Genomic DNA, 54,288 nt, shown 5'->3' on the forward strand with positions numbered 1-54,288 from the left:
TTGCTTCGGCCTTTCTGAGGTGTTCCGCCGCCGTCCCCGTCGACACCCCGAGCTCGTCGGCGACGTCCGCCACCGTCCCAGCTCGTGGCGACTCGTAGTAGCCGTGTTCGACCGCGGCGGCGACGGCCGTGCGTTGTCGCTCCGTGAGCCGTCCCGTCGTGGGACCTTCGGTCGACGTCGCTGCGGGGTCAGCGTAGCGCTCGTAGGGACCGACCGATCGGACGGTCGCACGCATTCCCTCAGGCAGGTCCTCGACGGCGGCGGCTACGTCCGTCGCGGTTCCCACGATCGTGAGATCGGTCGTGCCGTCGGAGTTGAATCGGACCGGCGGAACGACGACCAGCGTTCCCCGTGCGAACGCGGCGATGTAGTCCTCGTCGGTCGCGGTCGCCTCGTCGCGGACACAGCAGTGGAACACGCCGTTCCGTGCCGGGGTGATCGCGTAGTCGATCGTCGATTTGCGGGCTCCAAGCCTCGCCCTGAATGGGTCGGGATCGCCGACGACCCGGAAGACGAAGGCGTTCGTTCCGTCAAGCAGCGCGTTCCAGTGTCGAAGTTCGGCACGCTCGATCCGGTCGTGATCCATCTCGAAGGCGTGCATCGGGTGACGCGTTCCCGGGTCGTGGTGGATCCGAACGCGGGCGTATCGCATATTCGATCCCGCGTCCCCGATCTATATATAAATAGTCGCCGCAGCTGTGAGGCAGTACTCTCGCCCGTCGGGCGCGTCACGATCGACCGTGTATGACGCTATTGGACCTCGGAATGACGCCGACTGCGCTCGGGTTCGGGACCGGCCTCGTGTCGGCCCTGGGCGTCTACGTGATCGTGCTCGCTTCGTTGCTGACCGACCGGGAGTGGTGGCCGCCGGGCGACCGTACGCCGGCGTACTACTGCCACTGGACGTTCGTCACGGTCTTCGACGTGTCGTTCGTCGCCACCGCCGTCCTCGAGTGGGGGACGTGGGGACTGCCTCGCCTCGTGACGGTCACGGGCGGCGTGCTCGCGCTCTGTGGGACCGCCATCTTCGTGTGGGGCGCTCGAACGATGCGCTCGGCGGAGACGATGGGTGTCACCGGCGATCTCTATACGGACGGTCCGTACGGGTACACGCGAAACCCGCAGTACGTCGGGATGATCGTCGGCGTGACGGGATTCGCTGTGGCCGCGGACGCGGCGCTTGTTGCGGTGCTCGCCGCGGTACACGTCGGGTGGGTGCTCCTCCTGCCGCGGGCGGAGGAACCGCACCTGCGTGCCGCCTTCGGCGAGGCGTACGACCGCTACGTCGATCGCGTTCCGCGGTTCCTCGGCGTCCGAACGGTCCGCCGCATAACGGAAGACGGCGAGAATGAGAGTACACCCGGAGAGACGACGGTCAATGGACGGTGACAGAGCGCTCAGACGCCGTCGTCGCGGTGTCGTTCGAGCAGCTCGCGGGCGTTCTCGACGGCCGCCTCCCGTTTCGCCGGATAGGCCTCGACCTTTCCGCGGAGGGTGATCCCGTCGCCGAGCCGGACGTCGTCGCGGAACGCCGCCTGTTTGTCCAGCCGGAGGAACAGCGAGCAGTTCTCGTCGACGCGCTCGCCGAGTTCGTCGATCACCCGGTCGATGGCCTCGAGGTCCGCGAGGCGATCGAGCACGTGCCGCATCTCGTCGGCCGTTTCGACCCGGGCGGACAGCACCACGATCCGGTCGCCGTGATGACCGACGTTCTCGACGCGGTCGATCGCCGTGTCCTCGGGGAGAAACGTCTCGAGCGCCGCCGTGACACGCTTCTCGTCCTCGGTGGCGTAACAGAACGTCCGGAGCTCGACGTAATGAAGCGGGACCCGGGCCATCGTGGCGTCGCGTTACTCCTCGTCGGCGTTTTCGGCGGCGTCGGCGTCGTCCTCGGGAGCCGCCTCGTCGGCCGCCTCGAGCGCGTCCGCCGGAACGCCGGTCTCCTGGCCGTCCTCGAAGCTCACGGTGTAGGTGGCGTCGCCGAACATCGTGTCCATCTTCTGGGTGATCGTGCCGACCTCGCCGTCGTATTCGCTGTGTTTGTCCGACAGCACGACGGTGTCGTCCTTCTCGAAACTCATACGACCACGTTAAAAGGGCGCGCCTAAAAGGACGTGGATCCGTCGTCGGTCGGTTCGTTAGTGTCGGCGTTGCTGCCGGTTGCCGTCGATCGGCGGCGGTCGACGAACGATGCCGCCGGTCCACGCCGCGATCGTGACCGCGTCCTTTTAGCTCGTCCCGCGCCGTCGGTGAGGTATGAGTTGGCGCGTTCGCCGCGACCGGGACGGCATCACCGAGTGGGAACGATCGGACGGCCTCGCCTCGATCCGCAAACGCGACCGCGGCGACGACGAGGGCTACGTCGTCCGCGTCGATCGGCTCGAACAGGCGCCGGAGGGGCGGACGTATCGGCGCGAGTCGGTCGCCGACGAGGCGGCCGCGGACGAACTGGTCGACGACTGGCGCGAGGCGTTCGACCGGCCGAGCTGAAACGGCGTCGTTCGACCGCTACTGTAGCCGCTCGGTCGTCTCGACGAGCGGATGGCGGGCGTAATCGACGACCTCGATGTCGGACAGCGAGTCGAGCCCCTCCTCGCTGGCGGTCTCGGCCATCCCGAGTTCGACCGGTTCGTCGAGAACGACCACGTAGGCGTCCATCTCCGTCAGGCCGATCGACTCGGCGGCCATCACACGGTGGTGGCCGTCGGCGAGGTAGAGCTCCCCGTCGTTGTCGATGACCACGAGCGGCTCGGCGAGCCCGTTCTCGAGCTCGTACTCCCGCCCCTCGAGCTCGTCCGCGTACACCCGCACCTGCGTCGGCGTGAGTCGGTCGAGCTGGACGGTTCGTCGCTCCTCCTCGACGCCGACGCCATGGATCTGTTCGAGCGTCCGCATCAGCTTCCCGACCTTCTGGGGCGTGGCCCGCTCGATCTGCGACCGGACGACGTCCGTGTTCGAGATGATGCCAACGAGATTGCCGGCGTCGTCGACGACCGGCAGCTTCTGGATCCCCGACCGGAGGATCACGCGGGCGACGTCGGTGATCTTCATATCGGGGTGCGAGACCACCAGGTCCTCGGTCATCACGGTGAATATCTGGGCCTCCTCATCGGCCAACAGGAGGTCCCGAGCCGAGACGAACCCCTGCACCGTTCGCCCCTCGGTGACCGGAAAGCCGTTGTGTCCGTCGGAATCGATGATCCGTTGTGCGACCTCCGCGACCGTGTCGTCGGGCGCGACGGTCTTGACGTCGCGCGTCATGTACTCGCCGACGGTGGGCTTACCGCTCATCGTCGGCCGTATGCGCGGCGAGTTTAAAAGGCTACGCCGACGCGACCGAGATGGAACCGTCCCGTGTCGATCGAACTGGGGATTGCCGCGCCGGGAGCACTCGACGTCGGAGTAGGGGGCTGCTGAGGAGGCGGACGAAGGGGATGCCCCCGACGACGCCTCCGGCCCGGACCGATCGTCGACGTCGATGACCGACGCCGAACGAGCGATGGTCGTTCACTCGGGGTCGGCCTCGGGGGCGACGACGGACTCGATCTCCTCGACGATCGCGACGTCGCGGGCGCGGTAGGCCTCGACGAGCCGGAAGCAGATCACGTAGCTCGGCACGATCGTCGCGACCGAGAGGATCACGTTCCCCACGAGCAGCCGGACCGCGATCTCGCGACCGGCCGAAGACGAGAGCGCGGCGACGCCGATGGTCCCGACATTGGCGCCCTCGATCGGGCCGAGCACGATGACGCCGATCGCGAAGCTAACGACGTAGACCCCGGATTTGACGAGGGGATTGACGAGCAGCACGGCGGCGACGAACGCGAGCTTGCTGACCCCGTCGAACAGCCACACGAGGAGGGCGAACAGGAGGAGCCCGACGCCGAGCGTTGGCAGCATCGTGACGAACACGCCGAACGAAAAGCTGCCGGCGATCTCCCGCGGCGTGTGCGTCTCGGCGAACGCGTCGTGGAGCCCCGACCGGATCCGGTGCGTCCACGCGCCCGTTCGTGATCGGATCGAGAGCATTCCCGTTCGTCCCGGATAGGGCATCCGTGAGAAAGTAGTTGTCGGGCGGTTCGATCGCGGCTTACCGTTGGAGACGCCGACAGTCGCTCAAGCCCCGACTCCCGACGTCACTCGAACCGATAGGTCGGTCCCTCGGGACCGTCCTCGACGACGACGCCGACGTCCTCGAGCGCGTCGCGCAGTTCGTCCGCCCGCTCGTACTCGCCCGCCTCGCGGGCCGCCTCGCGGAGGTCGAGGACGAGGTCCACGAGGTCGTCCGCCAGCGTGACCTCGCCGTCCCCGACACCGGGACCGGCGGCGTCGAACCGGAGCCCCAGAACGTCCTCACCCAACTCCTCGAACGTTTCGACGGCTCGCCGGAGGCCGCGGTAGTCGTATTCGGGGCCGCCAGCTGACGTCTCCGCCGCCGCGTCGTCGAGATGGCGGTTGACAGCGTCGGTGAGCGCCAACAGCGCGGCGGTCGCCTCCCGGACGTTGAGGTCGTCGTTCATCGCGGCCGCGAAGTCGTCCCGTGCCGTCTCGACCGCCGATCGGAGGGACTCATCGGCCGCCTTCGTGTGGGCGTCGACGGAGTCGACGGCGTCGACCGCCCGGTCGTAGGTGCGCGAGAGTCGGTCCCATCGCTCCTCGGCCTCGGCGATCGTCTCGTCGGTGAGCGCCTGCTCGGACCGATAGGCCGCCCCGGCGTAGAACGTCCGGAGGACGTTGACGCCGAGCTCCTCAAGGGCGTCGGGCACGGTCCAGAAGTTGCCGATCGAGGAGGACATCTTCTCGCCCTCCATCGAGAGCAGCCCGGCGTGGAGCCAGTAGCGGGCGAACGTCTCGCCGGTGGCCGCCTCCGACTGGGCGATCTCGTTCTCGTGATGGGGGAAGACGAGGTCCCGACCGCCCATATGGACGTCCAGGGTGTCGCCGAGGTGGGTCATCGACATCGCGGAACACTCGACGTGCCAGCCCGGACGCCCCTCGCCCCAGGGGGAGTTCCAGGTTTCCCCGTCCGGAAGGGCGCCGTCGTGGTCGTGTTTCCGGTGTTCCTCGACGGCGGCCTCGCTCACGCCGCCGGCCTTCCAGAGGGCGAAATCGGCCGGGTGCCGCTTCTCGGAGCGCTCGTCGGGCTCGCCCTGTGCCTCGAGTTCGGCGACCTCCTGGTTCGAGAGCGCGCCGTAGTTCTCGAAGGCGGTGACGTCGAAGTAGACCGAGCCGTTCGACTCGTAGGCGTACCCCGCCTCGACGATCGACTCGACGAGGTCGATGATCTCGGGGATATGCCCGGAGACGCGGGGATACACCTCGGCGCGACGCAGGTTGAGCCCGCGCATCGCCTCGAAGATCTCGGCGGTGAACGTCTCGGCGACGTCGGGCTCGGCGTGCCAGTCCTCGCGTTCGCCGACTCTGGCGGTGATCTTCTCGTTGACGTCGGTGACGTTCTCGACGTGGCGGACGTCGTAGCCGAGGTGATCGAGCCACCGATGGAGAACGTCGGCGTGGACCCACAGCCGAGCGTGACCGAGGTGCGGGTCGTCCGAGACGGTCAACCCGCAGACGTACAGCGATACCTCGTCGCCGTCGGCCGTGAACGCCACGCGCTCGTCCCGCAGGGTATCCGTCACGGAGAGGGTCATCACGCCGTGGTTTCGGTGGCGAGCCTTTGAACGCGTCGATCGGTACAGTTCCGTGTTCGGGGGAACCGGAACCCACCGCCCCGACCACAACGCTTTCGCGGGCGCTCGCAGTAACCCGATACCGTGACCGAACCGAGTACGGACGGACCACACGGTGGATCCACCGAGGCAGTCGATCCGAGCGACGGTCCGATTCCTGATGGCCAGGTCCCCGACGGTCCGGTCCCCGACGGCCGCCGAAGCTGGATCGTGGCGATCGCCGGCGCGGTCGGGATGGTGTTCACCTTCGGAACGGCCTTCTCCTACGGCGTCTTCCGGGCCCCCGTCAGCACGACGTTCGGGGTCGATCCGGTCGCGCTCTCGACGGTCTTCTCCGCGATGCTGTTCACGTTCTTCATCGGATCCGGGATCGTGGGCATCTTCGCGGCCCGGTTGCCGGCTCGGGGTGTCCTCCTGGCGTGTTCGGTCGTGACCGGGCTGCTCGCGCCCTCGCTGTACGTCGTCGACTCCCTGGCGGGACTGCTCGTGGTGTTCGCGACGATGGGGCTGGCCGGGGGGACGACGTTCGTCCTCGTGGCGTCGATCGTCCCGCGCTGGTTCCGACGGCATCGCGGCGCCGCCACGGGGCTCGTCTTCGTCGGGAACGGCGTCGGGTTGACCATTCTGCCGCCGGCGTGGGAGTACGCCTTCTCGACCGTCGGCGTTCGTGAGGGGTTTCTCTGGCTGATGGGCGTGACCGCGGTCGCGTTCGCGTGTACGGGCGCGGTCTGCCGACGACCGGAGTGGGCCGAGACCTCGGGGTCCTCCCTCGGGGAACTCGTCGTGTGGCTCCGTGGTCTCGTCGGGACGCGGATGTTTCAGCTGCTCGTGGTCGGGATCGGGCTCTCGTTCGCGTGGTATCAGCTGTTCGCCGCCTACGCGATCGACCTGTTCGCCGCCCGCGGACTGGCCGGCGGGACGGCGTCTGCGGCCTTCGGGCTCGTCGGTGGCGTCAGCATCGCCTCCCGGATCGGCGGCGGATACGTCGCGGACCGCATCGGGTCCAGGCTGGCCTTCATCGGGTCGTTGAGCTGTGTGATCGTCGGCCTCGGAGCGCTGCTCGTCCCGTCGAGTTCCACGCTCGCCCTCGGTATCTTCCTGGTCGGTCTCGGGTCCGGCGGCGGCGCAACGCTGTACGTGCCGCTGTTGATGGAGGTGTACTCCCCCGAGCGGGACACGGCGATCATCGGGGTGTTCAACCTCTCGCCCGGGGTCAGCGCGATCGCGATGCCGCCGCTCGGCGCTGCGACGATCGCATACACGGACGGATACACGACCGCCATCGTCGTGACGATCGTGATCACCGTTCTCGGCGTCGGGTTGACCGCGTTGGCGACCAGGTCCGACTGATCGGGATGGGACGGCAGAGAGGGTGCGACGGCAGAGGGGATGGGACGGCAGAGGGAGTGGGACGAGGGGACCGTGGCCGATCACGACCCCGGTTCGTCGACGCGATCGGCGGCGTCGGTCAGTTCGCCAGCGAGGTGGCGGGCCTGGTCCCCGGACAGCGTCACCCGGTCGACGTGGGCGGGGAGCTCGGTCAGATCGGTGTTGTCGAGCTCCAGTTCGACCGTGACGTGGTCGGGGGTCTCGTTCTCCGGTGGGATCGTCGGCGTCGTCACGTCGAGCACTGCCTCGGCGTCCTCCGCGAAGTCGTGGCCGGCCGCGGTCGCCTCAAGCAGCGGGAAGGTCGTGGACGCGGTGATCCGGATGAGTCGGTCGGGCATCGACGGGATCAGTCCTCGCTCGGGATGGGCGTTCCGTCCGCCCGAGCCGGTGCCGGGCTGGCGTCCATCCCGTCGTCGTCGGCGTAGGGATACCACGTCATCTTCGTGTTGTGCATGTACGGGTCCTCGTAGCTCGTCTCCGCGGGTTCGATGAGCTCCTCGAGGTCCCCCTCGGCATCAAGCCGTTCGATGAACGCCCTGAATCCCTCGCCGTCCGCACGTCGGTCGCGGAACCGGTCGATCAGCGTCGCGATCGCCCCGGGAACCTCGTCTGCGGGGACGCGCTGGCCGACCCACTCCGCGAACCGTGGATCCTCGCCGAGTCCGCCGCCGAGACCGATGTCGAGCGCTTCGACGGGCTCGCCGTCCTTTCGGGTCTTCATCCCGCGGAGGCTGACGTCGGCGATCTGCGGCTGGGCACACGAGGCGGTACAGCCCGACAGATGGATGTGGAACTCGTCGACGTCGGCCGGAAGATCGACGTGTTCCTTCAGCCAGCGTGCGTACCGGACCTGTCGGTTCTTGGTCTCGACGATCGACAGCGAACAGAACTCCGTCCCCGTGCAGGCGATGGAACCACGCATAAACGGGTCGGGGTCCGGCGAGTAATCCTCGAGCAACGGCTCCGCGAGGAACGCGTCGAGGCGATCCTCCGGGACGTCGGTCACGAGCACGTTCTGTCGCTGGGTGAGCCGGACCTCGCCGGACCCGTACTCGTCGGCCAGGTCGGCGAGTTCGTGGACGTCGTCGACGCCCATCCGTCCGACGAGCACGTTCAACCCGACGTAGTAGTTCCCGTCGGCCTGTTCGTGAACGCCGACGTGGTCGTTGTGGCCGCCGTCGGGGAGATCCGCGGCGGACCGACCGGCGTTGTAGGTGTACTCCTCGCGGAGGTCCTCGCCGGCGGGTTCGAGCTCGAACTCGACGAACTCCTCCTGCAGGACGCGTCGAACCTTCTCGGTCCCCCATTCGTCGACGAGGAACTTGCTTCGGGCGGAGTACCGGTCCTCCCGATCGCCGTACTCGCGAAACAGCGCCGAGAGGCCGCCGGCGACGGCCTCGGCCGCGTTGGGCTCGACGAACACGTCGATGTCACGCGCGAACCGCGGTTCGTTGCGGGCGAGCCCGCCGCCGACGCGGACGTTGAAGCCCCGCCGTCCGTCCTTCTCGGCGGGTTCGAACGCGAGGTCGTTGATGTCGCCCTGTCCGCAGCCCTCCCGGCAGCCCGTCACGCTCACCTTCCACTTCCGGGGGAGGTTGGCGTGATCGTCGTCCCCTTTAAACGTCTCGTGGAGGTCCATCGCGACCGGGAGCGCGTCGACGAACTCGTGCCGGTCCTTCCCGGCGACGGGACACCCCACGATGTTCCGCCAGGAGTCGCCACAGGCCTGCTGGGTCGACAGCCCGTTGGTCTCCAGCGTCTCGAAGATCTCCGGGACGTCCTCAAGCCGGATCCAGTGGAGCTGGATCGACTGCCGCGTCGTCCAGTCGCAGTAGGCGGCCCCGAACTCCGGGTTCTCGCCCGGTCCCCGGGCGTACTCGTCGGCGATCTCGGCGACGACGCGGATCTGTCCCGGCTCGAGCACGCCGTTGGGCGTCCCGATCCGCATCATGAAGTAGCTCTCCTGGCCGTTCCGCTGGTGGTAGAGCCCCCACCATTTGAACCGCTCGAACCAGGCGTCGCGTTCGTCCTCGGGGATCGACTCCCAGCCCTGCTCGGCGAACTCGAGGAGGTGCTCGCGTATCTCGTTGCCGTACGTTTCGGATTTCCACCGTTCGACGTCGGTTGGCATCTCGTTCCCGTCTGGGGGCGAGAGGGTCCTAAACCGTCCTTTGGCGTCAATCCTCCCCGGAACAACCGGGTACCGGTCAGCGTTTCCGATCGCTGGGTCGTGCCGTTCCAACCGGACGCCGAACCGCATCCCCGTCGATCGGCTCGTAGCACCCATCGACGACGCGTCCGACCGGGATCGGCGCCGTCGACGTCGAGCAGCCACAGCGGATACACCGCCCGTACGTCCCCGCGGCGACGGTCCGCCCGTCCACCACGACGTCCGTGATCCCCTCGACGACGAACTCGGCGATCGGGCAGTCACAGACGTCCCGCACGCGCCAGAGCTCGCTGACGCCGGTTCGTCGTTCGTCCGCGACGGAGATCCATGCGCCGTCATCGAGCGTCCGCAGCGAGATCGCCATACCGGTCGTTCGAGCACCGGCCCGAAACGGTCACCGCCACCCGTCACCCTTCCCCCGATCTCCGACGCCGGCCACGGAGCGGACCACCCCGTATCGGCACCCAGGGCATCGTTTCGGGCAGAATACGTTCCGACGAGGGGGAGCCGGGGTAGCCGCAAGACGCTCCGGGATCACCGACTCCCGGTAGCGATTGTCCGGGCGCGGTCGCTTATGGGGGCAGGAGACCTGTCGGGTAACGATGACACCGACGACGCCGATCGAACACACCTCCGCCGACGTCGCCCCCGAACTGTTCGACCGATCGAGACGGGAGGAGTCGACGGAATGAACGAACAGCACCACGAGGACGCCGAACACCTCGAGGACGTTCCCGCCGGCGCCGGGTGCACGGAGATCTGGGAGACGCTAAGTGAACGCCGCGCGGACGGCGAGGAACGAGGGGACGAACCTGACGAGACGACCGGCGAACCTGATGAGACCGGCAAACCTGACGAGACGACCGGCGAACCTGATGAGACCGGGACCGAACCTGGTGAGGCGGCCGGCGACCCGGACGGCTCCCGAAACGACCCGGACGGGTAGCCGCTCCCACCGGGTTCGATCGGTCGATCGGCAGCCGGTCAGCCCGGTGATCGCCAACGCCGATCGGCGTGCTGACAATTTATATACCATCCCGTGGAAGCCCGGACCATGGACGAGAAACGGTTCGTCGTCGCCCTCTTCGGACTGGTGATCGCCCTCATCACCGGGTACATCGCCTATCGGTTCGTCGCCGCCCTCACGGTTGCCGTCTTCATCTACTACTCCACACGACGGTTCTATCGCGGGCTCGCCCGGTTCCGGCTGCCGAAACGCGTTCGCGCCGCGTCCGCCCTCTCGATGGTCGGGATCCCGCTGTTGTTGCTCATCAGTTACACCGTCGTCCTGTTGGTCGTGGAGGCTCAACAGTTCGTCCAACAGTACGCCGTGATGGAGGCCGCCGCGGAGAACGTCGCATGGCTCGATACCGGGGACACCCCGCCGGAGTTGACCTTCGAGGGGATCGTCGAGCTGTATCGATCGGGCGGGTTCGATCCCCTCATCGAGTTCGGGCTCGATCACGCCGGCTTCCTGACGTCGATGCTCTCGAGTTTCGTGCTCAACCTGCTCATCGTGGTCGTCGTCACCTACTACCTCCTCATCGATGGCGGGAAGGTCCACGAGTGGCTGCTGGCGTTCGACGACGACGCGATCGTCCGTGAGTACCTCGAGGCCGCCGACGACGAGCTGGAGTCGGTGCTGTTCGGCAACCTGCTCAACGTCATCGCGATCTCGCTCATCGCGGTCACGACGTATATGGGGTACAACGTCTTCGTGCCGCCGGCAGCGCAGGTTCCGTATCCCGCACTCGCGGGCGCGCTCACCGGCGTCGCGAGCCTGATCCCGGTCGTCGGGATGAAGATCGTCTACCTCCCGATCGCGGCGGTGATGGTTGCGCCGTCCGTGCTCGCCGGCGACGTGGGTCCGGTTCCGTACGTCCTCGCATTCCTCGCGCTCACCGTCGTCGTCGTCGACACGATCCCCGACATCCTGCTTCGACCCTACTTCAGCGGCAAGACGACCCACGTCGGTCTGTTGATGCTCGCGTACATCTTCGGCCCCGTCGTCCTCGGGTTCCACGGGCTCTTCCTCGCGCCGATCATCCTCGTGTTGGCGCTCACCTTCGCATACACCGCCCTCCCTCGACTGCTGGGTGCCGATCCCGACGCCGACATCGAGGACCCGGCGCTGGATCCGGATCAGCGACACCTCGGGGAGTTTTAAACACCTGTGCGCCCCCGGGGACGCAGGGATGGGTTCTCGGCCGGTCGAGCGGTCAGACGGGCCGGAACCCCGATCTCGTCGGCCCAAAGACGTTTCTCGACGCGGTTCCGATCGGCACCGATGAGCGATCTCACCGTTCACGTCGACGACGAGACGCTGCCCGCCGAGTGGGCCGACGCGAACCCCGAAACGCGGGCCACGATCGCCGACGCGCTGCCGATCGACGGGGACGCGGCGCGCTGGGGCGACGAACTGTACGTCGGGACCGACGTCGACGCACCGGTCGCCGAGACGCGCACGGTCGTGGAACCCGGAACGATCGCCTACTGGCCGTCCGGCCCGGCGGTCTGTCTGTTCTGGGGCCCGACGCCGGCGAGCACGGACGACCGACCCCGTGCCGCCTCGCCCGTGGCCGTGATCGGTCGAGTGGTCGACCTCGACCCGCTTCGGTCGATCGACGGACCCGCGCGGTTGGCGATCTCGACCCCGGCGACGGACCGCGAGGACGTCGCCTGACGGGATCGGTCCTCGGTCTCACTCGACGTGCTGCTCGAGGACGCGGCCGGCCCGGAGGACCGTCGCGTCGTCGAACCGTTCCCCCACGAGCATCAGCCCGACCGGCAGACCGTCGCTCGTGCCTGCGGGGACCGAGATCGCGGGATGACCGGTGACGTCGAACGGGGCGGTGTTCGGAAGCATGTTCACCGCGCGGTCGAGGATCTGGAGCCGGCTGGGCTCGGCGATGCGCTCGTGGGCGGTCTGGGGCGTCGTCGGCATCGCGAGCACGTCCACGTCCGCGAGCGCCTCGTCGTAGGCGTCCGCGAGGTCCAGCGAGAGATTCTGCGCCTTCGCGTAGTAGTGGCTGTGGTACTCCTCGGACAGGTACTCGCCGAGCGTGGCGACCAGCTTGATCGTCGGCGGATAGTCGTTGGCGTTCTCCCGCCGAGCCTCGGCGAAGGCCGCCATCAGGTCGGTGTCGTAGTAGCCGTTCCCGAAGTGGCCGATCCCCTCGCCGCGGATCGTCGCGGTCGTTCCCTCGTTGGCGATCCCGTTCCAGATCGCGAGCCCGTCCAGGTGCATCGGGATCGAGACCTCGGTGACGGTCGCGCCGGCATCCGACAGCGCGCCGATCGCGGCCTCGACCGTCTCGTCGACGCCCGGCTCGCTCTCCTCGTGGCCGAACCCCTCCTCGAGCACGCCGATCGTGAGGTCGCCCGGATCCGGATCCGACGCGACCGCGTCCGTGTATGGCTGCGTCGGAACGGCCCCTTGTCGGGGGTCGAGCGGGTCCTTGCCGGCGATCGCCTCGAGGACGCGCGCGCAGTCACGGACGCTTCGGGCGAGTGGCCCGGTATGGTCGAACGAGCGGCCGAGCCCGAGGATCCCGGTGTACGGGACGAGCCCGTGGGTGGGCTTGTGACCGACGACGCCACACCAGGCGGCCGGAATGCGGATCGACCCGGCCTGGTCGCCGCCGATCGAGACGTCGACGGTCCCGTCCGCGACCGCGGCCGCGGAGCCGCTCGAGGAGCCGCCGGCCAGGTGGTCCCGGTCGTGGGGGTTCAGCACGTGGCCGTACGCGGACATCTCGCCGCTTCCGGAGAACGCGAGATTCTCCATATTCAGCTTGTCGGTGACCCGGGCGCCGGCGTCGAGCAGCCGGGTGACGATCGTCGCATCGATCTCCGGGACGTAGCCGGGCACCACGTCCGAGCCGAACGTCATCTCGACGCCGGCCAGCGAGACGTTGTCCTTCAACCCGACGTCGTATCCCTCCAGGGTCCCCGAATCGGCTCCCTCGACGGTACAGGTCCGAATGACCGCGTTCAGAGGATCCTCCTCGGCGGTCGGCTCGGATCCGGATTCCCGGTCGGGATACTGAACCGGCGGATCCGAGGCGGAGAGTTCATCGAGCCGTTCGTAGGCCCCGAGCAGGGCGGGAATAACGGCCGACAGCTCCTCGATCTCCTCCGCGGAGAGGTCCATATGGTGGGCGGCTGCGTAGCGTTCGATCTCGTCTGTGGTGGGTGGACGAAGGTCGCTCACGATTCGGATATCAGTACGTCAGCAGACAACATATACCTTGCCGGAGCCGCGGACACCGAGCCGCCGTGTTGTGGCGATCGAATCGGGAACCAAGGTCCACTCACTGCAAGTACGTCGGCTCCTCGCCCTCACAGGACCGTTCGTGCTGGGTCGCGTCCTCGCGGTCGTCGAAGAGCATACCGCACCCCTCACACGCGAACCACGTCGCGCCGTCCCGTTCGGTAGTCGTGACCATACCACGTGGTTCGTGGGCGAGCGTCTTTTAGGTTGCCCCGGGAACCGATGGGAGCGTCACCGAGACGTGCGGGTCGAACCCACCCGAGGAAACAACTTACCGTTCCCGCCGTGTATGGGTCCGTATCGAAACATGTACGACGACGTTTTGGTCCCCGTCGACGACAGCGAACCCGCAAGCGCGGTCCTCGATCACGTTGCGGACCTCGCAAGCTGGGCGGACGCGACGATCCACCTCCTGTTCGTTGCGGACACGGGGCGTCACAGCGTGACCGTCGTCGAGAACGACGTCGTTGACGGACTCGTGCGGAAGGGGCACACGGTCGTCGAGGACGTCCGCGAGCGGCTGCAAGCGCCCGGCGTCGAGTTCGAGACGGACGTCGTCCAGGGGACCCCGTCGTCCACGATCGTCGAATACGCCGATCGGTACGGACACGATCTGATCGTGATGTCGACCCACGGACGAACCGGAGTGGCACGATACCTCCAGGGAAGCGTCAGCGAGGCGGTCGTCCGCCACGCTTCGGTCCCCGTCCTCACCGTGAGGACACAGCCCGACGAACGGCTACGGTTCCCCTACGACGACGTCCTCATCCCCACGGACGGCAGCGCCGGCGCGACCCGGGCGGCACGCCACGGCGTGGCGCTCGCCGAATCGCTCGACGCAACGGTCCACGTTCTCTCCGTCCTCGAGGAGGAATGGCCCGATCGTGACGGCGAACCGACGACTGAGCCGGGCGAGGGCCAGGAGGAGACAGCGACCGACGCCGTGGAGGCGGTCATCGCGGCGGCGGAACCACGCGGCGTCACGACCACGCAATACGTCGGCGACGGAGACCCGGTGGACGTCATCCGCGATCGTATCGATGCCGTCGACGCCGACATCGTCGTGATGGGAACGACCGGACGGCGCGGGACCGACCGCGTCCTGCTCGGTAGCGTCGCCGAGCGGACGGTCCGGGACGTGCCCGTGCCCGTCCTCACGCTCGGCGAGACGGAGTGACTCGATGACCATCTGACTCGGTGACCATCTGACTCGGTGACGATCGGCGAGGTTGATGCGTGAGGTCCATACGCGATCGTCGACGAGCACGCCGATTTCGAGTCACTCGACTGCGCGGTCGTCGAACGCGCAGTCGTCGAACACGTAGTCGTCGAACGCGTCGCCGGCGATCCCCGGTCCCCCGGGAACGTCGATCGTCCCACGCTCGACCGGCGCCGGATCGGGCGCGAGGTCCTCACGGAGGAGCGACCCCGTCGCCAGCCCACAGGGACGGACGTCGGGGATCGCCGCGGCCGCGTGAACCGCGGCGGTGCGGGCGATCACGCCGTCGATCGTCGTCGTGACGACCGGATCCACGCCGGCAGCGCGGGCCTTCCGGGCCGCATCGACCGTCCGGTCGACGCCGCCCAGCACCATCGGCTTGCAGATCACGACGTCCGCAGCCCCGGCCTCGAGGACGCGATCGATCCCGAACTCACGGACGGACTCATCGAGCGCCACGTCGACCGGGAGCTCATCGCGGAGCGCGACGTGGCCGTTCAGGTCGTTCACCGGCAGGGGCTGTTCGACGTAGCTCACGCCGATGTCGGCCATCGCGTCGAGCGCCCGTCGTGCGGTCGTGCGGTCCCAGGCGCCGTTGGCGTCCACGCGGATCTCGACGGCGGGACCGACCTCGCGCCGGACCGCGCGGACCCGGTCGAGGTCCTCGGCAAGCGGTCGCGAGCCGGCCTTCAGTTTCAGCGCCTGGACCCCGTCATCGACCGCCCGACGGGCCGCCCGGGCGGCCGCCGCAGCCGATCCCTCGCCCACGGTGGCGTTGACCGGGACGCTCGCCGCCGGGCCGGGCGTCGGGAATCCGACCGACTCGGCGAGGTGGTCGGCGAGCCGTCGGTCGTCGGCACGACCCGTCGCGTCCGCACGGGCGAGCGTGATCGCGTGACGCGCGGCGGGCGCCTCGGCGGCGTCGGGATCGGATCCGGACTCGCGCGCGGTTGCCAGCGCGTCCGCACACGCCGACGGGGATTCCGTCCAGCCGGGCAGGGGCGTCGCCTCGCCGACGCCGCGAGCGGGAACGTCGTCGACGTCGGGATCGAGGCCGACGAGCCAGCCCTCCCGCTCGAGGATCTCGGCGCTGGCCGTCCGCAGCGGGCTGTCGAGCTCGAGCGTGAAGTCGGTCAGACGCATCCTCGAATCCCTCCGGTTACACCGCCAGCCCGAGCCCGAACAGGGCGGCGTAGGTGGCGAGCCACTTGCCGGTCCGTTCGAGGGCAGGATTGAGCGCCTCGCCGGACGTCTCGGTTCGGATCGTGGTGACGATCGATGCGGCACGCGGCAGAGTGGCGAGCGGAGCGAGGGCAGCGAGCCCGTATCCGGACGCCCCGACCGCGAACCAGACGGGCACGACGTACGCCAGTGCGGTCAGCGCCAGGAACTGGGCCCGCGCGAACCGGTAGCCGAACCGGACCGCAAGCGTCCGCTTGCCGGTTCGGGCGTCCTCATCGCGGTCACGGACGTTGTTCACCACGAGGACGTTCGTCGCGATGGCCGCGATCGGGAGGCTCGCGATCAGGGCGTCGACCGACAGCCCGGCGGCGACGAGGTCGGTCGGGAACGCCGACGCGACGACCGCCGCGGCCTGGACGTAGTAGGTCCCGGTCACGGCGACCACGCCGAAGAAGATGAAGACGAAGAGGTCGCCGAGCCCGTGATACCCCAGCGGATACGGGCCGCCCGTGTAGGCGATCCCGGCGGCGATCGACGCGAGCCCCACCAGGAGGATCGCAACGCCGCCGACGGAGACGAGGTAGGCGCCGACGAGAACCGCAGCCGCGAAGGTGACCCACATCGCCCGCTTGACCGCGGGCGGCTCGATGATCCCCGACGCGGTCACTCGGGTGAACCCCTCCCGATCCGGGGTGTCAGCGCCCTTTTTGGCGTCGTAATAGTCGTTCGCGAAGTTCGTCCCGATCTGGATCAGCGCGGCGCCGACGAACGCGGCAAGCGCCGGCAGCGGCGCGAAGACGCCGTCCTGCAGGGCGAGGCCGACGCCGACGAGCACCGGCGCGGCCGCCACCGGCAGCGTCTGTGGTCGCGCGGCGAGGACCCACGCCTTCGCCCGCGAGACCTCCGTGGAACTCATTGTCGGACGTTGGCTGGCGGCCGTCCTGAAGGTTGCCATCCGCAGCCGTCATCGGCGCCGGGGTCGGCGCGTTTGGGTCGGAGTCGAGACGACCGCACTCGTCTGCGTCGGCGTCCTCGAGGGGTTCGGGCCGGCCTCGATGGGTCCTCAGTAGTGCCAGGGATACTCCCGGAACTCGGGCTCACGACCCTCGAGGAACGCGTCGCGGCCCTCCTGGGCCTCCGCAGTCTGATACGCCAGTCGGGTTGCCTCCCCGGCGAAAACCTGCTGCCCGACGAGCCCGTCGTCGGCCATGTTGAACGCGTACTTCAACATCCGCATCGCGGTCGGGCTCTTTCGGGTCATCTCGTCGGCCCACTCCAACGCAACCGTCTCGAGATCCTCGTGGGGGACGGCCTCGTTGACCATTCCCATCTCCTCGGCCTCCGCGGCCGAGTAGGTTTTCCCGCGGAAGAAGACCTCACGCGCCTTCTTCTGACCGATCTGCTTGGCGAGGTATGCCGACCCGAAGCCGCCGTCGAAGGAGGCGACGTCGGGATCGGTCTGGAGGAACTTCGCCTCCGACTCGCTGGCGAGCGTGAGGTCACAAACCACGTGCAGGGAGTGGCCGCCGCCGACGGCCCACCCCGGAACGACGGCGACGACCGGTTTGGGCATGAAGCGGATGAGCCGCTGCACCTCGAGGATGTGGAGCCGCCCGGCCTTCGCCTCCCGGACGAGCTCGTCCTCCTCCTCGCCGGCCTCGTCGTCGTCGCGGTACTCGTACCCCGATCCGCCCCGGACCGACTGGTCGCCGCCCGCACAGAAGGCCCAGCCGCCGTCCTTCGGGGACGGCCCGTTTCCGGTCAGGAGGACGCACCCGACATCCGCCTGTTTGCGCGCGTGATCGAGGGCTGCGTACAGCTCGTCGACCGTTCCCGGCCGGAACGCGTTCCTGACGGCTGGGCGGTCGAAGGCGATCCGAACCGCGGGGACGTCGACGCCGCGGTGGTAGGTGATGTCCTCGAACTCGTCGGTCACCGGCTCCCAGGCGTCCGGATCGAAGATCGGCGAAACCATACGGTCGATCGGCGCGGCACCGTATAAAAAGCGACGAGTCGCACGGCGGGAGCACCGCCACCGTGATCGGTGTCGGCGACCTACTCCTCGTCGGCAGCCGTCTCACGGAGCGTTTCGACGTGGTCGCGAACCACCGACAGCGTCGCGTCGGCGTCGACGTACCCCTGGTCGTACTCCGAAAGCGCCGTGTCGGTCGCCTCGAGGAACTGCTCGACGGCCTCCGGGAGGTCCTCGCTCATACCGGCGGTTCGTCTTCACGCCGTATAAGTCCCCGTCGTTCGGCCGCCCCGAGCCGGCCGGACAGTTTGCCGGTCGGCCGGCTCCGTCGGGCGGGCGTCAGCATCCCGAGCGGTCGATCCCCGTCACTCGATGTCGACGTGTTCGGACTCCTCGTTGAGCGCGAGGTTGGCGGCGATCTCGGCGTTCCGCATCGCGTACTCGGCGGTGTGTTGGAGGCTAACGAGCACCTCACGAACCCGGAGCAGCTCCTCGTTGTCCATCTCCGAGAGATCGTTGAGGATCTCCGACTCGCGGTCGCCGATGTCCCGGAACAGGCGCCGACAGTCGACGGTGAGGTCGTAATCGCGCTCGACGAGCGAGCGGACCGCCATCGCGGTGAGCTCGTCGACCTGGTCGGTGAACTCCCGAATCCGGCGCATCGTCGACTGCTCGACGGCGAGCGACTCGCCGTCCGTCTCCAGGGCGATCTCCGCGATGTCCTCGGCGTTGTCGGCGGTGAGCTCCAGGTTCTTCGCCACCGACCGGTAGCCGATGAGCGGGAACCCCGAATCGAGCCCGACGGCCTGGGTCAACGCCGGATTCTGGTAGGAGGTGAAGATCAGCCGCAACAGCAACACGAAGATCTTGTTCGCCTGCCGCTCCCGGTTGAGCGCGCGCTGGGCGAGGTCGATGTTGCCGTGTGCAAGCGCCTTGATGGCTTCACCGCGCATCGTCGATCCGGTGTTCTCGAGGCGTTCGAGCAGGTTGTTCAGGGTGAAGTCCTCGGGGTCGACCGAACAGCGGATCGCGATGCTCTCGGGCGTCTCCTCGATGACGCCGAGCCCCATCAGCTGCGTCTCCGCGCGGTAGACCGCGTTGATGTGGTCGCTGCCGAGCGGGCCATCGCTTTCGACGTGGATGACCCGCCGGCCGAGCACGTACTGTGCCACGATCGCCCGCTCGACGGCGTCGGAATCGAGGTTGTCCGCGTAGATGGTCGCCTCCGACTCCTCGGTGTTGGCCGACTCGGGGAGCACCGTCAACGTTCCCGTTCCACCCATCCGGATGGAGACCTCATCGCCCTTGTCGACGTCGTGTTCGCTCGCCCATTCGGCCGGAAGCGTCATCGCCAGCGTCGAGGGACCGAGCCGCTGAACCTTCCGCGTTTCCATACCGTTCGGTATCGCGCCAGCCACCTTAACCCTATCCCTATGACAATTATACACGCCTCGAAAAATACAAGGGATAATTCGAGATCCGGAACGCGACGTCGATGCGTGGATCGTTGTCACACGATCTCACCCCACACGATCTCACCCCACACGATCTCACCTCACACGATCTCGATCATCCGCGTCTCGAAGGCGCCGATCCGGACCCGGGTCCAGCCCCGAAGCTCCGCGTCCAGCTCCGGATCGTCGGTGTCGACCCGGAGGACCGACAGCTCGTCGAGTTTGCTCCGTGAGGCCACGATCGAGACGTCACAGCGCCGGATCACCGCCGGCGACAGCTGTGGGTTTCCGCGCCCGAAGACGAACCCCTGGCCGCCGATCGGCGAGACGACGATGACGTTCTCCTCGCCGAGCGCCTCGAGGATCTCGGATTCGGTCGCGTCACGGACGAGCACCTCGCCGTCGCGCCACACGTCGACGCCGATCGGCGAGGGATCGAAACCGAGTTCGGCCTTGATCGCGCCGACGGTCGATCCCGGCCCGAGGACGTAGGTCACGCCGGGATCGACGTCGCGAGCGATCCCCTCCGCGAGCGCCTCCACGGTGCCGCCGCCGAGCTGTTTGGACGACTGGAGCGCGTCGGCGACGGGGACGGACGCGACCGCCCGCAGCTCCGGGGAGACCTCCCCCTCGCGGTAGTCGTCCTCGTCGATGTCCATCACCTCCCGGCGCTCGGTGCGGTCGAATGTGACCGCGACGTCGGCGGCGTCCTCGGGCGAGACCGCGAACACCGACGAGTAGACCTTGACGCCGGCCGGCACGCCGAGCATCGGGATCCCGGTCCCCTCGAGGGCGGTCGCGACGTCGGCGGCCGTCCCGTCGCCGCCGACGAAGAGGACGAGGTCGACGCCGGCCTCCTTGAAGGCCTCGACTGCGGCAGTCGTGTCGTCGTCGCTCGTCGAGGCCTGCGCGTACCGGGTATCGTCCTCCGTGGTTCCATCGTCCGGCGCTCCATCGTCCTCCGTGGTTCCATCGTCCGGCGCTCCATCGTCCGACGGCCCACCATCCAGCGTGCCATCGTTCGCGGCCGGCGGGTCCCCGGCCGGCTCGTAGACCACCTCGGGATCGAGTCCCGCAGCCTGGACGAGCGACTCGCCCATCGGGTCCCCGGCGGTCGAGACGCGGATCGACGCGTCGTGCTCGACGAGTCGCGTCAGCATCCGGCGGGCACGGTCCGGCGACCGCGGGCTCGCGCCGCGCTCGCGTGCCTCGGCGACCTTGCCGTCAGTTCCCTTCAGCCCGACGCGACCGCCCATCCCCGCGATCGGGTTCACCACGACGCCGATGTGCATACCGGGTGGGAAGCCGTCCCGCGCCTAAAGGTCCGGGATCCGGTCAGCGGCGGGCGCCGAGCGCCAGCCCCGCAACGGTGACCACCGCGATCCGGACCCCGGCGGCGACGCTCGTTCCCACGACCGTCGCGCCCGTCACGATCCACGGTTGGGACAGCTCGATCAGCGCGAGAAGGCCGACGGCGACGAGCAGGTGTGCGAGGGCGGCCGCGCTGCCGGCCGCCAGTATGCGGTCCGTTCGGAGCGCCGGCTCGTCCGGAGTTCCCCGCGCGACCAGATACGCGGTGGCCAGGACGAGGCCGTACACCGCGAGGAACGCGACCGCGCGACCACCGACGGTAGCCGCGGATATCGTTACGGGGGAGGGGACCGATCCCGACAGTTCGATCAGGAGGATCGACAGTCGGCGCGCCACGGCGACCACGATCGCGGCGATCGCGGCGACGATCGGGAGGAGGGCAGGAGTCGTCACGGTCGGATCCGCTTCGTGATCGACCCTAAGCGTTTCGGGTCGATCTCGCCCTTCCCGCCCGGAGTCCGAGCTCCGGCGGTCACTCCCCCTTTCGGAGTCGTTCCCCGGTCCGATCGGGGAGGCCGACGTCGGCGATCCGGTCGACGACGCGGTCAACGTCGTACGCGACGCGATGGAGGTCGACGGTCGGCGGGTTCGGATCAGACCGGCCGGTCCCGGGATCCGACTGGTCGAGCTCAAGGACCGCGTAGGCGGCTCGCGGATCGCCGTCTCGGGGCTGGCCGACGCTGCCGGGATTGACGATGCGGCGCCCGTCGACGACGTCGGTGTGTTGGACGTGTGTATGTCCGAGAACGAGTCCGCGGTGTTCCGTCAGATACCGACCCAGGGACGGGAACTCCGACGGATAGACGTACTTGTCCCGGATGGTGGGATGATCGTGCACCACGAGCAGGTCGCCGTCGGCGATCGTCACCGACCGCGGCCGGTCGGCAAGCCACTCGCGCTGTGCGTCCGTCAACTCCCGTTTGGCGTGTTCGAGGCCGGCTTCGGCCATCCGGTTGGCCGCGTACTCGTGGGGTCGATCGACGGTGCGGTCGTGGTTGCCGATCACGATCGCGTCCGCGATCTCGCGAACCCGCTCCAGGCACTCGGCGGGCCAGGGGTTGTACCCGACGACGTCGCCGGCGCAGACGACACGATCGACCGCGGGCATATCCGACCAGACGGCCTCCAACGCCGGGAGGTTGGCGTGGACATCGGCGATCAATCCGACGCGCATACCGTCGGATTGTGCGGGATCGGAGTTAAACGGGCGGGTGGGATGGTGAGTGGGGCGTGTCGGCGACACTCGCTCTCACAGGAAGTCCTCGCCCCAGTCGTCAAGCGACTCGAACACGGGACAGAGGGCGCCACCCTTCTCGGTCAGCGAGTAATAGCTCGCGACCGGCGATTCGAACTCCTTGCGGTTCTCGATGAACCCGTCCGCAACCAGGTCCTCGAGCACGCGCGAGAGCGTGTAGGAGCTCGCGCCGGTCGATCGTTTGAGTTCGTTGAACCGTTTTTCACCGTCCCGGAGGTCGTTGAGGACGATGAGCTTCCATTTCGATCCCATCTCCTCGACGGCGGCGACGACGGTACAGACGTCCGCGTTCCGTCGTTCGACGTCGTTGGGGTCGGATTCGGCGTCATCGTGGTCGGATTCGGCGTCATCGTGGTCGGATTCGACGTCGTCGTGGTCGGACTCGTGGTCAGCGTCGACCGATGGTGGTTGGGTCGCCATTACGTGGTTACACTCGTATTGCCTGAACTATATATGGGTTTGCAACCAAACTAGATATGTGATAAAACTACAGAACACAGCAGTCCTCGGAACCGATCCGCCCAACCACCCGGGATCGGACCCGGAACGGTCCCCCAGCATCGACGACCGCGGCGATCAGGTCGTCGCCGTCCGGCAGCCGTCGCCGACCACGGGCGTGACGGGGCGGACCGCGGGGATGAGTGATGGCCGGACGGAGATCGGCGCATAATGGGGCCGTTCACGTCGCCACAGTCGTCAGCAGGGATCGATTCGGGGTGGGGCCCGGTGTTCGTGCGCCTCGCACTCGGGATCCCGCTGCTCATCGCCGGCGCCGGAAAGGTCCTGGCGATCGGTCCCAAGCCGATGGGCCTCTCGGGATTCGCCGGGTTTCTCGCGAGCCTCGGCGTTCCGTTCGCGCCGATCGGCGCGTGGGGCGTCGGCCTCCTCGAACTCGTCGGCGGGGCCCTGTTGCTGGTCGGCCTGTTCGTTCGAGTCACGGCCGCGCTCGTCGCCGTCGACATGCTCGTTGCCACCGCTCTCGTCCACCTTCCCAACGGGTATCCCGCCGCAAGCAACGGCGTCGAGTTGACGCTTACGCTGAGCCTGATCGCGCTGGCGCTCGTCGTGAGCGGCCCCGGCGTGCTCTCGATCGAACGGGCACGGCTGAGTAGAGCCGATCGTCTCACGGACTCGGACCCACAATGAATCAGGACGTTTTCCCCCAGGGAACACACATCGGCCGCACTGCACTCCGCGTCACGAACCTCGGCGAAGTAACCGACTTCTACCGGGACGTCGTCGGCCTGACCGTGCTCGAGGGATCCGACACCCGGTCGGTTCTCGGGGTCGCGGATACCCCGCTGCTCGTCCTGGACGGCGATCCGACCGCACCCGACCGACACCGGTCGAGCGCTGGCCTCTACCACACGGCGTTCAGGGTACCCTCGCGGGCGGCACTCGGTGACGCGCTGTCCCGGATCCGGGACAACTGGCAACTCGGCGGCGCCTCGGACCACTGGGTCAGCGAGGCGCTGTACCTTACGGATCCGAACGGAAACGGGGTCGAGATCTATCGCGACTTCCCGCGGGAGGAGTGGCCGCACAACGACGACGGGAGCGTTCGGATCGGGACCGAACCGCTCGATCTCGACGCCGTCGACGCGGCGGCCACGGGAGCCACGCGGGCACCTCCCGAAACGGACATCGGACACATCCACCTCGAAGTCTCCTCGCTGGATGCGTTCAGGGACTTCTACATCGACACCCTTGGGTTCGAGGTCCAAACGGCCGCGCCCGCGGCGTCGTTCGTGTCCGCCGGCGGGTATCACCACCATATCGGAGCCAACACCTGGCACCGCCGAACGGACCCGATCGCCGGACGCGGGCTCTCGTGGTTCGAGATCGTCGTTCCGGACGGGGACGCACTCGCCGCCGTCCGCTCGCGGATCGAGGACCGCGGGAGCCAGGTCACCGAGACGGACGACGGGCTCGTCGTCGCCGATCCCGACGCGATCGAGGTCCGAATCCGGGCCGATCCGTCGACGCGGTAGGAGCGATCACGTCGTGAACAGATCCGTCTCGGACGGGACCTCGAAGAACCCGAACCTGACGCCGGCGTCCAGCCAGCCGTAGCCGTAGGAGTACGACGCCAGCGCGTTGACCGGGTCGTCGTCGGCCCGAAAGTGGCGGCCGTCGCGGAGATACGACTCGGCCATCTCCCGGCATTCGGCCGCCGCCTGTCCAAGCGGGGTGTCGGCGGGGGCGACCGTCTCGGCCTCCGCGAGCGCGTCCGCGAGCATCCGCTCGTAGCGATCCGTCTTCTCCACGAGGTCGGCCGTCATATCCACCGATCGACGACCGCCCCACAAAGGGTTGCCGTCCGGCTCTGGACGAGCGACCGTCGACCCGGACGAGCCATCGGCCAGCCGCGTCAGCCGCCGTCGGAGACGACGACGTCGTCGACGGCGACCGCGTCGCCACGTCGGGATCGAACCCCGAGGGCGGCGACCGTGTCGATCGGGGACCGGAACGACTGCGTCATCCGGATGAGCTCGCTGTCCCCCACGTCAGCGAGGGCGGCGTCGAACTGCCCGGCGGCGAAATCGACGCTCTCGAAGGACAGCTTGTACCACCGCCCCGGCTGCACGGTTCCCGACAACAGATCGCTTGCGCCCCCGGACTCGGAGTCAGTCTCGGGGTTCACCACGACCTCCAGCCCGTTGTTCCCCGTTTGTACCTCCGCGCCGAATCCGAGGGCGCCGGCGGGATCCCAAAACTCGAACCGGACGCTCGTCACCTCGAACGGGACCCGCCACCACAGCGAGTAGGTGTCGACCGTCGTCTCCGGGATCGCGAGTTCGATGCGGCGGGCCTCGTCAGGCAGAAAGACCGCGCCAGCCCCTCGTGCCGCATCATCGATCGACTCCAAGGCATCGACGTCGCCGCTCCAGTCGCCCGGTCCGTCGTCGAAGTCCGCGGCGAACTCGCGTCTGGGGCCCGAGGGGGTGTCGACCGCGGCCGCCGGCGTGTCGCTTCCGCCGGCAGTTCCCTCGGACGATCCCTCCTCGACCTCGACGCCGACCTCTTCGCGGACCTCCTCGAACGACGTACAGCCGGCTAGTCCCGCGGACGCGGCCGTGGCGCCCGCGAGGAGCAGTCGTCGTCGTGTGGGCCGATCGGGGTTACTCATTCGTGACCCCCGATCACTCGGCTCCGCGGAGGCGGGCGCCGATCAGGAGGAACGCCAGCAGTGCGGTCACGACCGAGAAGCCGGGAATGGACCCGGACGTCTCGTTCCCGCCGTCGTTCGAGCCGGAATCGTCCACGTCGTTCGATCCCGACCCGCTCGCGTCCTCGGTGGTCTCGCCGCCGCTCGACCCGTCGGTGTCGCCGGTATCGTCATCGGCGGTCGATCCCTCTCCGCCATCGTCGTCCGAATCGGCGTCGAACGAGCCCGGCGTCTCCGCGGTCACCTGCGTCGACGACCCGTCGGTATCGTCCGTCGAGCCATCGTCGGCGCCGCTCGTCGACGCCCCGCCGCCGCTTACGGTGATCGTCTCCTCGTGCTGATCACCCTGTGAGTCGGTGATGATGACGCGAACGAGCGTCTCGCCGTCCGCGGCCGCAAGCTGGTGGTCGAGATCGACGCGGCTCGTCGTCTCGTCGCCGCTGTAGGCGCGCACGATGTCGATGCGCTCGTCCGTCTCCGGATTGATCGACTCGATCGTCACGCTGTCGATCTCCCCGCGATCGACGCGTCCGACGACGGAAACCTGTCCGTTCTCGACGATCGTCCGCTCCTGGTCGAAGGTGACGTCCGGGTTGATGTCGCGGTCGTACACGATGGTGTAGTCACGTTCGATCGTGTTTCCTGCCGCATCGACCGCCGTGATGGTGATGTCGTTTTCACCCTCGTTGAGCGAGACGACCGTGTTAACCTCCGTGGAGAGCCGATCGCGGTTCGGCTCGGCGTGCGTCGACTGGAGCACTTGCGTCGTCGATCCGGTCGGTCCCTCGAGCTCGACGCGGTCGAGCTTCACGTTGTCGGTGACGGTTCCCTGGACGCGAACCTCGTCGGTTCCGGTTCGTTCCGGAACCGTGAGGTCCATCGTCGGTTGTTCGGTGTCGTCGACGTAGAGGACGAACTCGTGGACGCGGGTGTTCCCCGTCTCGTCGGTGTAGGTCGCCGTGATCTGGTTCTCGCCGTCTCCGAGGAACAGCTCCTGTGAGAAGGATCCACCGGGGTTCGATATCTCGTACGACTCCCGAGTCGTCTCACGTTGGCTTGCAAAGATGTAGTCGTGGCGGCGTTCGATCACGATCGACTCGACGCCGAACTCGTCCACGATGTCCGCGGCGAGCGTCACTTGTGCGTCACCGACCGTCGTGCTTTCCGGCGGCGACGACAGATCGGGCGTCGAGAACGGCGACGTATATCGGAGATACGGGCTGGTGCTGTCCTTGTGTACGGTCGCCTCGTACGTCGAGGTGCCGCCGGCGTTCGTGATTATTTCGAGCGTGTTCTCCCCGTCGTCCATCTCGACGTCGAGCGTCCGTGAGAACGACTCCGATCCCGGCTCGAAGCTTTCCCGGATGTCCCCGTTGACGCGGACCTCGACGAGGTCGATCGCCGTGTCGGCCTCGATCGAGACGTCGAGGGTCGGGTGTCCGTCGACCCGAACCGTATCGCCCGCCGCCAGTTCCGTCCCGTCGACGCTGACGGAGGTGTTCTGTACGTCACCAACCACCACTCCAGCCATCCCCGCGATGGCTATCGCGATGACGATCCCCCAGATCGCCCCACGAACCGAACGTCGTGTCATACGACGATATGACGGATCGGATCACTTAACGCTTCGTGGTCGCCGGAGCGGCGGACGAACACGCGAACCACGCCCGATCCGCGAACTCAACAGACGGGCTTCGGGTCGATGCCGAGCGACTCCAGCGTCTCCACGTGTTCCTCGTAGGCGACGGCGACGACGTCGGCGGCCGCCGCGGTCGCGACTTCCCAGTCGGCCTCGTCCGTACAGACTGCCGCGAGGAGGTCAAGCGCGCGATCGCGTTGTCCCTCGAGATCGCCGCGAAGCTCGCGGAAGACGCGTGCCGTCTGTGGGTCCGCGTCCCCGACGAAGTACCCGACGTACTGGGACTTCGACTCGTCGGCGACCAGGATCCGGCCGAGCAGCGCGCCCGCGCGCTCGATCGTTCCGTCGATCGACCTGAGGTGGGTCGGGATCGCGAGATCGTCGACGTCATCGGTGGTCCCGCCGGCGTCGGTGTCTCCGGCGGCGTCGGCGGCCCCTCCATCGAGCTCCTCGCGGACGCGCTCGGCGTGTGCGCGTTCGTCGGCGGCGATCGACGCGAACACCTCGCGGGCGTCCGCATCGGGCTCGTCGTCGGCCCACGCCGCGAACGTTTCGGCTGCGGCCCGCTCGGCCACCGCGGCCGCCTCGAGGACGCGATCGGCCTCGAGTTCGCCCTCGGTGGCGGCGTAGAGCGCCTTCGAGGAGCCGAGCCTGGAGAGTTCGGTCGCGAGATCGGACTGGACGGTTTCGAGCACGTCGTCGGGAGTCATACGAAAAACACGGGCCGGGAGCGACTTAATGCTGTATCGTTAGGCGCCGTCGCCGGTCTCGATCGGCGCGTCGACGAGATTGCCCCACTCGGTCCAGGAACCGTCGTAGTTGACGGTGTCCTCGTAGCCGAGCAGCTCGTGGAGCGCGAACCACGCGACCGAGGAGCGCTCGCCGATGCGGCAGTAGGCGATGGTCGTCTCGCCACCGTCGATATCCTCGGCGGCGTACAGATCCTCGAGCTCATCGCGGGTCTTGAACGTGCCGTCGTCGTTCGTCACTGCCGCCCACGAGATGTTCTTCGCGCCGGGGACGTGGCCGCCACGCTGGGCGGTCTCCTGAAGTCCCGGGGGCGCGAGGATCTCGCCGCGGTACTCCTCGGGCGAGCGGACGTCGACGAGCGGGACCCCGCGGCCGATCGCCTTCTCGACGTCGTCGCGGTACGCGCGGATCGTCTCATAGGGGCCGCCGGCCTCGTAGTCCGCCTCGGGGAAGGCGGGAACCTCGTCCGTCGTCGGATAGTCGTTCTCGACCCAGTACTCGCGGCCGCCGTCGAGCAGTTTGACGTCGTCGTGGCCCCAGTACTTGAACTGCCAGTAGGCGTAGGCGGCGAACCAGTTCGAGTTGTCGCCGTAGAGGACGACCGTGGAGTCGTCGCCGATCCCGTGGGCGGAAAGCAGCGCCTCGAAGTCCTCCTTCTCGAGGATGTCGCGCTGCGTCTGATCCTGGAGCTGGCTCTCCCAGTTGAAGCCGATCGCTCCGGGGGCGTGCGCCTCGTCGTAAGCCTCCGTATCGACGTCGACCTCGACGAGCCGGAGATCCGCGTCATCGCTCTCGAACTCGTCCAACCGAGCCTCCACCCAGTCGGCGGAGACGAGTACGTCGTTCGCGTAATCTGAGTCTCCCATAGCGCCCGATCCTACGGGCTCTTCGTATAAGGCACCCAACACCACGGACATACCCGCCTCTCGTTCGATTCAGAGGCAATATTAGCCGATTCGTGGATGGCACAGACGGATCGGCGGTGAAATGATGGCTCATACCACGGTGTCTCCCGCAATACTTGCCGGTGGTCCGAAGGATCGGCGGGATCGCGACGAGCCCACGGAGTCAACTACCCGGAGGGAGAAAGACGGCCAATGACCGAGAAGTCGGAGATGACTGGATCCGATGGCGGCGCCGACGGCGCCGATATCGTCGTTTCGGCCGCGTGGCTCGCCGATCGCCTCGAGGAGCCGGCCGTCCGCGTCGTCGACGTCCGCGACGCCTGGGAGTACGACGCGATGGGCCACGTGCCGGGCGCCGTGAACGTGCCGTTCGATGCGTTCCGCGACCGCGAGGGACCGGACGCCGGCACGCTTCCCGGTGCAGCGGCGTTCGCGGAGCTTCTCGGAGACGCCGGGATCGACCGCTCCGACACGATCGTCGCCTACGACGACACGAACGGCGTCTTCGCGGCCCGATTCCTCGTGACCGCGCTCGTCTACGGCTTCGAGGACGTCCACCTGCTGAACGGCGACTTCAGCGCGTGGAAGCACGGCCATCCGGTCGACGGCGATCCCGTCGAACGCGATCCCGTGACGGTCGAGCCGCGTCGCGTCGACGGCCCCGAGTTGCCGATCCTCGAACACGACGCGGTCGTCGAGCTGCTCGAGTCCCCGGCGGACGTCGTCTTCCTCGACACTCGAGACGCCGAGGAGTACGCGGCTGGGCATCTCCCGGGCGCCGTCCGGTTCGACTGGACGGAGGCGGTCGATCCCGACACCCGGGGATTCCGTTCGCCGGACGACCTCCGGAAGCGGTTCGCCGAGCGTGGGATCACGCCGGACCGGCCCGTCGTGCTCTACTGTAACACCGCCCGGCGGCTCTCACACACCTACGTCGCGCTCCGGTGGATCGGCGTCGACGACGTCCACATCTACGAGGGTAGTCTGACCGAGTGGCGCGAGCGCGGTCGCGATCTCGTCACGGAGGAGTGATCCCGGAACGGAGGCCACCTGCGCCGGGACGGGACCGACCCGGCCGCCGCACCCCACAGCGCAACCTACATACGCCGCGATCGCCAATGATCCGGTATGAGTGACGACCCGATCGAACACCGACGCCTCATCATCGCCGGGACCGGGATCGCCGGTCTCACCGCCGGTATCTACGCCGCACGGGCGAACAACGATCCCCTCATTCTCGAGGGCGACGAGCCGGGCGGACAGCTCACGCTGACGACCGACGTCGAGAACTATCCGGGCTTCTCGGAGGGGATCGGCGGCCCCGAACTGATCAACGAGATGAAGGCGCAGGCCACGAAGTTCGGCGCCGAGACGAAGAACGGCGTCGTCGAGTCGGTCGACGTCGCCGAGGGGACCTCGGCGGCCAACCAGGACTCCCCGAGTTCTGGTGATGACTCCGACCGTCCCTTCCGCGTCGAGCTGACGAACGGCGACGTCTACACCTGCGACGCGTTCATCGCCGCGTCCGGAGCCTCGGCACGAACCCTCGGCATCCCCGGCGAGGACGAGCTGATGGGCTACGGCCTCTCGACGTGTGCGACCTGCGACGGCGCCTTCTTCCGCGGCGAAGACATGCTCGTGGTCGGCGGCGGCGACGCGGCGATGGAGGAGGCGAACTTTCTCACCAAGTTCGCCGATACGGTCTACATCGCCCACCGGCGCGAGGAGTTCCGCGCCGAGGACGTCTGGATCGACCGCGTGATGGAGAAGGTCGAGGACGGCGAGATCGAGATCCTCCGGAACACCGAGGTCACCGAGCTCCACGGCACGCCCGAGGAGGGGATCGACCACGTGACTCTCGTCGAGCACCCCGACGGCCACCCCACCGAGAAGCTCGAGGACCCCGAGACCGCCGACGAGGTCGAGGAGTACGACTTCGACGTCGGCGCCGTCTTCTTCGCGATCGGCCACACCCCGAACACCGACTACCTCGAGGACACCGGCGTCGAGCTCGACGAGGCCGGCTACCTGAAGACCGTCGGCGGCGACGGCGGCGGGCAGACGAAAACCGGCGTCGAGGGGCTGTTCGGCGCCGGCGACGTGGTCGACTTCCACTACCAGCAGGCGGTCACCGCCGCCGGAATGGGCAGCAAGGCCGCGATCGACGCCGACGAGTACCTGACGGAGCTGGAACGCGCCGGCGAACTCGCCGAGACGGACGTCGCCGACGCCGACGCCGAGACCGCGACCGCCGACGACTGACGACCCTGCCGCCTATTCTTCGCCGTCGATCGCCGCCAGCACCGCGGCCGTCGCCTCCTTGCCGAGTCGCTCGCGAGCCCGATGGCTCGACTCGGCGTCGACGTGAACCTCGATCAGGGTGCTTCCGTCCCGAGCCAGCGATTCCCGATACGCCGACGCGAGGTCCTCGCTCGCATCGTCTCCGTCCTCACCTCCATTTCCATCCCCGTCGCGGGCATCGACGGTCACGTACCGAAGCCCGTACTGGTCGGCAAGCGTCGAGAACTCGATCCCGTGTGGCGTCTTGAACCACTCCGTGAACTCGGGATCGTACTCCTCGATCGGCAGTTTGTGGAAGATCCCGCCGCCGTCGTTGTTGACCGCGACGATCGTCGCGTCGACGTCACACCGGTCAAGCGCCAACAGCCCGTTGGAGTCGTGGTACAGCGCCAGGTCACCGGTGAGCAGCGTGAGGTCGTCCGTCGTCGCCGACCCGGCTCCGAGCGCGGACGAGACGATCCCGTCGATCCCGGAGACGCCGCGGTTCCCACAGACCGTGAGGCTCGTGGTCCCCGGGCGGCCGAACCGGTCGAGGTCCCGAACCGGCATCGAGTTGGAGACGAACAGCGTCGCGGGGTCGGGCAGCTCCGCGAGCAGCGTCTCCGCGACGCGCCCCTCGTGGAACGCGTCGGCGGACTCCAGGACGGAGAAGGCCGCCTCGTCGGCTCGTTCCCACTGGTCCGCGAACGCGCCGTCCGTGTCCCCACTCCCGGCGCTCGTTCGTCCACCACGCCCCGACGCGCCAACGAGCCGTGACAGATCGCCACAGAGCCGGTTCGGCTCCGCAATTACGAGGTCGGTCGCCGCAAACTCCGCCTCCCGCCAGCGGCCGGCGGGATCGACGACGTACTGGTCGGCCCCGGTCGCGGCGAGGTATTTCCGCAGCGACTTCGAGGTCGGGGACGCGCCGAGCCGGAGGACCACCTCGGGATCGCGCCAGATTGGCGTCGACGCACCCGCCACGTCCGCGGAGAGATAGGCGTCGTAGCCGCCGATCACGGGTGCAACTCGGGTGTGGCCCCCGAACCGGAGTCCGGAGAGGGGATCGGCCAGGATCGGGTACCCGGTTGCGTGCGAGAGGGCCGTGACCGCCTCGGCGTCGAGCCCGGGCGGATCGGCCGGCCCGGCGACGATCAGGCCGCGGTCGACCTCCAGGGCCGACGCGAGCGCGCGCAGATCGCGGTCGTCCAGCCGGGCCGCGCCGGTCGTCCGACCGACGTAGGGTCCGTCGCGCCCCGACTCCGCGGCCGGATCGAGGTCCGCCGGCACGTCGTCGGGGACGGGCGTCGGCTCGAGGGGCTTCGCGAACGGGACGTTGAGGTGGACGGGACCGGGGTCGGTCCCCTCCGCGGCGGCGAGCGCCCGAGCGACGGTGGTCCGGACCGAGGCGAGCGCCCGGTCGGACGCGGCGGGCTCCGGAAGGTCCTTATAATACCGGACGGCGTCGCCGTAGAGCTTCTCCTGGTCGGCGGTCTGGTTGGCCCCCGAGTCACGCAGCTCCGGCGGGCGGTCGGCGGTGAGCGCAAGCAGCGGGACGCGACCCTGGTCGGCCTCCATCACCGCCGGGTGGTAGTTCGCGGCAGCGGTCCCGGAGGTACACACCAGCGGCGTCACCTCGCCCGTGCGGCGCGCGCGGCCCAGCGCGAAGAAGGCCGCGGAGCGCTCGTCGAGTTGGGAGAAGACGTGGACGTCCTCGTGACGGGCGAGCGCCATCGTGAGCGGCGTCGAGCGACTGCCGGGGGAGGCGACGGCCGCCGAGACGCCGGCGCTCGCCAACTCGTCGACGATCGCCCTCGCCCACAGCGTGTTCCGGTTCGGCGCGGTCATACGGATCGGTTTGCCCCCGACCGCTTATAAGTCGGCGAAAGCGGTCGCTCCGGATCGGGGGTCCGCCGCCGAGCCGCGTTCGTCCGTTTCTGCAAGCCTTATGCCCGCCGACGGCCTCGGATCGGGTATGAGCGAGGACGACGCCGAAGCGATCGAGTTCGAGGACCATCCGGATGCCGAGACCGACGCGTCCACGGATGCGGACGCTGACGACGTGGACGCTGACGAGGCGGACGCTACGGCCCGGGAGACGGACGACGCCGGCGAGCCAACCCTCGCCGGTCGCGTCGCCGACCTCGACGACGAGGACGCGGCGACGATCGCCGAGGCGGTCGCGGACCTCGAAGCGCGCGTCGAGGAACTCGAGGCCGAGACCGACGAGCAGGCCGCGGAGATCGCGGACCTCACCGACCGCCTCAAGCGCAAGCAGGCGGACTTCCAGAACTACAAACAGCGCGCGAAGCGCAAACAGGAGTCGATCAAAGAGCGCGCCGCCGAGGACCTGATCGAGCGGATCCTCCCCGTTCGCGACAACCTCCAGCGCGCGCTCGAGCAGGAGGAGGGCGCCGACATCCGGCCGGGCGTCGAGTCCACCCTCGAGGAGTTCGACCGCGTGCTCGCGGACGAGAACGTCGAGCCGATCGAGCCGGCGCCGGGAACGGACGTCGATCCCACCCGCCACCAGGTGATGCTCCGGGTCGACAGCGACCAGCCCGCGGGGACGATCGCCGAAGTGTTCCAGCCCGGCTACGAGCTCGGCGAGTCCGTGATCCGCGAGGCGCAGGTGACCGTCAGCGAGGAGTAGCGTACGTAGCGGGTGTCATGGAGCCCTTGTCACGGCATTTATTTCACGATCGTGAAGCCGAATCATCCGTAGGAACACGCCTACTTATCAAACGTAATGACCACATATTTATGACAAGTGGGAGTAACTAGGTTGGTATGGGAATTCTTGATGCATTTGGTTCATTGGCTAGTGCGCTACTCGCCGGGATCGTTATGCTCGCGTTCGCTATCCTGAGTTTGTTCGTCACGGTGTTCGTCGTGGATGTCGCAGCGGCGATTGCTGGATTGAATCCGGATGACGGATTTGTCGTCCTTGGAGCGACAGTCCTCGCTGGGACTGCTATCCTTGCTGGCGGTGTGGGCTTTGCACGACCTGAAGACCAAACATAATACGGCGAAAGCGGATATCCGGGTTCGGGTCGCTATCAGCCATCTTCTAGATATACTGTCAGCTAGTTAATTACTTTTTGGCGGGGCTGTCTTGAGCGATCTTGATCCGGGTGTGGGAACACTTCTCTGGCACCTCTACGTATCACACCGTCGACCAAACGTACGTACCCGACGACGACGGCCACCCCGGCTCTCACTCGGTGAGTACTGACGTGCGAAACGCCGCCAGTATTTTCGGCCCTCAGTTGGCTCAGTTACCGCCGGCGTCGGCCACCGGTTCCGGATCGGTCTCGGCGCTGTACGCCTCCGCGAGCCCGTCGAGCGCCTCGTGGTGCTCGGAGGCGTGCGGGACGGACAGCGGGGAGATCGACACGCGGCCCTCGACGATCGCCCGACGGTCGGTCCCCTCGGGGTCGGGCACGTCGCCGGTGCGCATCCGGTCCCAGATCCGGTCGTGGAGCGTGATGTCGCCGGTGTCGGCGTCCCACTCCGCGTCCATCTCGTAGAGCGTCGAGGGCTCGGTGACCGCGATCGCGGCGCGTTCGCCCGGCGGCGGTCCGGACTCGCCGTCGGCCATCGGGGCGTTCACGTTGAGGTAGTCGGCGTGGTCGAAGACGCCGGCGTCGATCGCGTGATCGACGAGGTACCGGGTGACGGCGGCCGCGTGCGCGAAGTGCTCCGGGTCGGGTTCGAGCTCCCACCAGTCGTCGCCGCCCGGCACGTACATCGAGGTGGCGATCGCGGGGACCTCGAAGAAGGCGGCCTCGACGGCGGCCGAGACGGTTCCTGACCGACCCAGGACGTACTCGCCGAGGTTCGCGCCCTTGTTGCAGCCGGAGACGACGGCGTCGGCGTCGGGGACGAGCTCGCCGAGGCCGGCGACGACGCAGTCAGCCGGGGTCCCCTCGACGGCGTAGCCCAGGTCGTGGTCGTGGACGACGACGTCCTGGGAGATCGACCGCCCGACCGCGCTCTGGTCGGCGGCGGGGGCGACGGCGACCACGTCGTAGGCCGGCGTGAGGGCGTCGTACAGCGCGCGAAACCCGACGGTCTCGATCCCGTCGTCGTTCGTGAGAAGGATCCGGTCGACGCTCATACCGACTCCAGGGTCGGACACTTAAAAAACGCTCCGGCACCGTGCCGGACCGAACGCCGGGAGGGCTGAGAAGGGGACCTAGTCGATCGTCGGGGCCGTTCGCGATCCGAGCTGTGCCGAGGAGTCGCCGTTGGCGGATCGCCAGTTCACGGAGACGGTTTCGCTGGACCAGTTGTCGTCGCCGCTTTTTGCGACGTCAATGCTGGTCCCGGCAGTGATCGACTCATTCCACTCGATGTTACCGTTGGCGTATTCTCCGTTATCCCCGGTGGCATTGAGGGTCGTTCCTCCCGTTGCGGCGATGCTCACCGTATCACTGGTTCCGTCGATCGTGTCACCGCCGCCGTGACTGATCGTCACGCCGTTCGAATCGTTGAAGTCGAAGTTGAAGCTCGCGGTGGGCTGGTTGTTCTGCAGGTCGTCACCGAGACCGAGGACGAACGTGCCGATGACCGCGGCCAGGATGACCGTGATCGCCACCATCAGGATCACGCCGATGACGGGGCTTACCGCTCGATCCTCCGTAAACAGGGTCTTGAGGTCGTGTAGGTTCATTGTTATGCGCAGTTCTGGGACTCGTACGCCGACCGATCGTCGATCGGGTCCCTCCTCCCAGCGGCTGACGAGTATTAGTTGGCGGTGGACGTATATAAATGCGCCCTTCAAAATATCACTATTGATAGGTAGAGCGCTGCTACTGCTGGTCTGACGCACGTTAGCGTCGGTCGACTCGACCAAGAATCGTGTGGGCGGGTATAAAAACCGATGAGTCGAACGCGGGATCGACGATCGCGTTAGGGGGCGGTCTGCGAGGCGAGCGTCGCCGACGAATCGCCGTTGGCGGACCGCCAGTTCACGGTGACGGTTTCCCCGTTCCAAGTCGTCTGAGAATCACTACTATTGTACACATACAGCGTCTCGCTGTCTCCGGCACCGATCTCTCCATTCCAATCGAATGGTTCTTCATCTTCTTCTGTTAACGAGGTTGAATTATTTAGGTATTTACCATTAGTTACTGCCACAGTTACCTGATCGCTACTGGAGATCACGTCGCCGCCGCCGTGACCGATCGTGACTGAATCCGGAGCCGAGCCGTTCGCATCGAAGTCCATATTGAAGCTTGCGGTCGGTTGGTCGTTCTGCAGGTCGTCGCCGAGGCCGAGGACGAACGTGCCGATGACGGCAGCCAGGATGACCGTGATCGCCACCATCAGGATCACGCCGATCACTGGCGAGACCGCTCGATCGTCCGTAAACAGGGTTTTGATGTCGTGAAGTTGCATTGTGAAGAATCAGTCCTGGGACGGTTCACCGATCGATTCGATCGGCGGATTCCGCCCAACATCTGACAACGAAACCTACGTGCTCAACGTATATAAAACAACAGCCTCAAAACAACCGCGATCGTGTGTGTGAGGCCCTCTCTATGCTGTTTGCGGGTAGTTGGCATCCAACGGTGAGGATGGCGATCGTGGTCGACCGCTCTTCACCCAACGATTAAGCCGATCGTCGGAGACGAGTCGATCGATGACGTCCCAGTCCCCGACGTCCCTCCCGCGAAGCTGGACCGCCGCCGTGATCATCCTCGGCACCCTGATCCTCGGCTATTCGGTGATCATCGCCGGGCAGATCCTGCTCGGCGTCATTCCGATACTCCTGCTCGTCCTGTTGTATCTTCTCTGGCGGTTCGTCGTCGCCGTCGAGGCGATCGCCGACGCACAGCAGCGCCTCGCCGCACGCCGAGAGCGACGGGAGTGATAATTGATCGACGACGCGTGATCCGGCGTGTGTGACACCGGAACCGTTTCCGGTTGGGTGTACGGTAGTCGCGAAACGACGACGGATCGCCTGAAAAAGGCCGTTGAACTCGGTTATAGAGAATCAAGGAGAATACCTGGGCCTTCAGGCGTCCTCGGAACGCTCCGCGTTCCGATGTGCGAACGAGACGCGAAGCGTCTCGTCAACGCAGGATGAATCCGACATGAGTTTTCAGAACCAACGGTTCGATTGCCAGCCTGTGATTTTAGTCCAGACGTTGAAGTGGCAGGCGACCGTCCAAGAGAGTAGGAATCAGGCCGGGAATAGAGCGATTCTCGCCAGTCCTACGATGGCGGCCTGCCCGCCCCAAGCAATGAGACAGTAATCGGAACCAGTCGGGTGCACGGTCGGTTCCTATAATGAACCGATGCAGTGCCCGACTGCGTGTAAACACCAGAAAGTAACTCCGAGTCCATCGAAGTCTGCTGGACTCCCCGTGGCAAAAACAACACTAGGAGTCCACATATGACCGAGGATAGGAGTACCGGGGGCTTGGCACTCCCAGCAGTCTTCCCCCCCACAGACCGCGAGCATCCTCACGGATTCTTACCGTTTGGATGCTCGGTGAGGCTGTAAACCTGAAATCTCCAACGCTCAGGATTCCTCCGCGTTCACGCGGAGGAGGATGTCAAACCGTCGGTGCGTCCTGGGAGCCGAGCTGGGCGGAGGAGCTCCCGTCGGCGGATTCCCAGTTCACCGAGACGGTCTCGCCGTTCCAGGTACTCTTAGTACCACTCTCGTTGTGCAGGTAGAACGTCTGGCTGCTCCCGGCGCTCAGACTGTCGCTGTACGTCCACGTGAACGGGGAGCCGGGATTCACCGTCCCATCGGTGGTGTTTCCGATCGCTGCATCACCAGTAACGGCGACCGTCACCGTGTCTTCACTGCTGATGCTGTCGCCGCCGTGGGAGATCGTGCCGCTGTCGTTTTCGGAATCATCGGTCTCGAAGTCGAAGTTGAAGCTCGCAGTGGCCAGGGTGTTCTGCAGGTCATCACCCATCCCGAGGACGAACGTGTCGATCACCGCCGCCAGGGTGACCGTGATCGCTACCATTAGGATCACGCCGATCACCGGTGCAATCGCTCTATCCTCCGGGAAGGGTCATATGACGTTTATCGTCGGCTATGCGGTGTTGGGTGCGTCCTGAGAGCCAAGCTGTGCCGACGAACTCCCATCGGCTGACTGCCAGTTAACGCTGATAGTTTGACCGGACCAATTGGAACTGGATGTGTTAATTCTAATTGAATTACCAGCGGAGATCGGTGTATTCCACGTTCCATTACTCGGTTCCGCCAGGTCCTCACCAGTTGAATTCACGGTCACGAGATCTCCTTCCGGGATCGTGTCTCCACCGGCATGACTGATCGTCCCGTTTCCGTCCGCCTCGAAGTCGAAGTTGAAACTCGCGGTCGGCTGGGTGTTCTGCAGGTCGTCGCCCAGCCCGAGCACGAACGTGCCGATCACGGCCGCCAGAATGACCGTGATCGCCACCATCAGGATCACGCCGATCACCGGTGAAACCGCTCTATCCTCCGTGAACAGGTTCTTGAGGTCGTGTAGCTTCATATGTGCGTGTGTGTCCCCCGACTGGGTCGTATCCCGATCGGTTCGATCGATTCCCGCCCAGCGACTGACGATCGGAGAAAACGGGTACACCTATATAAAACATCGCTTGAAAGTATCGGACTTGATAATTAAATGACGAATACGATCGCCGACCCCGTTCCCGTTCCTCCAGAAACACGCGATCGATCGGGGGCGGATCGCCGCTACTCGCCGATCTCGACGTCCGTGTCGACCGGGTCGGCGTCGTTGATCGCGACCGCGACGGTGTAGGTGCCGGACTCCTCCGGGGTGTCGACCGCGGGATACTCGACGACGACCACGTCGTCGTTCTCCAGGGTGTACCCGGTATCGAGCGCGATCGTGTACGAGTAGTCGTTCGTGTTGACGCCGCTCACGTGGGTCTCGTTGAACCGGCGATCGATCTCGCCGTCGGCGTCGGTGTCGACGCCGAGCGAGACGTTCTCGTGGGCGACGGTTTCGACCGTGAACCGATCGCGGGGATAGCTGACCGCGACGGTGTCCCACTCCTCGCCGGCGGTCGAGTCGTTCACGGCGGCGCGAACCGTCTGGTTCGCCGCCGTCTGGTTCGCGGCCGCGTTCTCGATCGCGGCACCCTCCTCGGGGACCGCGTTCTCGGTTCCGGATCCCTCTCCGCCGGTCCCGATCCCGAGACAGCCGGCCGTCGCGACGAGCACAACCACCAGCGCGATCGCTGTGAACTGTCTGCGCACGTCGGCCGTCGCGTCGCCGGCGGTGAAAACGTTGTGGCTCACCGACTTGAGCCGCGTCGAGGTCGAACCGTGGTGGAATCGGCCGGTTCCGGGGTCGGACCACGGCCAGATCGGCCGGTTCCGGAACCCCAGGTCGCACCGTGCTCGCCGCCGCTACTCCTCGACGAGCGAGCCGAAGAGCTCGTCGGCGTCGGCGGGCACGTCGAAGTCGTGGTAGTGTTCGCCCTGCTCCTCGCTCAGGATGTTGAGCGCGGCGGCGGCGCCGTCGCCGGCGGAGATGACCGCCTGCCACTCCTCGGCGCGGACCATCGCGCCGGTCGCGTAGGCGCTCTCGACGGAGGTCTCCATCGTCACGTCCACGTCGACGACGTCACCGTCGAAGTCACACCCCAGCGACTCGGCCAGGTCGCGGTTGGCGCCGGTCGCGAGGATCACGTAGTCGGCGGCGTGCTCCTCGCCGTCGGCCGCGACCACGAAGCCGTCGCCGTCCGCCGAGACGTCCGTCACCTCGGTCCCCTGGTGGCGCTCGACGCCGAAGTCGTCGACCTGATCGCGGAGCGTCTCCATGTAGACGCTCCCGTCGATCGAGCCGATCCCGGGGTAGTTGAACAGGTGGGCCTTGTGCATCCAGGTGCCGTCGGTGTCGAAGACGGCGGTCTCCAGGCCGTTTTTCGCGGTGAAAAGCGCCGCGCTCAGTCCGGCCGGTCCGCCGCCGATTACGAGTACGTCTGCCATCGTCGATCGTTGGGCGCGATGGGCCATAAAGCCACGCGAACCGGAAGGCTGGTCGGCTGCCCCGGGCGTGCCGGATCGGCCGTTTCAGTCGGTGGTTGGCTCGACGTCTGTGGCCGCTTCGACGTCTGTGGTCGCCTCAACCTCCCGCGATGGCTCCGACTCCTGTGCCGGCTCCACGCCGTCGCCGCCACCGGCCGGGGTCGGGTTCGTCAGCGATCCATCCCGCCAGGTCCCGCGGGCGAACCAGAGGTAGGCGATGACCCCGCCGACGACGTTCGAGACGGCGAAGGAGGCCCAGACCCCGGCGGAGCCGATCACGGTCGCGCCGATCCACGCGATCGGCAGCCGGATGAAGCCGAGGGTTACCACGGACAACACCGCCGCGATGAGCGTCTTGCCGGCGCCGCGGAACCCGCCCGTGTAGGCCCGCATCACGCCGATGAACCCGAAGGTGAGCGCGGCGTACCGGAGGAACGTCGCGCTCTCGGCGATGACGGCGGGGTCGTTCGTGAAGATCGCGGCGATCGGTCGGGCCGCGATCAGGGTGATCACGCCGACGCCGGTCAGGATGTACAGCATCGCCCGCGCGCCGAAGTGGTTCGTCGCCGCGGCTCGGTCCGGCTTCCCCGCGCCGATGTTCTGTCCGGTCATCGTCTCGATGCCCTGTGAGACCGCCAGCGCCGGCAGGAAGACGACCGAGTAGATCCGCGTGCCGATGCCGTAGGCCGCCACGACCGTCTCGGGGAAGGCGGCGATGACGAACAGCAGCAGGTTGATCGACAGCGACCGCGCGGTCCCCTCGACGGAGGCCGGGAGGCCGATGTCGAACACCTTGCGCGCGAACGCGCGGTCGGGCGCCATCTGTCCGAGGCGGATCCGCACGCCCCGGGTCCCACGGAACATGATGACCAGCCCGACGATCAACGCGAGCGCACGCGAGAACACCGTCGCGATCGCGGCGCCCTCGATCCCGGAGCCGGTGTAGCCGGTCGCCGCGAACAGCCAGGACTGGATCCCCCCGGCGCCGAGCGCCTCGAAGAGGGGGTTCCCGGTGAACCCGAAGATGAGGATCGGATCGAGCACGACGTTGAGCACCACGGATCCGGCCATCACGTACATCGGCGTCACCGTGTCCCCGTACCCGCGCATCAGCGCGATGAAGACCGCGAACCCGAACACGAAGACGAGCCCGGCCGAGAAGACGCGCATGTACGACTCCACGAGCGGGGCGATCGCGTCACTCGCGCCCAGCAACACGAGGAATTCGTCGACGAACAGGAGGCCGAGCCCCCCGAGGATCACCGAGGCGATCACGGCGTAGCTCATCGTCTGGGAGGCCGCGTACTCGGCCCGATCCGTTCGGCCGGCGCCGACGTGTTGGGCCACGAGCACGCTCCCGGCCACCGAGAGCCCGAGCGCCAGCGAGATGAGCAGGAACACCATCGGAAACGCGAAGCTGATCGCCGCAAGCGCGGTGGTGTCGAACTGTCCGAGCCAGAAGGTGTCCGCCAGATTGTACGCCGTCTGGAAGAGGTTCATCACCACGATCGGCAACGAGAGGTAGAACAACGGCCAGCCGATGCCGCCCTCGGTGAGATCGAGGTCGTCGGGACCCTTGAACAGCGAGTCGATCGCCGAGCCAAGCCCCATCAGGGCCACCCCATCGTCCGGACCGTGTCTCCCCGTGACGACTGACGACGGCGTCGGCGTCGAGCCGTGCTCCTCGTGCGGTTCGTACTCATCGTGTGGTCCGTGCTCGTCGGAAGATTCGCTCCCGTCGTGCGGTTCGTACTCGTCGCGCGGTTCGTCGATCGATCGGTAGGTGTGTCTCGTATCAGTCCTGTAACCATCGTCACCTCGGCCTCCCGAACTCCACGATCCCGTTCCGGTCCGCCTCCGGCGTCCCGGTCGGGTACCGGTGAGAGGGAGGGCTCTCGCGAGTCTTACCGTATTTACTGACTAGTCAGTCAAAAGGGTTGTGGACCCAGGGGCATTCACCCCGATCCCTGTGTACTGTTCACGAGTCAGTCGGATATACCGGTGTGTAACGCTGAAACACGCCGATCGACGATCGACGATCGACGGGCCGGTTCGACTGACGGCTCGGTCACGTTTTCGGCATTGGTCACAACAGTTATACACCCGGAACGTGCGAACGGACGTATGGCGGAGTCGCCGGATCGACGATCCTCGGACATCGACGAGGCGATCATGCAGGCTACCTACCGTGCGCTCCACGAACACGGCTACGCGGGACTCACGATGCAACGGATCGCCGACGAGTACGGCAAATCGACAGCCGCGATCCACTACCACTACGACACGAAGGAGGACCTGCTCGCGGCGTTTCTCGACTACCTGCTCGAGCGGTTCCGGGAGGCGGTTCACGAGGTCGAGACGACCGACCCGGAACAGCGGCTGCAGCTCCTCCTCGACCGGCTGATCGTCGATCCGGGCGACCACCACGGGCTCCTCATCGCGATGCTGGAGATGCGGAGCCAGGCACCCTACAACGAGACGTTTCGCGAGCGATTCCGGCAGAACGACGAGTACATTCGATATCTCCTGGAGACGGTGATCGACCACGGAAACGAGGCGGGCGTGTTCGCCGGCGTCGACCCCGAACACACCGCACGAACCCTGTTGACGGTCGTTGACGGCGCACGAACGCGCGCGGTGGTCCTCGAGGAGCGAACCGCCCTCGAGACCGCACGGCGAGCCGTCGAGGAGTACGTCGACGTGGTCGTATTGGCGTGAGACGGACGCGTCCGATGACCGCCGTCGGCATCGATCGAGGACCGACCGGCTGACGTCGATGCTATCGAAAGTATAAAGACCGTAACTAACCGTTCAGTTACCATCGAACGGAGGACGGTGGGCCGCCCCCGACGCGATCCGGGTCGGTCGACCGAATCCGGGGAGGACGCCGCACCTCGACGGTACGGATCGGGGACCACACGATCGCGAGCCGAGTATGGGACCGAACACATCGACATCCAACGTCGTGCTCATCACGGTCGACTCGCTGCGTGCGGATGCGATCGGCCCCTACGACGGGGACCGTCATACGCCGGTGATGGACTCGCTTGCCGACAACGGCGCCGTCTTCGATCGTGCCTTCGCGACCGGCAACTGGACGCCGTTTTCGTTCCCCTCGATCCTCGCCTCACGGCCGGTGTTCGCCGATACCGGCCGCATCGGCGTCTCCGACGTCCCGACGCTGGCTGGGGTGGTATCCGACGCCGACGTCGCGACCGGCGGATTCAACGCCGCGAACGGCTTTCTCACCTCCCACTGGGACTACGACGACGGGTTCGACGAGTTCGAGCCCTTCGTCGCCAGCGTCGGATCGAGCATTTACAGCCGGTACCTGGCGACACATCCGACCGTCGAGGCCTGGATCCAGCTCGCGACGGCGCCGGTTCGTCGGCTGGGATCGTGGGTCCGCGGCGACACGGACGACCGGCCGTTTCTCGACACCTCGCGGATGTTCGACGTCGAACACGCCGCAACCGAGTTCATCGAGACCACCGACGAACCGTTCTTCCTCTGGATCCACTACATGGACGCGCACACGCCCTACGTTCCGGCGCCGCGGTACATTCGGGAGGTGTCCGACGGGCTCGTCGGCACCCACCGAATGATCCACGCACACACCCGAACCGGGCTCGGCTGGGAGGTCGGCGATCGAACGCTGTCGGAGCTTCGAACCCTCTATCAGGCTGCGGTTCGGCAGGTCGACGCGAGCATCGGCCGTCTGCTCGAGACGCTCTCGACGGCAGGCGTCGACGATGAGACCGCGGTCGTCGTCGCCGGCGACCACGGCGAGGAGTTCCAGGAGCACGGCCACCTCGCCCACTATCCGAAACTCTACGACGAGCTCATTCACGTCCCCCTCATCGTCGACGTGCCGGGTGCCGACGGCCAGCGCATCGAGGGACAGGTCGGCCTCGATGCGATCCCGCCGACGGTGGCGGACCTCCTGGAAGTCGATGCGCCGGCCGCGTGGACCGGCCAGTCGCTCGTCGATTCGGTCGTCGCGGGCGAGTCTCCCGACGACGAGCCGATCGTCTCGGTAACCGTTCGCGGGGAGGAGGTGACCGCCCAGCCCATCCCGCGATCGCTCTCCGACGGCGACCTGCTCGTCAGCGTCCGCGACCGGGATCGGATATACATCGAGAACGTCGACACCGGCGACGTCGAGTTCTACCGCCGACCGGACGATCCGACCCAGCAGACGAACCTCGCGACCGACCCGCGACCGGACGACCGGGCAGCCATGGACCGGTTCGCGACGATCGTGGACGACCACGCCGCGGTGTTGCGCGAACGCGACGCGGCTCGTGCGGACGCAGCCGGTGGAGACGGGGACGGAGACGACGACGTCGATGAGGACCTCGAGGCACGCCTCTCGGCGCTCGGCTACCGGTAGATGATCCGGTCGTTCATCAGAAACCTCCACAGCGGTCCCGTCGCACTCCAACTGCGTCGGTTCGTCATCGTCGGCATGATCGCCGCCGGCGTCCAGATGGCGTTGTTATGGGCGTTCGTCGACGTCGTGGGGGTCCACTACCTGCTTGGCGCGACGATCGCGATCGAGATCACGATCATCCTCCAGTACGGGATCAACAACGCCTGGACGTTCGAGGCGGCCAGCAACACCGGAACCGAGTTCCTGTCGGGGCTCGTGAAGACGAACATCGTCCGCGGATCGGCGATCCCGATCCAGCTCGGCATCCTGTTCGGGTTCGTCGAGCTCGCCGGAGTCCCGTATCTCATGGCGAACGCGCTCGCGATCGGAATCAGCGGTGGCTATCGATTCGTCCTCGACGCGAAGTGGACCTGGGGACAGTGACGCGAAGTGGACCTGAGGACTGTCGTGTCGACGACGTGGACACCATCGACGGCGACGGCTCGACGTCCTGACGGCGGGTCACGACGGTCCGGCCAGAACGGTACTTCTTTGAGCGACGGCGTGAACGGTCGGACATGGTCACGCTGGGACTGGTCGTCGCGCAGTTCAACGGGTCCGTCACGGAACCGATGGCGGAGGCGGCACGAGCCGTCGCCGCGGAACGGGACGCCACGATCGAACACGAGGTACCCGTTCCGGGCGCCTACGACGCCCCGCTTGCGTCAGACCGTCTCGCGCGACGCGACGACGTCGACGCGGTCGTCGTCGTGGGGGCGATCGTCACCGGCGATACCGACCACGACCGCGTGATCGGCTCGGCGGCCGCCGAGCAGCTGACGGCGGTGAGTCTCGACCGGGATACCCCGGTGACCTTCGGCGTCAGCGGACCCGGAATGTCGGGCGCGGAAGCCCGCGAACGGGTCGAAAAGGGCGCCGACGCGACCCACGCGGCGATCGACCTGGTCGAGGATCTGCCTGACCCCGAGCCGTAACGCCGATCGCCAGCCAACACGGTCGGCGTCCGTGTGACCGTCGACCGCCAACCGACCGCCGGCCGACTGCCGACCACCAATCGACCGCCGACCGAACCAGCGACGAACCGACCACGCCAGCACCGAGATCGATATCGAGACGACGCCGACACCACACCGACACAGACCGAGACAACAGATGACCGACGACTACACCGACCGGATCCAGCGAGTAGAACCGAGCGCGACCCTGGCCATCTCCAACCTCGCCGCCGAGAAGGAGGCGGAGGGTGCCGACATCGTCGACCTCTCCGTGGGCGAACCCGACTTCGACACGCCGGAGAACATCGTCGCAGCCGGGACCGAGGCCCTCGAGGCGGGCCACACCGGCTACACCTCCTCGAACGGGGTTCCCGAACTGAAGGACGCGATCGCCGAGAAGCTTCGCGGCGACGGCATCGAGGCGTCCGCTGACGAGGTGATCGTCACGCCGGGCGCGAAACAGGCCCTCTACGAGACCGTCCAGACGCTGGTCGAGGACGGCGACGAGGTCGTGCTCCTCGATCCGGCCTGGGTCTCCTACGAGGCGATGGTCAAACTCGCCGGCGGCGACCTCGAGCGCGTCGATCTGGCGCCACACGACTTCCAGCTTGAGCCCGCACTCGAGGACCTGGAAGCGGCGATCTCGGACGACACCGAGCTCCTGATCGTCAACTCTCCCTCGAACCCGACCGGCGCGGTCTACGCCGACGCCGCCCTCGAGGGCGTCCGCGACCTCGCCGTCGAACACGACGTGACCGTCGTTTCCGACGAGATCTACGAGCGCATCACCTACGGCGTCGAGCCGACCTCGCTTGCGACCTTCGAGGGAATGGCCGACCGAACGGTCACGATCAACGGCTTCTCGAAGGCGTTCTCGATGACCGGCTGGCGGCTCGGCTACCTTCACGCGACCGAGGAGTTCGTCTCACAGGCGGGCAAACTCCACTCCCATTCGGTGTCGTGTGCGACGAACTTCGTCCAGCGGGCCGGGATCGAGGCGCTCGCGAACACCGACGAGGCGGTCGTGGAGATGCGGGACGCGTTCTGCTCCCGGCGCGACCTGCTCGTCGACCTGTTCGCCGATCACGGCGTCGACGTCGCCGTCCCCGACGGCGCCTTCTACATGATGCTTCCCGTCGCCGAGGACGACCAGGCGTGGTGTGAAGACGCCATCGAGCAGGCGCACGTCGCCTGCGTCCCGGGATCAGCGTTCAACGCGCCCGGCTACGCGCGGATCTCCTACGCCGCGAGCGAGGAGCGGCTCCGCGAGGCGGTCGACCGGCTGGCCGAGAACGACTTGCTGTAGCGGCTACTGCGTGTGCGTCGGCGACCGCCGCCGTCTGTCGACGCACCGACCGCTATCCCTTTGAGGGCGGGGTCGTATGCGGAACGTATGAGCGATGAGCGGGAAGTACTCGACGTACTGACCACGAACGCCCGCGAGAGCACCGCCGACATCGCAGCCCAGACCGGCCTGGATGAGGCCGCCGTCGAGGAGGCGATCGCGTCGCTCGAGCGGCGCGGCGTCGTCCACGGCTACCAGGCGGTCGTCGACTGGGACCGCGTCGAGGAGGAACGCGTGCGTGCGATCGTCGAACTCAACGTCGAACTCGACCGCGAGACGGGCTACGAGGAGATGGCCGACCGGATCGCGAAGTTCCCCGCGGTCGAGGCGTTACACCTCGTGTCGGGCGATTACGACTTCGCGGCCGAGGTCGCCGGCGCCTCGATGCAGGACGTTTCCGGGTTCGTCTCCGAGCAGGTCGCGCCGATCCCCGAGATCACCCAGACGGTGACCCACTACGTGATGGAGACCTACAAGGACGGCGGCGTCCGGTTCGGCGATCGGGACGAGGACGACCGGCTTTCCGTCTCGCCATGAAGCTCTCCGAGCGCGTCACCGACCTCCCCGAATCGGGGATTCGGGAGTTCTTCGAACTGGCGGAGGCCCGCGACGACGTCATCTCGCTCGGCGTCGGGGAGCCGGACTTCTCGGCCCCCTGGGCGGCCCGTACCGCGGCGATCGACTCCCTGGAGCGCGGGCGGACCTCCTACACCTCGAACCGGGGGATCCGCGAGCTTCGGGAGGCGATCGCCGACCACCATCACCGCTACGATCAGTCCTACGACCCCGGCGAGGAGATCCTGGTTACCACCGGCGCGAGCGAGGCGGTCGATCTGGCGCTGCGCGCGCTCGTCGATCCCGGTGACGTCGTCGCGATCCACGAGCCGACCTACATCTCCTACGGCCCCGGCGTGGAGCTCGCCGGCGGCGAACCGCTGTCGGTGCCCACGCGCGCCGCGGACGACTTCGCGTTGACCCGGGAACGACTCGAGGCTGCCGACGCGGGGAGCGCCGACACGCTGGTGTTGTGTTACCCGAACAACCCGACCGGCGCGGTGATGACCGCGGATCAGCTCGCCGCGGTCGCGGCGTTCTGTCGCGAACACGACGTCCAGGTGATCGCCGACGAGATCTACGCGGCGCTCACCTACGGCCGGGACCACGAGTCGATCGCGACCCAGCCCGGAATGCGCGAGCGGACGGTCGTGGTCAACGGCTTCTCGAAGGCGTACGCGATGACCGGCCTGCGGCTCGGCTACGCGCTCGGACCCGCCGCGGCGATCGACGCGATGAACCGGATCCACCAGTACACGATGCTGTCCGCGCCGACGACCGCCCAGTACGCGGCACTCGAAGGGCTGCGATCGTGTGACGAGGAGGTCGCGGACATGGTGAGCGAGTACGACCGTCGCCGCCGATTCGTCCACTCGCGGTTTCAGGAGATGGGTCTCGACTGCTTCGAGCCGCGGGGTGCCTTCTACGCGTTCCCCGACTGTGGCGGCGACGACGAGCGGTTCGCCGAGGAGCTGCTGGAGTCACAGGGCGTGGCGGTCGTTCCCGGCTCGGTCTTCGGGGCGGGCGGCGAGGGGCACCTCCGCGTCTCCTACGCGACGAGCATGCGCGAGCTGAAGCGGGCGACCGACCGGATCGAGACGTTCCTCGCCGAGCGCCGGCAGGCTCCGTAGACCGTCATCGCCGGCAGTCACCCGTCCGACGCCATTCCGTTCCGATACGCTCTCCATACCCCCAATTAGGATAACACTCGACACGATAGGTGCAGATAAAGTTTCCAATGAATCGGAAAACCCGAATTCATTGCGAAGAGTTATCACGAACGACGGCCAGGGTTAGGTATGGACTTCGAGCTCACCGACGAGCAGAAACAGCTGCGCGAGGAGGTTCGACGGTTCGCCGACAACGAGATCCGACCGATCGCGAGCGAGCACGACCGGGAGGAGTCGTATCCGTACGACGTGATCGAGAAGGCGGCCGAGATGGGGCTGATCGCGCCCCACATCCCGGTCGAGTACGGCGGCGTCGGCTACTCGGCGATCGAGAACGCGATCATCACCGAGGAACTGTTCGCCGTCGATCCGGGGATCGGGCTGTGCATCTCCGGGGCGGGATTCGGGGCGGAGGCGATCATGGAGTTCGGAACCGAGGAGCAACGGGAGGAGGTCCTGCCGGCGGTCGCCAGCGGCGAGTCGCTGATGGGGTCGGCGATCAGCGAACCGCAGGCCGGCTCCGACGTCACGTCGATCGCGACGCGGGCCGAGAAGGACGACGACGAGTGGGTGATAAACGGGTCGAAGATGTGGATCACCAACGGGACGGTCGGCGACTACTTCGTCGTCCTGTGTGAGACCGACCCGGAGATCGAGGACCGCTATTCGGGCTATTCACAGATCCTCGTCGAGGCCGACCGCGACGGCTTCGAGGCCGAGAAGATTACCGGCAAGATGGGGGTCCGCGCGAGCGATACGGCGGAAGTCTATCTCGATGACGTCCGAGTCCCCGAGGAGAACCTGATCGGCCAGCGCGGGATGGGCTTTCTCCAACTGATGCAGTTCTTCGATGAAACCCGGACCGCCGTCGCCGCCCAGGGCGTCGGGATCGCGAAGGGCGCGACAGAGCGCGCACTCGAGTACGCACAGGAGCGCGAGCAGTACGATCACCCGATCAGTGACTTCCAGGCGATCCAACACAAGCTCGCCGAGATGCGCACTAACGCCGAGGCGGCGCGCTGGCTCACCTATCGGTCCGCGTGGGCGGTCGATGCGGATCCCGATGGAGCCACCGCGCTCGCCTCGATGGCCAAGGAGTTCGCCTCCCGGATCGCGGTCGACGCCGCCGACGAGGCCGTCCAGATCCACGGCGGCGCCGGCTACGTCGACGACCACGACGTCGAGCGGCTCTACCGCGACGCGAAGATCACCCAGATCTACGAGGGGACCACGGAGATCCAGAAGAACATCATCGCCCGGGAGCTGCTCGGCGACGGGATCGAGCCGTGAACCGTCTCGGCCCGGTCGGCCTGTTCCGCCTGTAGACGCCGCGACGCCCTGACGACTTATTGGACGCCCATCTCGGCGAGCCGTTCGGGGAGATAGGTGTCGGTGACGAAGTCCAGCCCGCGGCTCGCCAGCGCCTGCTGTTCGGACTTCTTGCCGATGTCGAGCTGCAGTTCGATCTGCTCCTCCCAGTAATCGGTCTGGAAGCGGGGATCCTCGAGCTCCGACTCGAGGGCGTTCACGTCCGAGTCCGAGAGCGGATCGCTTGGCAGGTCGTACTCGACGATGTCCGTCGGCCGAATGCCGACGAACCGTGCATCCGGCGTGGCGAGGTACTCCGAGAGGTGTGCGGACTTGATCGAGCCGTACGCCACCGACCCGAAGATGCGGTAGGACCACGGGTCGCCGTCGGTAAAGACGACCACCGGGAGGTCGAGCTCGTCGTTGAGCCGCCGGGTGATCCGCCGGGTCGCTCGCGCGGGCTGGCCCTTGAGGTGGACCACGAGACAGTTGTAGTCGTCGTCGAAGCCGTTCTCGACGAGCCGGTCGCGCATCCCGCCGGTCTCGACACAGAGGACGAAGTCGATGTCGTGGTCGAGGAACTCGATCATGTCCGGGTTGTTGGGGATCTGGTAGCCTCCCTCGCCGACGTCCTCCTGACAGTGGATCTCGCGTTCGCCGCGGCGGGTCTGCTCGCGGAGCCGGAGCGGCCCCATCAGGGTCGCGCCCGACTCCTCCGGGCGCATGTGGAAGTCCTCGCGGGTGACCCCGGAGACGATCTCCAGGTCCTCGACGAGGTCGTTCGACTCGTCCTGGCTCGTGAACTGCGCCTCGTCGTTGTCCCACGACTCCGAGAGGTAGTACAGCTCACGCAGGGTCGAGGAGCGTCCCTCCTCGAGTTGGTCCGCGAGGAACTCGATCGTGTAGACCGCCTTCAGCAGCTTCCGGGCGCCGCGCACGGAGTTCGCGCTCCGCGTCGACGTCCGGTCGCCGTAGGTCCAGACGCCGCTTTCGGGGTCGTACTCGATGTTGCTTTTCGTCCGCGTCGGCAGGGTCATCTCCGGGATCTCCCCGCCCGCGAACTGGTCGTAGAACTCCGCCGCCAGGTCGATGAGCTGTGCTCGTGCGTCCGCGTCGTTTGCTGCCATTAGGCGTTCACCGTGAGTTTCTCCGCTTCGACGCCGTCGACGCTCACGTCGAAGTCGGCGTCGTCAGCCACCGTATACGTCACCGTTGCCTCCTCGCCGGCTGGGACGTCGGGGCGCCACTGCAGGAACCACTCGCCGTCCATATCCACGACCGTCCCGTCGGAGAGATCGGTCGGTTCGGCCGAGACGATGTCCGTGATCTCGAGGGACTCGTTCGTGTCCGAGTGGTTCTCCACCCGGAGCGTGACCGAGACCTCCTCGTCGCCGTCGATCTCGCGTTCGACGCTGACATTGTTCATAATGCGTGCGAGCGCGCCGTCGATGTCGGGACGCTGGCGGCCGGTCACCTCCGCGACCTTGTCGGCCATCTCCGGGAGGATGCGCCCGAGGACGTCCTGCTTCTCGCGGCGCTTCTGCATCGAGCGCCGCTTGTTGAGGAACGACTTCAGCTCGCGGGCTGCCTCGCGGATGGCGAGTTCGATCTCGTCTTCGATCTCCGGGATGTTCGCGAGCGCGTCCTTCGACTCGCTCGTGAACGGGACGTTCGTCGAGGCGACGTGGACCATGATCACCGCGGGCCCGCTGGGCAGTCCGCTGCCGCCGGGTTGGTCGAGCCCGTAGTTGCGCCAGCCGATCGATTTGACGACGTCCGTCGTCGCGCAGGCGCCGCGTTGGTAGACGAGCGGAACTCGGTTCGCAAAGCGCATCACCTCGACGCTGCCGTCGGCGGGGATCTCGCCGCCGTAGGCGATCCCCGCCTCGACGATGAAGGGGTCGCCGCCGTGAACCTCCGCGTCCCGCGTGGCGGCCGCGTAGAAGTCCGCGTCGAACTCCTTGCGAAGCCCCGCCTCGACGAGCTCGTCGGTGATCGGCGCCAGGCAGTCGGTCGGGGGCGCCAGGATGTCCGTCTCGCGCATCGCCTCCAACAGCTCCGCGGCGGCGTCGCGGTTCCCGGCCACCGCGTCCACGTTCGGCGGATCGTCGGGGACGGTCTCCATCAACGACCAGAGCGCGTCGGCGACGTTCTCCCGAGCCGTCTCGCCGAAGCTGACGTCCCGTTGGTCGATGACGAAGCTCGCGGCGTCGGCGATCTCACGCTCCAGGTCCGCGCGGGTGAACCGGAACCGATCGTCGCCGCCGTTCGCGAGGCGACGCGCGAGCGCCTCCGCGACCGCGCGGACCGTCTCGTCGTCCTTGCGCGTGCTCGTCGCGTCCTCGATGACCGCGTGAAGGTCGTCGGTGAGGAGATCGCGCGTCTCGTCGTCGGCCGCGTCCTCGGCGTCGCCGTAGGCGGTGATCTCGGTCCAGGCGGCCGCGATCGCGTTCTCGCGGACCGTCTCCCCGAACGTCTTGTCGGTGTCGGCCGCGACCTCCTCGGCGACCGTCTCGACGATCCCGACCAGCTCGGCGTGAGTGATCCGGGTATGATTCCCGACCGTCTCGGCGACCCGGCTGGCGAAGGCGTCGGTGGCGGCGGCCCCCTTGTTGGAGACGGCGTCCGCGACCGCCGCCTCGAGGTCGGCGTCCTCGTGGGCGGCCGGTGGGCGCCAGGCGATCTCCCGACCGAAATGCCGGTCGCGGAAGTTCGAGACCAGGGAGTCGGCCGTCTTCTTCCCGACGCGGGTGAACTCCCCCTGGAGGAACCCGGAGATCGAGTAGGAGTCGGTCCCCTCAAGCATCTTGATGAGCGTCCCCAGCTCGACGCCGTGGGGGTGTGGCCGGATCTCGGAGGTTTCGGCCGGCAGCTGGTCGGTCGCGCGCTCGAACTTCAGCGGCTCGTCGAGCCCCGGTTCCCGGAGCTCGATCCGGGCGTGGGGGTTGACGACCGCCGTGTGTTTGATGTAGTCGTGGAGCTGCGACCGGGCGCGCATGTTCGCCTCCATCTCGAGTTCGATGCGCGTCCCGTGGGGGCGGTCCCAGCTCGTTTCCTCGTCGGCTTTGATCTCCGGCTCGTTCGTGTCGGTGTCGATGATCAGCTCGAAGTACTGGGCCGCCGACTGCCCCTTGGGTCGCGAGGTGATCTTCGCCGGTTGGCCGGAAGTGAGCTGAGAGTACAGTACAGCCGCTGAGATCCCGATCCCCTGTTGACCCCGGCTATTTTTGACGCTCAACGCGCCCTCGTTGGAGACGACGAAGTTTTCGTCTGTTCCGGAGTCGCCCGGAACGGAGATATCGTACACGTGTTCCGGTGGCTCCGTCTCGGTCACGCTCTTCACCGAGAGCAGACACATGTCTGTGTCCGTTATTCCGTGTAGATTGGTGACCGTCTCCCAGAGCGATTCGAGCGAGTTGGTCGCGAAGCCTTCGTCGTCGAGGAGTCCGTATTCCTGTAGGTTGTGTGCGTACCTCGGCTCGTCGATTCGCTCTCCGTCTAGTGCGCGCTCGATCAGCGAGGCGTACGTTTCTGCGTGCTCCCGCTTCGATCCGATTCCGGCACCCATCAGTAATCCGGGAATCGTGTCCGGAACCGTCTCGGCGCTGGCGTCGCTGACGCGCACATCGTCGAGCAGCGTAGCCGGGACTCGTTTGTATTGCTGTGTCCGCGGTGTTTCCGAGCTTTTGAGCGCGTCGACGACATCGATGTCCGAACCGTATACCTTCGTCCGGTACTTCGTGGAGACTCCCTCACCGTACCCGGTGTCGTCCTCCGAAACCTCCGTACTCGCGAGGACGCCCTGCATATTCCAGAGCGTCGAGAGTTGCCGAGCCAGCGTCTCACTCCGCGTCGTGTGAGACAGTTCGTTGCTCGGGTGAGAATCTGACCCGTCCCCCTCGTAGAGCGCTCCGATGAACCGGCGCTGGAGGTCCGGGTCGAGGTCGAACACGAATCCTGGAACCCGCTTGTTGTCGGCGGCATCGCCACAGACGGATTTTAAGAATAACGCCAGCGGTGAACCGAAGGCCTTCACCCGCGTCGAGTTCCGTTCCCGCTCGATCGTCGTCGTCGACCCACCGATCGTCTGTACCGCCCGTTCCGTCGCTTCGATTAGATCCGACTCGTGGCTTCCGAACGTAAATCCGACCTGTCGCGGTCCCGCGTGCCCCTCAGACACGTAGTACGCCAGCATCTCGACGAGCGACTCGTCGACCGGTAGCGACACTGGGAGCGTCGTCTCATCGCCGCCGACCTGATACGTCTTGAACTCACAGTCGGCTGCCTTCTCTTCCCAACCGAGCGCCAAGACCGTCTCCACCGGGAGGTATCCCTCCTGTAGGTAGTTTTGGTCGAGACTGTCCTTCAGGATCTCAACCCCGTTATATCGGTAGTAGGTTCGCTTTCGATCGCTGTCCTCCGACGGCTTTCGACGAACCGTCTCAGCCGTTTGGAGTACTTCGAGCGTCTCACGATCGAAGCCATACACATAGACACGCCGGTCGGCGAACTCCCCGCGATCGACGTGTTCGAGGAGATTGATCTCCTCGATGTCCCGGTCGGTTGACGGTAGTGTACGGGGTGTGAGGAGAGTGTCGCCGGGTTCGAGACTGCCGGCTTTCACTTCTTGCGTGTTTCCGTTCGAGTCGACGCCAAACACGCTGTGGTTTCCGGTGACCTCAACCGTTCTCCCCTTCCGAGTCTCTATTTCGTAGGTGCGCTCGTCGGTCTCGTGGCGAATCGCGTGAGTGACCGGCTGCCAACTCATCTCCTGCGTCTCGCGGTTGAACGACGG

The 54,288-nt window shown here is 66.9% G+C and carries 58 protein-coding genes and 2 pseudogenes (2 of these 60 running past the window's edge); 23 read left to right on the forward strand and 37 right to left on the reverse strand.

The window, feature by feature from the left end; translation table 11 throughout:
* A protein-coding gene (locus OQF70_RS05460) for a helix-turn-helix domain-containing protein (protein WP_280536332.1) crosses the window boundary here: on the reverse strand, positions 1-652 show its 5' portion. It extends 29 nt beyond the left edge of the window; only the first 652 of its 681 coding nucleotides appear in the window; it begins with the start codon at positions 650-652; its stop codon lies off the left edge, out of view.
* Positions 653-744: 92 nt separating this feature from the next.
* Between OQF70_RS05460 and OQF70_RS05465 the strand changes: the two genes are divergently transcribed.
* Positions 745-1,389, forward strand: a complete 645-nt coding sequence (locus OQF70_RS05465; RefSeq protein ID WP_280536333.1) for an isoprenylcysteine carboxylmethyltransferase family protein — start codon at positions 745-747, stop codon at positions 1,387-1,389.
* Positions 1,390-1,397: 8 nt separating this feature from the next.
* Here the strand turns inward: OQF70_RS05465 and OQF70_RS05470 are convergent, their stop codons facing one another.
* Together OQF70_RS05470 and OQF70_RS05475 are read right to left on the reverse strand one after the other, a co-directional pair.
* The gene (locus OQF70_RS05470; protein ID WP_280536334.1) at positions 1,398-1,838 is read right to left on the reverse strand and encodes an RNA-binding protein; all 441 of its coding nucleotides are present in this window, start codon (positions 1,836-1,838) and stop codon (positions 1,398-1,400) included.
* 12 nt (positions 1,839-1,850) lie between these two features.
* The gene (locus tag OQF70_RS05475; RefSeq protein ID WP_280536335.1) at positions 1,851-2,081 is read right to left on the reverse strand and encodes a DUF1918 domain-containing protein; all 231 of its coding nucleotides are present in this window, start codon (positions 2,079-2,081) and stop codon (positions 1,851-1,853) included.
* 175 nt (positions 2,082-2,256) lie between these two features.
* Between OQF70_RS05475 and OQF70_RS05480 the strand changes: the two genes are divergently transcribed.
* On the forward strand, positions 2,257-2,490 hold the full coding sequence (locus tag OQF70_RS05480; protein WP_280536336.1) for a hypothetical protein: 234 nt from the start codon (positions 2,257-2,259) through the stop codon (positions 2,488-2,490).
* An 18-nt stretch (positions 2,491-2,508) separates the two neighbouring features.
* On the opposite strand, the gene OQF70_RS05485 is transcribed toward OQF70_RS05480, so the two are convergent.
* From OQF70_RS05485 to cysS, 3 genes are all read right to left on the reverse strand, one after another.
* Positions 2,509-3,291 carry a CBS domain-containing protein gene (locus OQF70_RS05485; protein ID WP_280536338.1) on the reverse strand — a complete coding sequence of 261 codons (783 nt, stop codon included), beginning with the start codon at positions 3,289-3,291 and terminating at the stop codon, positions 2,509-2,511.
* A 216-nt stretch (positions 3,292-3,507) separates the two neighbouring features.
* Positions 3,508-4,029, reverse strand: a complete 522-nt coding sequence (locus OQF70_RS05490) for a DUF2062 domain-containing protein (RefSeq protein WP_280536340.1) — start codon at positions 4,027-4,029, stop codon at positions 3,508-3,510.
* A gap of 107 nt (positions 4,030-4,136) precedes the next feature.
* The gene (gene cysS, locus OQF70_RS05495; protein ID WP_280536341.1) at positions 4,137-5,651 is read right to left on the reverse strand and encodes a cysteine--tRNA ligase; all 1,515 of its coding nucleotides are present in this window, start codon (positions 5,649-5,651) and stop codon (positions 4,137-4,139) included.
* 123 nt (positions 5,652-5,774) lie between these two features.
* Here cysS and OQF70_RS05500 point away from each other — a divergent pair, with 123 nt between their 5' ends.
* The gene (locus OQF70_RS05500) at positions 5,775-7,040 is read left to right on the forward strand and encodes an MFS transporter (protein ID WP_280536342.1); all 1,266 of its coding nucleotides are present in this window, start codon (positions 5,775-5,777) and stop codon (positions 7,038-7,040) included.
* A gap of 80 nt (positions 7,041-7,120) precedes the next feature.
* Here the strand turns inward: OQF70_RS05500 and OQF70_RS05505 are convergent, their stop codons facing one another.
* The 3 genes from OQF70_RS05505 to OQF70_RS05515 all read right to left on the reverse strand — a co-directional run bounded on the left by OQF70_RS05505 (position 7,121) and on the right by OQF70_RS05515 (position 9,613).
* A complete protein-coding gene (locus OQF70_RS05505) occupies positions 7,121-7,417 on the reverse strand; it encodes a DUF6360 family protein (protein ID WP_280536344.1) in 297 nt (98 codons plus the stop codon).
* Between the two features lie 8 nt (positions 7,418-7,425).
* Entirely contained in the window at positions 7,426-9,210 is a 1,785-nt protein-coding gene (locus OQF70_RS05510) for a ferredoxin--nitrite reductase (RefSeq protein WP_280536346.1), read from the reverse strand.
* Positions 9,211-9,286: 76 nt separating this feature from the next.
* The gene (locus OQF70_RS05515) at positions 9,287-9,613 is read right to left on the reverse strand and encodes a hypothetical protein (RefSeq protein WP_280536348.1); all 327 of its coding nucleotides are present in this window, start codon (positions 9,611-9,613) and stop codon (positions 9,287-9,289) included.
* Between the two features lie 324 nt (positions 9,614-9,937).
* On the opposite strand from OQF70_RS05515, the gene OQF70_RS05520 reads away from it, so the two are divergent.
* The 3 genes from OQF70_RS05520 to OQF70_RS05530 all read left to right on the forward strand — a co-directional run bounded on the left by OQF70_RS05520 (position 9,938) and on the right by OQF70_RS05530 (position 11,932).
* Complete coding sequence (locus OQF70_RS05520) at positions 9,938-10,195, forward strand: hypothetical protein (RefSeq protein ID WP_280536349.1); 258 nt, start codon at positions 9,938-9,940, stop codon at positions 10,193-10,195.
* Positions 10,196-10,303: 108 nt separating this feature from the next.
* A complete protein-coding gene (locus OQF70_RS05525) occupies positions 10,304-11,416 on the forward strand; it encodes an AI-2E family transporter (RefSeq protein ID WP_280536350.1) in 1,113 nt (370 codons plus the stop codon).
* Positions 11,417-11,536: 120 nt separating this feature from the next.
* Positions 11,537-11,932, forward strand: a complete 396-nt coding sequence (locus OQF70_RS05530; RefSeq protein ID WP_280536351.1) for a cyclophilin-like family protein — start codon at positions 11,537-11,539, stop codon at positions 11,930-11,932.
* An 18-nt stretch (positions 11,933-11,950) separates the two neighbouring features.
* On the opposite strand, the gene OQF70_RS05535 is transcribed toward OQF70_RS05530, so the two are convergent.
* Together OQF70_RS05535 and OQF70_RS05540 are read right to left on the reverse strand one after the other, a co-directional pair.
* Entirely contained in the window at positions 11,951-13,462 is a 1,512-nt protein-coding gene (locus OQF70_RS05535; RefSeq protein ID WP_280536352.1) for an amidase, read from the reverse strand.
* Positions 13,463-13,562: 100 nt separating this feature from the next.
* The gene (locus OQF70_RS05540) at positions 13,563-13,697 is read right to left on the reverse strand and encodes a hypothetical protein (RefSeq protein WP_280536353.1); all 135 of its coding nucleotides are present in this window, start codon (positions 13,695-13,697) and stop codon (positions 13,563-13,565) included.
* A 132-nt stretch (positions 13,698-13,829) separates the two neighbouring features.
* On the opposite strand from OQF70_RS05540, the gene OQF70_RS05545 reads away from it, so the two are divergent.
* A complete protein-coding gene (locus OQF70_RS05545; RefSeq protein ID WP_280536354.1) occupies positions 13,830-14,699 on the forward strand; it encodes a universal stress protein in 870 nt (289 codons plus the stop codon).
* Between the two features lie 102 nt (positions 14,700-14,801).
* On the opposite strand, the gene OQF70_RS05550 is transcribed toward OQF70_RS05545, so the two are convergent.
* The 9 genes from OQF70_RS05550 to OQF70_RS05590 all read right to left on the reverse strand — a co-directional run bounded on the left by OQF70_RS05550 (position 14,802) and on the right by OQF70_RS05590 (position 22,227).
* Positions 14,802-15,884: an enolase C-terminal domain-like protein gene (locus OQF70_RS05550; RefSeq protein WP_280536355.1), complete on the reverse strand. Its 1,083-nt coding sequence runs from the start codon at positions 15,882-15,884 to the stop codon at positions 14,802-14,804.
* 16 nt (positions 15,885-15,900) lie between these two features.
* Complete coding sequence (locus OQF70_RS05555; RefSeq protein WP_280536356.1) at positions 15,901-16,839, reverse strand: 1,4-dihydroxy-2-naphthoate polyprenyltransferase; 939 nt, start codon at positions 16,837-16,839, stop codon at positions 15,901-15,903.
* A 147-nt stretch (positions 16,840-16,986) separates the two neighbouring features.
* Entirely contained in the window at positions 16,987-17,898 is a 912-nt protein-coding gene (locus OQF70_RS05560) for a 1,4-dihydroxy-2-naphthoyl-CoA synthase (protein ID WP_280536358.1), read from the reverse strand.
* A gap of 80 nt (positions 17,899-17,978) precedes the next feature.
* Entirely contained in the window at positions 17,979-18,137 is a 159-nt protein-coding gene (locus tag OQF70_RS05565) for a hypothetical protein (RefSeq protein ID WP_177167527.1), read from the reverse strand.
* A 123-nt stretch (positions 18,138-18,260) separates the two neighbouring features.
* Positions 18,261-19,289, reverse strand: a complete 1,029-nt coding sequence (locus OQF70_RS05570; RefSeq protein ID WP_280536361.1) for a phosphate uptake regulator PhoU — start codon at positions 19,287-19,289, stop codon at positions 18,261-18,263.
* Between the two features lie 161 nt (positions 19,290-19,450).
* The gene (locus tag OQF70_RS05575) at positions 19,451-20,641 is read right to left on the reverse strand and encodes an ATP-NAD kinase family protein (protein WP_280536362.1); all 1,191 of its coding nucleotides are present in this window, start codon (positions 20,639-20,641) and stop codon (positions 19,451-19,453) included.
* Between the two features lie 43 nt (positions 20,642-20,684).
* On the reverse strand, positions 20,685-21,113 hold the full coding sequence (locus tag OQF70_RS05580; RefSeq protein ID WP_280536364.1) for a hypothetical protein: 429 nt from the start codon (positions 21,111-21,113) through the stop codon (positions 20,685-20,687).
* A gap of 79 nt (positions 21,114-21,192) precedes the next feature.
* Positions 21,193-21,894, reverse strand: coding sequence for a metallophosphoesterase family protein (locus OQF70_RS05585; RefSeq protein WP_280536365.1), 702 nt, complete (start codon positions 21,892-21,894; stop codon positions 21,193-21,195).
* Between the two features lie 75 nt (positions 21,895-21,969).
* On the reverse strand, positions 21,970-22,227 hold the full coding sequence (locus OQF70_RS05590; protein ID WP_280536416.1) for a helix-turn-helix domain-containing protein: 258 nt from the start codon (positions 22,225-22,227) through the stop codon (positions 21,970-21,972).
* A 226-nt stretch (positions 22,228-22,453) separates the two neighbouring features.
* Between OQF70_RS05590 and OQF70_RS05595 the strand changes: the two genes are divergently transcribed.
* Genes OQF70_RS05595 through OQF70_RS05605 form a run of 3 tightly spaced genes read left to right on the forward strand, consistent with a single transcriptional unit; the run spans position 22,454 to position 23,966 of the window.
* Entirely contained in the window at positions 22,454-22,645 is a 192-nt protein-coding gene (locus OQF70_RS05595) for a hypothetical protein (protein ID WP_280536366.1), read from the forward strand.
* Positions 22,645-23,121, forward strand: a complete 477-nt coding sequence (locus OQF70_RS05600) for a DoxX family protein (protein ID WP_280536367.1) — start codon at positions 22,645-22,647, stop codon at positions 23,119-23,121. Before OQF70_RS05595 ends, OQF70_RS05600 begins: the two co-directional genes overlap by 1 nt.
* Entirely contained in the window at positions 23,118-23,966 is an 849-nt protein-coding gene (locus OQF70_RS05605) for a VOC family protein (RefSeq protein WP_280536369.1), read from the forward strand. Before OQF70_RS05600 ends, OQF70_RS05605 begins: the two co-directional genes overlap by 4 nt.
* Positions 23,967-23,972: 6 nt before the next feature.
* On the opposite strand, the gene OQF70_RS05610 is transcribed toward OQF70_RS05605, so the two are convergent.
* From OQF70_RS05610 to OQF70_RS05630, 5 genes are all read right to left on the reverse strand, one after another.
* Entirely contained in the window at positions 23,973-24,257 is a 285-nt protein-coding gene (locus tag OQF70_RS05610; RefSeq protein WP_280536370.1) for a DUF357 domain-containing protein, read from the reverse strand.
* 89 nt (positions 24,258-24,346) lie between these two features.
* Complete coding sequence (locus tag OQF70_RS05615) at positions 24,347-25,105, reverse strand: hypothetical protein (protein ID WP_280536372.1); 759 nt, start codon at positions 25,103-25,105, stop codon at positions 24,347-24,349.
* 13 nt (positions 25,106-25,118) lie between these two features.
* A complete protein-coding gene (locus OQF70_RS05620; protein WP_280536373.1) occupies positions 25,119-26,738 on the reverse strand; it encodes a hypothetical protein in 1,620 nt (539 codons plus the stop codon).
* Between the two features lie 86 nt (positions 26,739-26,824).
* Positions 26,825-27,493 carry a hypothetical protein gene (locus tag OQF70_RS05625; RefSeq protein ID WP_280536374.1) on the reverse strand — a complete coding sequence of 223 codons (669 nt, stop codon included), beginning with the start codon at positions 27,491-27,493 and terminating at the stop codon, positions 26,825-26,827.
* Positions 27,494-27,532: 39 nt separating this feature from the next.
* A complete protein-coding gene (locus OQF70_RS05630) occupies positions 27,533-28,399 on the reverse strand; it encodes a sulfurtransferase (protein ID WP_280536376.1) in 867 nt (288 codons plus the stop codon).
* A gap of 231 nt (positions 28,400-28,630) precedes the next feature.
* Between OQF70_RS05630 and OQF70_RS05635 the strand changes: the two genes are divergently transcribed.
* Both OQF70_RS05635 and OQF70_RS05640 read left to right on the forward strand, forming a co-directional pair.
* On the forward strand, positions 28,631-29,470 hold the full coding sequence (locus OQF70_RS05635) for a sulfurtransferase (RefSeq protein WP_280536377.1): 840 nt from the start codon (positions 28,631-28,633) through the stop codon (positions 29,468-29,470).
* Between the two features lie 96 nt (positions 29,471-29,566).
* Entirely contained in the window at positions 29,567-30,700 is a 1,134-nt protein-coding gene (locus OQF70_RS05640) for an FAD-dependent oxidoreductase (RefSeq protein ID WP_280536378.1), read from the forward strand.
* Positions 30,701-30,712: 12 nt separating this feature from the next.
* On the opposite strand, the gene menD is transcribed toward OQF70_RS05640, so the two are convergent.
* A complete protein-coding gene (menD, locus tag OQF70_RS05645; protein ID WP_280536379.1) occupies positions 30,713-32,566 on the reverse strand; it encodes a 2-succinyl-5-enolpyruvyl-6-hydroxy-3-cyclohexene-1-carboxylic-acid synthase in 1,854 nt (617 codons plus the stop codon).
* Between the two features lie 127 nt (positions 32,567-32,693).
* On the opposite strand from menD, the gene OQF70_RS05650 reads away from it, so the two are divergent.
* Both OQF70_RS05650 and OQF70_RS05655 read left to right on the forward strand, forming a co-directional pair.
* On the forward strand, positions 32,694-33,371 hold the full coding sequence (locus tag OQF70_RS05650) for a nucleotide exchange factor GrpE (protein ID WP_280536380.1): 678 nt from the start codon (positions 32,694-32,696) through the stop codon (positions 33,369-33,371).
* Between the two features lie 137 nt (positions 33,372-33,508).
* Positions 33,509-33,742 (forward strand): hypothetical protein, encoded by a 234-nt coding sequence (locus OQF70_RS05655; protein ID WP_280536381.1) that lies wholly within the window; start codon positions 33,509-33,511, stop codon positions 33,740-33,742.
* 250 nt (positions 33,743-33,992) lie between these two features.
* Here the strand turns inward: OQF70_RS05655 and OQF70_RS05660 are convergent, their stop codons facing one another.
* From OQF70_RS05660 to OQF70_RS05670, 3 genes are all read right to left on the reverse strand, one after another.
* On the reverse strand, positions 33,993-34,838 hold the full coding sequence (locus tag OQF70_RS05660; RefSeq protein ID WP_280536382.1) for a 5'/3'-nucleotidase SurE: 846 nt from the start codon (positions 34,836-34,838) through the stop codon (positions 33,993-33,995).
* Positions 34,839-34,916: 78 nt separating this feature from the next.
* Positions 34,917-35,393: a type IV pilin N-terminal domain-containing protein gene (locus tag OQF70_RS05665; RefSeq protein WP_280536384.1), complete on the reverse strand. Its 477-nt coding sequence runs from the start codon at positions 35,391-35,393 to the stop codon at positions 34,917-34,919.
* Between the two features lie 239 nt (positions 35,394-35,632).
* Positions 35,633-36,121, reverse strand: a complete 489-nt coding sequence (locus tag OQF70_RS05670) for a type IV pilin N-terminal domain-containing protein (RefSeq protein ID WP_280536386.1) — start codon at positions 36,119-36,121, stop codon at positions 35,633-35,635.
* Positions 36,122-36,365: 244 nt separating this feature from the next.
* Between OQF70_RS05670 and OQF70_RS05675 the strand changes: the two genes are divergently transcribed.
* Complete coding sequence (locus OQF70_RS05675; RefSeq protein ID WP_280536387.1) at positions 36,366-36,596, forward strand: hypothetical protein; 231 nt, start codon at positions 36,366-36,368, stop codon at positions 36,594-36,596.
* A 688-nt stretch (positions 36,597-37,284) separates the two neighbouring features.
* On the opposite strand, the gene OQF70_RS05680 is transcribed toward OQF70_RS05675, so the two are convergent.
* From OQF70_RS05680 to OQF70_RS05700, 5 genes are all read right to left on the reverse strand, one after another.
* Positions 37,285-37,737, reverse strand: coding sequence for a type IV pilin N-terminal domain-containing protein (locus OQF70_RS05680; protein WP_280536417.1), 453 nt, complete (start codon positions 37,735-37,737; stop codon positions 37,285-37,287).
* A 42-nt stretch (positions 37,738-37,779) separates the two neighbouring features.
* Entirely contained in the window at positions 37,780-38,223 is a 444-nt protein-coding gene (locus OQF70_RS05685; RefSeq protein ID WP_280536388.1) for a type IV pilin N-terminal domain-containing protein, read from the reverse strand.
* 203 nt (positions 38,224-38,426) lie between these two features.
* On the reverse strand, positions 38,427-38,954 hold the full coding sequence (locus OQF70_RS05690) for a hypothetical protein (protein ID WP_280536390.1): 528 nt from the start codon (positions 38,952-38,954) through the stop codon (positions 38,427-38,429).
* Positions 38,955-39,107: 153 nt separating this feature from the next.
* Positions 39,108-39,689, reverse strand: a complete 582-nt coding sequence (locus OQF70_RS05695; RefSeq protein WP_280536391.1) for an NAD(P)/FAD-dependent oxidoreductase — start codon at positions 39,687-39,689, stop codon at positions 39,108-39,110.
* An 84-nt stretch (positions 39,690-39,773) separates the two neighbouring features.
* Entirely contained in the window at positions 39,774-41,339 is a 1,566-nt protein-coding gene (locus OQF70_RS05700) for an MATE family efflux transporter (RefSeq protein ID WP_280536392.1), read from the reverse strand.
* Between the two features lie 513 nt (positions 41,340-41,852).
* Here OQF70_RS05700 and OQF70_RS05705 point away from each other — a divergent pair.
* The 8 genes from OQF70_RS05705 (at position 41,853) to OQF70_RS05740 (ending at position 49,475) form a co-directional block, all read left to right on the forward strand.
* Positions 41,853-42,446 (forward strand): TetR/AcrR family transcriptional regulator, encoded by a 594-nt coding sequence (locus OQF70_RS05705; protein ID WP_280536393.1) that lies wholly within the window; start codon positions 41,853-41,855, stop codon positions 42,444-42,446.
* A 217-nt stretch (positions 42,447-42,663) separates the two neighbouring features.
* The gene (locus tag OQF70_RS05710) at positions 42,664-44,121 is read left to right on the forward strand and encodes a sulfatase (RefSeq protein WP_280536394.1); all 1,458 of its coding nucleotides are present in this window, start codon (positions 42,664-42,666) and stop codon (positions 44,119-44,121) included.
* Complete coding sequence (locus tag OQF70_RS05715; protein WP_280536395.1) at positions 44,122-44,544, forward strand: GtrA family protein; 423 nt, start codon at positions 44,122-44,124, stop codon at positions 44,542-44,544.
* Positions 44,545-44,678: 134 nt separating this feature from the next.
* Complete coding sequence (gene ribH, locus OQF70_RS05720) at positions 44,679-45,095, forward strand: 6,7-dimethyl-8-ribityllumazine synthase (protein WP_092817548.1); 417 nt, start codon at positions 44,679-44,681, stop codon at positions 45,093-45,095.
* 178 nt (positions 45,096-45,273) lie between these two features.
* On the forward strand, positions 45,274-46,422 hold the full coding sequence (locus OQF70_RS05725; RefSeq protein WP_280536396.1) for a pyridoxal phosphate-dependent aminotransferase: 1,149 nt from the start codon (positions 45,274-45,276) through the stop codon (positions 46,420-46,422).
* 87 nt (positions 46,423-46,509) lie between these two features.
* Complete coding sequence (locus tag OQF70_RS05730) at positions 46,510-46,998, forward strand: Lrp/AsnC family transcriptional regulator (protein ID WP_280536397.1); 489 nt, start codon at positions 46,510-46,512, stop codon at positions 46,996-46,998.
* On the forward strand, positions 46,995-48,146 hold the full coding sequence (locus OQF70_RS05735) for an aminotransferase class I/II-fold pyridoxal phosphate-dependent enzyme (RefSeq protein ID WP_280536398.1): 1,152 nt from the start codon (positions 46,995-46,997) through the stop codon (positions 48,144-48,146). The genes OQF70_RS05730 and OQF70_RS05735 overlap by 4 nt, the downstream gene beginning before the upstream one ends.
* Positions 48,147-48,314: 168 nt before the next feature.
* A complete protein-coding gene (locus OQF70_RS05740; protein WP_280536399.1) occupies positions 48,315-49,475 on the forward strand; it encodes an acyl-CoA dehydrogenase family protein in 1,161 nt (386 codons plus the stop codon).
* Positions 49,476-49,531: 56 nt separating this feature from the next.
* On the opposite strand, the gene OQF70_RS05745 is transcribed toward OQF70_RS05740, so the two are convergent.
* From OQF70_RS05745 to OQF70_RS13430, 3 genes and pseudogenes are all read right to left on the reverse strand, one after another.
* Positions 49,532-50,620, reverse strand: coding sequence for a DNA topoisomerase IV subunit A (locus OQF70_RS05745; protein WP_280536400.1), 1,089 nt, complete (start codon positions 50,618-50,620; stop codon positions 49,532-49,534).
* Positions 50,620-52,716 (reverse strand): annotated as a pseudogene (locus OQF70_RS13425) (DNA topoisomerase VI subunit B); the annotation flags it as partial. The pseudogene OQF70_RS13425 and the gene OQF70_RS05745, both read right to left, overlap by 1 nt.
* Positions 52,717-52,752: 36 nt before the next feature.
* Positions 52,753-54,288: pseudogene (locus tag OQF70_RS13430) on the reverse strand (LAGLIDADG family homing endonuclease) (its annotated part continues 132 nt past the right edge of the window); the annotation flags it as partial.

The sequence above is a fragment of the Halopenitus sp. POP-27 genome (assembly GCF_029889855.1).
Taxonomy (GTDB): Archaea; Halobacteriota; Halobacteria; order Halobacteriales; family Haloferacaceae; genus Halopenitus; species Halopenitus malekzadehii.

What these genes read in the sequence shown, in the direction of transcription:
- OQF70_RS05465 (WP_280536333.1), top strand. Translation starts at nt 745, where the DNA reads ATGACGCTATTGGACCTCGGAATGACGCCGACTGCGCTCGGGTTCGGG.
- OQF70_RS05470 (WP_280536334.1), bottom strand. Translation starts at nt 1,838, where the DNA reads ATGGCCCGGGTCCCGCTTCATTACGTCGAGCTCCGGACGTTCTGTTAC.
- OQF70_RS05475 (WP_280536335.1), bottom strand. Translation starts at nt 2,081, where the DNA reads ATGAGTTTCGAGAAGGACGACACCGTCGTGCTGTCGGACAAACACAGC.
- OQF70_RS05480 (WP_280536336.1), top strand. Translation starts at nt 2,257, where the DNA reads ATGAGTTGGCGCGTTCGCCGCGACCGGGACGGCATCACCGAGTGGGAA.
- OQF70_RS05485 (WP_280536338.1), bottom strand. Translation starts at nt 3,291, where the DNA reads ATGAGCGGTAAGCCCACCGTCGGCGAGTACATGACGCGCGACGTCAAG.
- OQF70_RS05490 (WP_280536340.1), bottom strand. Translation starts at nt 4,029, where the DNA reads ATGCTCTCGATCCGATCACGAACGGGCGCGTGGACGCACCGGATCCGG.
- cysS (WP_280536341.1), bottom strand. Translation starts at nt 5,651, where the DNA reads ATGACCCTCTCCGTGACGGATACCCTGCGGGACGAGCGCGTGGCGTTC.
- OQF70_RS05505 (WP_280536344.1), bottom strand. Translation starts at nt 7,417, where the DNA reads ATGCCCGACCGACTCATCCGGATCACCGCGTCCACGACCTTCCCGCTG.
- OQF70_RS05510 (WP_280536346.1), bottom strand. Translation starts at nt 9,210, where the DNA reads ATGCCAACCGACGTCGAACGGTGGAAATCCGAAACGTACGGCAACGAG.
- OQF70_RS05515 (WP_280536348.1), bottom strand. Translation starts at nt 9,613, where the DNA reads ATGGCGATCTCGCTGCGGACGCTCGATGACGGCGCATGGATCTCCGTC.
- OQF70_RS05520 (WP_280536349.1), top strand. Translation starts at nt 9,938, where the DNA reads ATGAACGAACAGCACCACGAGGACGCCGAACACCTCGAGGACGTTCCC.
- OQF70_RS05525 (WP_280536350.1), top strand. Translation starts at nt 10,304, where the DNA reads ATGGACGAGAAACGGTTCGTCGTCGCCCTCTTCGGACTGGTGATCGCC.
- OQF70_RS05530 (WP_280536351.1), top strand. Translation starts at nt 11,537, where the DNA reads ATGAGCGATCTCACCGTTCACGTCGACGACGAGACGCTGCCCGCCGAG.
- OQF70_RS05540 (WP_280536353.1), bottom strand. Translation starts at nt 13,697, where the DNA reads ATGGTCACGACTACCGAACGGGACGGCGCGACGTGGTTCGCGTGTGAG.
- OQF70_RS05545 (WP_280536354.1), top strand. Translation starts at nt 13,830, where the DNA reads ATGTACGACGACGTTTTGGTCCCCGTCGACGACAGCGAACCCGCAAGC.
- OQF70_RS05550 (WP_280536355.1), bottom strand. Translation starts at nt 15,884, where the DNA reads ATGCGTCTGACCGACTTCACGCTCGAGCTCGACAGCCCGCTGCGGACG.
- OQF70_RS05555 (WP_280536356.1), bottom strand. Translation starts at nt 16,839, where the DNA reads ATGAGTTCCACGGAGGTCTCGCGGGCGAAGGCGTGGGTCCTCGCCGCG.
- OQF70_RS05560 (WP_280536358.1), bottom strand. Translation starts at nt 17,898, where the DNA reads ATGGTTTCGCCGATCTTCGATCCGGACGCCTGGGAGCCGGTGACCGAC.
- OQF70_RS05565 (WP_177167527.1), bottom strand. Translation starts at nt 18,137, where the DNA reads ATGAGCGAGGACCTCCCGGAGGCCGTCGAGCAGTTCCTCGAGGCGACC.
- OQF70_RS05570 (WP_280536361.1), bottom strand. Translation starts at nt 19,289, where the DNA reads ATGGAAACGCGGAAGGTTCAGCGGCTCGGTCCCTCGACGCTGGCGATG.
- OQF70_RS05575 (WP_280536362.1), bottom strand. Translation starts at nt 20,641, where the DNA reads ATGCACATCGGCGTCGTGGTGAACCCGATCGCGGGGATGGGCGGTCGC.
- OQF70_RS05585 (WP_280536365.1), bottom strand. Translation starts at nt 21,894, where the DNA reads ATGCGCGTCGGATTGATCGCCGATGTCCACGCCAACCTCCCGGCGTTG.
- OQF70_RS05590 (WP_280536416.1), bottom strand. Translation starts at nt 22,227, where the DNA reads ATGGGATCGAAATGGAAGCTCATCGTCCTCAACGACCTCCGGGACGGT.
- OQF70_RS05600 (WP_280536367.1), top strand. Translation starts at nt 22,645, where the DNA reads ATGGGGCCGTTCACGTCGCCACAGTCGTCAGCAGGGATCGATTCGGGG.
- OQF70_RS05605 (WP_280536369.1), top strand. Translation starts at nt 23,118, where the DNA reads ATGAATCAGGACGTTTTCCCCCAGGGAACACACATCGGCCGCACTGCA.
- OQF70_RS05610 (WP_280536370.1), bottom strand. Translation starts at nt 24,257, where the DNA reads ATGACGGCCGACCTCGTGGAGAAGACGGATCGCTACGAGCGGATGCTC.
- OQF70_RS05615 (WP_280536372.1), bottom strand. Translation starts at nt 25,105, where the DNA reads ATGAGTAACCCCGATCGGCCCACACGACGACGACTGCTCCTCGCGGGC.
- OQF70_RS05620 (WP_280536373.1), bottom strand. Translation starts at nt 26,738, where the DNA reads ATGACACGACGTTCGGTTCGTGGGGCGATCTGGGGGATCGTCATCGCG.
- OQF70_RS05625 (WP_280536374.1), bottom strand. Translation starts at nt 27,493, where the DNA reads ATGACTCCCGACGACGTGCTCGAAACCGTCCAGTCCGATCTCGCGACC.
- OQF70_RS05630 (WP_280536376.1), bottom strand. Translation starts at nt 28,399, where the DNA reads ATGGGAGACTCAGATTACGCGAACGACGTACTCGTCTCCGCCGACTGG.
- OQF70_RS05635 (WP_280536377.1), top strand. Translation starts at nt 28,631, where the DNA reads ATGACCGAGAAGTCGGAGATGACTGGATCCGATGGCGGCGCCGACGGC.
- OQF70_RS05640 (WP_280536378.1), top strand. Translation starts at nt 29,567, where the DNA reads ATGAGTGACGACCCGATCGAACACCGACGCCTCATCATCGCCGGGACC.
- menD (WP_280536379.1), bottom strand. Translation starts at nt 32,566, where the DNA reads ATGACCGCGCCGAACCGGAACACGCTGTGGGCGAGGGCGATCGTCGAC.
- OQF70_RS05650 (WP_280536380.1), top strand. Translation starts at nt 32,694, where the DNA reads ATGAGCGAGGACGACGCCGAAGCGATCGAGTTCGAGGACCATCCGGAT.
- OQF70_RS05655 (WP_280536381.1), top strand. Translation starts at nt 33,509, where the DNA reads ATGGGAATTCTTGATGCATTTGGTTCATTGGCTAGTGCGCTACTCGCC.
- OQF70_RS05660 (WP_280536382.1), bottom strand. Translation starts at nt 34,838, where the DNA reads ATGAGCGTCGACCGGATCCTTCTCACGAACGACGACGGGATCGAGACC.
- OQF70_RS05665 (WP_280536384.1), bottom strand. Translation starts at nt 35,393, where the DNA reads ATGAACCTACACGACCTCAAGACCCTGTTTACGGAGGATCGAGCGGTA.
- OQF70_RS05670 (WP_280536386.1), bottom strand. Translation starts at nt 36,121, where the DNA reads ATGCAACTTCACGACATCAAAACCCTGTTTACGGACGATCGAGCGGTC.
- OQF70_RS05675 (WP_280536387.1), top strand. Translation starts at nt 36,366, where the DNA reads ATGACGTCCCAGTCCCCGACGTCCCTCCCGCGAAGCTGGACCGCCGCC.
- OQF70_RS05685 (WP_280536388.1), bottom strand. Translation starts at nt 38,223, where the DNA reads ATGAAGCTACACGACCTCAAGAACCTGTTCACGGAGGATAGAGCGGTT.
- OQF70_RS05695 (WP_280536391.1), bottom strand. Translation starts at nt 39,689, where the DNA reads ATGGCAGACGTACTCGTAATCGGCGGCGGACCGGCCGGACTGAGCGCG.
- OQF70_RS05700 (WP_280536392.1), bottom strand. Translation starts at nt 41,339, where the DNA reads ATGGGGCTTGGCTCGGCGATCGACTCGCTGTTCAAGGGTCCCGACGAC.
- OQF70_RS05705 (WP_280536393.1), top strand. Translation starts at nt 41,853, where the DNA reads ATGGCGGAGTCGCCGGATCGACGATCCTCGGACATCGACGAGGCGATC.
- OQF70_RS05710 (WP_280536394.1), top strand. Translation starts at nt 42,664, where the DNA reads ATGGGACCGAACACATCGACATCCAACGTCGTGCTCATCACGGTCGAC.
- OQF70_RS05715 (WP_280536395.1), top strand. Translation starts at nt 44,122, where the DNA reads ATGATCCGGTCGTTCATCAGAAACCTCCACAGCGGTCCCGTCGCACTC.
- ribH (WP_092817548.1), top strand. Translation starts at nt 44,679, where the DNA reads ATGGTCACGCTGGGACTGGTCGTCGCGCAGTTCAACGGGTCCGTCACG.
- OQF70_RS05725 (WP_280536396.1), top strand. Translation starts at nt 45,274, where the DNA reads ATGACCGACGACTACACCGACCGGATCCAGCGAGTAGAACCGAGCGCG.
- OQF70_RS05730 (WP_280536397.1), top strand. Translation starts at nt 46,510, where the DNA reads ATGAGCGATGAGCGGGAAGTACTCGACGTACTGACCACGAACGCCCGC.
- OQF70_RS05735 (WP_280536398.1), top strand. Translation starts at nt 46,995, where the DNA reads ATGAAGCTCTCCGAGCGCGTCACCGACCTCCCCGAATCGGGGATTCGG.
- OQF70_RS05740 (WP_280536399.1), top strand. Translation starts at nt 48,315, where the DNA reads ATGGACTTCGAGCTCACCGACGAGCAGAAACAGCTGCGCGAGGAGGTT.
- OQF70_RS05745 (WP_280536400.1), bottom strand. Translation starts at nt 50,620, where the DNA reads ATGGCAGCAAACGACGCGGACGCACGAGCACAGCTCATCGACCTGGCG.